Raw genomic sequence first — 55,252 nt, forward strand, 5'->3', positions numbered from 1 at the left:
ACACGGGCGCGAAGGAAATCCTTTGCATCCGCGTTCTCGGTGGTTCCGGTCGCCGCTACGCCGGTATCGGGGACGTCATCGTCGCCACCGTCAAGGACGCGATCCCCGGTGGTTCGGTGAAGAAGGGTGACGTCGTCAAGTGCGTCGTCGTCCGTACCGTGAAGTCGCGCCGTCGTCCCGACGGTTCGTACATCCGGTTCGACGAGAACGCCGCTGTCGTTCTCAAGAACACCGACGGTGACCCCCGTGGTACCCGCATCTTCGGCCCGGTGGGCCGCGAGCTGCGTGACAAGAAGTTCATGAAGATCATCTCGCTGGCGCCGGAGGTGCTCTGACCCATGGCGAACAGCATGAAGATCAAGAAGGGTGACCTGGTCCAGGTCATCACCGGCAAGGACCGCGGCAAGCAGGGCAAGGTCATCCAGGCCATGCCCGCCGAGAACAAGGTCCTGGTCGAGGGTGTGAACCGGGTCAAGAAGCACACCAAGCCGGGTCCGGGCACTCAGGGTGGCATTGTCACCGTCGAGGCCCCGGTGCACGTCTCCAACGTCCAGCTGGTCGTGGAGAAGGACGGCAAGAAGGTCGTCACCCGCGTTGGCTACCGCTTCGACGACGAGGGCAACAAGATCCGCGTTGCCAAGCGAACCGGTGAGGACATCTGATGTCTGAGACGTCTGTTGAGAAGGTGACCCCCCGCCTCAAGGAGCGTTACAACTCCGAGATCAAGGGGCAGCTGCAGGAGCAGTTCTCGTACGAGAACGTCATGCTGACGCCCGGCCTGGTCAAGGTCGTCGTCAACATGGGTGTCGGCGAGGCCGCCCGTGACAGCAAGCTGATCGAGGGCGCGATCCGCGACCTGACCGCGATCACCGGTCAGAAGCCGGCCGTGACCAAGGCTCGTAAGTCCATCGCGCAGTTCAAGCTGCGCGAGGGCCAGCCGATCGGCACCCACGTCACCCTCCGTGGTGACCGCATGTGGGAGTTCCTGGACCGTCTGGTGTCGCTGGCCCTGCCGCGTATCCGTGACTTCCGCGGTCTCTCCCCCAAGCAGTTCGACGGCCGTGGCAACTACACCTTCGGTCTGACCGAGCAGGTTATGTTCCACGAGATCGACCAGGACAAGGTCGACCGGCAGCGCGGTATGGACATCACCGTCGTGACCACCGCGCAGACCGACGACGAGGGCCGGGCGCTCCTGCGTGCTCTGGGCTTCCCGTTCAAGGAGGCGTGAGCCAATGGCGAAGAAGTCCCTCATCGCGAAGGCCGAGCGGAAGCCGAAGTTCGGCGTCCGGGCCTACACCCGGTGCCAGCGGTGCGGCCGTCCGCACTCGGTGTACCGCAAGTTCGGCCTCTGCCGTGTGTGCCTCCGTGAGATGGCGCACCGTGGCGAGCTGCCGGGCGTGACCAAGAGCTCCTGGTAACCCAGGCGCTGCGGGCACACAGCGAAGCAGAGGTGCCCGATCCCACACCGGTCCGTTTTGGGCCTGCCGTACGGGTTCCCGTAAGGTAGTGGGGTCGGGCCCCCTGCCACGGCATCCCCATGGATGCCCGTGGCCCTCTTGCGAGAGGGCTCGCACCCAGTCTTACGACGTCGCAGGTCCCCTGCGCTTGTGCCCCTGACGAACTCGAAAGAGTGCGGAAGGGGGACCTGGCGCGGAGAAACCGCGGCGAGAGAGGCCTGAGGCCATCATGACCATGACCGACCCCATCGCAGACATGCTCACGCGTCTGCGTAACGCGAACTCGGCGTACCACGACTCCGTGGCGATGCCGGCCAGCAAGATCAAGGCGCACGTCGCCGAGATCCTGCAGCAGGAGGGTTACATCTCCTCCTACAAGGTTGAGGAGCCCGTCGAGGGCGAGGTCGGCAAGAAGCTGACCATCGAGCTCAAGTTCGGCCCCAACCGTGAGCGCTCCATCGCCGGCATCAAGCGCATCAGCAAGCCGGGTCTGCGCGTTTACGCAAAGTCCACCAACCTGCCGAAGGTTCTCGGCGGCCTGGGCGTGGCGATCATCTCCACGTCCTCCGGCCTCCTGACCGACAAGCAGGCCGCCAAGAAGGGCGTAGGCGGAGAAGTTCTCGCCTACGTCTGGTAATTCGGGAAACGGAGGTACAGCAATGTCGCGCATTGGACGGCTGCCCATCCAGGTCCCCGCTGGCGTGGACGTCACCATCGATGGCCAGACGGTCTCGGTGAAGGGCCCGAAGGGCTCCCTCACCCACGTCGTCGCCGCGCCGATCGAGATCGGCAAGGGCGAGGACGGCATTCTGGCTGTCACCCGCCCCAACGACGAGCGTCAGTCGAAGGCCCTGCACGGCCTGACCCGCACGCTGGTGGCGAACATGATCACCGGCGTGACCGCGGGCTACCGCAAGTCGCTGGAGATCAGCGGTGTCGGCTACCGAGTTCTGGCGAAGGGCTCCGACATGGAGTTCCAGCTGGGCTACAGCCACCCGATCCTCGTCGAGGCGCCGGAGGGCATCTCCTTCGTCGTCGAGTCGGCCACCAAGTTCCACGTGGACGGCATCGACAAGCAGAAGGTCGGCGAGGTCGCCGCGAAGATCCGCAAGCTGCGCAAGCCCGACCCGTACAAGGCCAAGGGCGTCAAGTACGCGGGCGAGGTTATCCGCCGCAAGGTCGGAAAGAGTGGTAAGTAAGCGATGAGTGTCTCTGTCAAGATCGGCAAGGGCAACGCCTACAAGAGCGCCGCTCGCAAGCGCCGCGCGATCCGCGTTCGCAAGCGCATCGTCGGCAGCGAGGTGCGTCCGCGCCTCGTCGTGACGCGCTCGAACCGTCACATGGTCGCCCAGGTCATCGACGACGCCAAGGGTCACACCCTGGCGTCGGCGTCCACCCTCGACGTGTCCATCAAGGGCGCCGAGGGCGACAAGACCGAGCTGGCCAAGAAGGTCGGGAGCCTGGTCGCCGAGCGCGCCAAGGCCGCCGGCATCGAGTCGGTCGTCTTCGACCGCGCGGGCAACCGGTACGCCGGCCGCATCGCCGCCCTGGCGGACGCGGCCCGCGAGGCCGGGCTCGACTTCTAAGCCGCTCGTCGACTCTGTCGGCGGACGTAATCGAGAGAGGTAATTCCAATGGCTGGACCCCAGCGCCGCGGTAGCGGCGCCGGCGGCGGCACCGGTGGCGAGCGGCGCGACCGTAAGCGTGACGACCGGGGCAACGCCCCCGCCGTCGAGAAGACCGCTTACGTCGAGCGCGTCGTCGCGATCAACCGCGTCGCCAAGGTTGTCAAGGGTGGTCGTCGTTTCAGCTTCACCGCGCTGGTCGTGGTGGGCGACGGTGACGGCACCGTGGGTGTCGGTTACGGCAAGGCGAAGGAGGTTCCGGCCGCCATCGCCAAGGGTGTTGAGGAGGCCAAGAAGAACTTCTTCAAGGTCCCCCGTATCCAGGGCACCATCGCGCACCCCGTTCAGGGCGAGAAGGCCGCCGGCGTCGTGCTGCTGAAGCCCGCCGCCCCCGGTACCGGTGTTATCGCCGGTGGCCCGGTGCGTGCCGTCCTGGAGTGCGCCGGCGTTCACGACATCCTGTCGAAGTCGCTCGGCTCGGACAACGCGATCAACATCGTGCACGCCACGGTTGCCGCGCTGAAGCAGATCCAGCGTCCCGAGGAGGTCGCGGCCCGCCGTGGCCTGCCGCTCGAGGACGTGGCTCCGGCCGGTCTTCTGCGGGCTCGGGCTGCTGCCGGGGTGAGTGCCTGATGGCTCGCCTGAAGATCACGCAGACCAAGTCGTACATCGGCAGCAAGCAGAACCACCGCGACACCCTGCGCTCGCTTGGCCTCAAGCGCATGCACGACGTCGTGGTGAAGGAGGACCGTCCCGAGATCCGCGGGATGGCCCACACGGTCCGTCACCTGGTGACGGTTGAGGAGGTGGACTGATCATGGGCGACAACCCGATCAAGATCCACAACCTGCGTCCCGCCCCGGGTGCCAAGACCGACAAGATCCGCGTGGGTCGTGGTGAGGCGTCCAAGGGTAAGACCGCTGGTCGTGGTACCAAGGGCACCAAGGCCCGCTACCAGGTTCCGCAGCGCTTCGAGGGTGGCCAGATGCCGCTCCACATGCGTCTGCCGAAGCTGAAGGGCTTCAAGAACCCGTTCAAGATCACGTTCCAGGTTGTCAACCTCGACAAGCTGGCCGAGCTCTACCCGCAGGGTGGCGAGGTCACCGTCGAGGACCTGGTCGCCAAGGGCGCGGTTCGCAAGAACTCCCTCGTCAAGGTGCTCGGCACCGGCGAGATCTCGGTTGCGCTGCAGGTGACGGTGGACGCCGTCTCCGGCTCGGCCGCCGAGAAGATCACCGCCGCCGGCGGTACCGTCACCGAGCTCGTCTGAGCCCGCTGACTTCGTGAGCCCCGCGTCTCCCGCTTCGGGAGGCGCGGGGCTCACGCCGTTTCCGGCCCTTTCCGAGGGCGGCCGTCCGCATCGTGGTGACCGGGCCCTCGTTCTTTTGTGTGGCAAAACCGGGCATCCCGTACCCCGTGAGTGGGGGAGCGGCGGTACGCGCTTCTTTCGAGCGGCCGTGCACTGTTAGAGTCCGTGGGGTTCCCTTGTAGGCTGCGCATAGGCTCGCCTGTGCCGTCTGTATCGGAGCCCGAACCGCAAACTCCCCATTCAGGACCGACCCTCCCGCCGACGACGTGCGGGAGGCGCAGGAGGCACCGTGCTCAGTGCGTTCGCGCGGGCGTTCCAGACGCCCGACCTGCGCAAGAAGCTGCTGTTCACGCTGGGCATCATGGTGCTGTTCCGGCTGGGCTCGCACGTTCCCGTACCAGGGGTCGACTTCGAGGCGGTTCACGCCTGCATCAAGGAGACCAAGAACAACGGCCTGTTCGGGCTGGTGAACCTGTTCTCCGGCGGGGCACTGCTCCAGCTGACGATCTTCGCCCTCGGCATCATGCCGTACATCACGGCGAGCATCATCCTCCAGCTCCTCACGGTCGTGATCCCGCGACTCGAGGCGCTCAAGAAGGAGGGACAGTCCGGCCAGGCGAAGATCACGCAGTACACCCGGTACCTGACCATCGCGCTGGCGGTGCTCCAGGGCACCGGCATCGTGGCGACCGCGTCCAGCGGCGCCCTGTTCTCGGGCTGCGTCTACTCCAACCAGATCGTGCCGGACACCGGCGTGTTCCGGATCGCCGTGATGGTCCTGACCATGACCGCCGGCACCACGGTGATCATGTGGCTCGGTGAGCTGATCACCGACCGGGGCATCGGCAACGGCATGTCGCTGCTGATCTTCACCTCGATCGCCGCCCAGTTCCCCACCTCGATGTGGGCGATCAAGCAGTCCGGCACCATCGGCGGCGGCTGGGTCGAGTTCCTCTCGGTCATCGCGATCGGCGTCATCGTTGTGATGCTCGTCATCTTCGTCGAGCAGGCCCAGCGCCGGATCCCGGTCCAGTACGCGAAGCGGATGATCGGACGGCGGGCCTTCGGCGGCACCTCGACCTACATCCCGCTCAAGGTGAACCAGGCCGGTGTCATCCCGGTCATCTTCGCCTCGTCGCTGCTGTACATCCCGGCCCTCGTGGTCCAGCTGACCAACAGTCAGGCCGGCTGGGCGGTGTGGATCAACCAGCACTTCGTGCGCGGTGACCACCCGATCTACATGGCCACCTACTTCCTGCTGATCGTCTTCTTCGCCTTCTTCTACGTCGCCATCTCCTTCAACCCCGAAGAAGTTGCCGACAACATGAAGAAGTATGGTGGGTTCATCCCGGGTATCCGGGCCGGCCGCCCGACGGCCGAGTACCTGAACTACGTGCTCACCCGCATCACGTGGCCGGGTTCGCTCTACCTGGGCCTGATCGCGTTGATCCCGATGATCGCCCTGGTCGCCTTCGGACAGCAGACCAACTTCCCGTTCGGCGGCACCAGCGTGCTCATCGTCGTCGGCGTCGGACTCGAAACTGTGAAGCAGATCGAGAGCCAGCTCCAGCAGCGCAATTACGAAGGGTTCCTCCGCTGATGCGTATCGTCCTCGTCGGACCCCCCGGGGCCGGGAAGGGTACTCAGGCGCACCTGCTCGCCAAGACCCTGTCCATCCCCCACATCTCCACCGGCGACCTGTTCCGCGCCAACATCGGCCAGGGCACCCCGCTGGGTGTCGAGGCCAAGAGCTACATGGACGCGGGCCGCCTGGTGCCCGACGAGGTCACGATCGGGATGGCCAAGGACCGGATGCTCCAGGAGGACGCCGCCAACGGCTTCCTGCTGGACGGCTTCCCGCGCAACCTGGGCCAGGCGAAGGCGCTGGACGAGTTCCTCGCCGAGCAGGGCATCAAGCTCGACGGGGTGCTGGACCTGGAGGTCCCCGAGGACGAGGTCGTCCGCCGGATCGCCGGCCGACGGCTCTGCCGCAACGACGGCGGCCACGTCTTCCACGTGGACTACAACGCGCCGAAGGTCGAGGGTGTCTGCGACGAGTGCGGCGGCGAGCTGTACCAGCGCTCGGACGACACCGAGGAGGCCGTGCGCACCCGGCTGGAGGTCTACCACACGGAGACCGAGCCGATCATCGACTACTACCGCCAGCAGGGCCTGATCGCCACGATCCCGGCCCTCGGCAAGGTCGACGAGGTCACCCGGCGCGCGATCGAGGCGCTGAAGCAGGACAGCTGAGTTTTAGGCGACGGACGTACGGCCGCGCTGCCCGCACCCGGGCAGCGCGGCCGTACGGCGTCGTACGGTGGAACGAGTGCACGGCCGCCCGACAAGGACCGGGCGGGAACCCAAGGAAGGCGTGACCAGATGGTGGAGATCAAGACCCCCGAGCAGATCGCGAAGATGCGAGCGGCCGGGCTGGTCGTCGCCGAGGCGCTCAAGGCGTGCCGTGAGGCGGTCGCCCCGGGAATCACCACCCAGGAGCTCAACGACATCGCCGACAAGGTCATCACCGACCACGGCGCCACCTCGAACTTCCGGGCCCACCACGGCGGCCTCTGGTTCCCGGGCGTGATCTGCGCCTCGGTGAACAACGAGGTCGTGCACGGCATCCCCGGCGGGCGGGTGCTGCAGGAGGGCGACCTCATCTCGATCGACTGCGGCGCGATCCTGGACGGCTGGCACGGCGACGCGGCGATCACCGTCGCGGTCGGCGAGGTGGCCCCCGAGGTGGAGATGCTGAGCCGGGTCACCGAGGGCTCGATGTGGGCCGGCATCGCCCAGATGAAGAAGGGCAACCGCCTGGTCGACGTTTCCAAGGCGATCGAGGGCTTCATCCGCCGCCAGCCGCTGCCGCCCAAGGGCAAGTGGGGCATCACCGAGGGCTACGGCGGCCACGGCATCGGCACCGCGATGCACATGGAGCCGCACGTGCTGAACTACGTCGAGCGCGGCCGCGGCAAGGGCCCGAAGCTGATCCCGGGCACCGTGCTGGCGATCGAGCCGATGGTCTCGCTGGGCACCCCGCACACCGCCGTGCTGGAGGACGACTGGACCGTCGTCACCAACGACGGGACCTGGGCCTCGCACTGGGAGCACTCGGTGGCCGTCACCGAGCAGGGCCCGGTGGTGCTGACGGCCTTCGACGGCGGCCGGGAGATGCTGGCCAAGCTGGGCGTGACGGCCGCGCCGGACCCGCTGGCGTAGTTCCGCCGAAACCGCTCGGAGCAGCCAACTTCCGCTGCTGACAAGGGATCAGGGCCCTGGGGGTTTGGACTTCCAGGGCTTTTGTCCTATTTTTATGCGCCGGCAGTGGCTTCGAGCGAGGAGAGAGAAGTGCTCAAGGGATTCCGCGACTTCATGATGCGCGGCAACGTGGTCGACATGGCGGTCGGTGTGGTGATCGGCGCCGCGTTCACCGCGGTGGTCACCGGCTTCGTCTCCGCCTTCCTCACCCCGCTGGTGGGTGTGGTGGTCGGCGCCGCCGGCGACTTCGGCTCCTACAAGGCGACGATCGCCGGTGTGACCTTCCCGTACGGGCAGTTCCTCAACGTGCTGATCGCGTTCCTCATGACCGCGGCGGTGCTGTACTTCTGCGTCGTCCTGCCGGTGACCAAGGCCACCGCGCGCTACATGCCGAAGAAGCCGAAGACCCCGAAGCGCCCGTGCCCCGAGTGCCTGACCGAGATCCCCGAGGCCGCCCGCCGCTGCTCGGCCTGCACCGCCCACGTCGAGCCGCTGGCCGCCCCGGCGGCCCGCTGATCGGGTACCCCCGTTTTGGTCCATCCTGCGCGCTGGCGTAGGATGGACCGTCGGCTCACTCGTAGCGTGCTCCAGCACGCCCTCTTCCCCCTCGCCGGGGTCGGGGTGGACCCAGGTTCGCACGAGCGTTCCGCATACGGTAGCCGGTCCCGGAAGGTGGATCTCGCAGTTCATGGCTAAGAAGCAAGGCGCCATTGAGATCGAGGGCACCGTGATCGAGTCTCTTCCGAACGCGATGTTCAAGGTCGAGCTGCAGAACGGTCACAAGGTCCTCGCGCACATCAGTGGCAAGATGCGCATGCACTACATCCGCATCCTGCCGGACGACCGGGTCGTGGTGGAGCTCAGCCCCTACGACCTGACGCGCGGCCGGATCGTCTACCGCTACAAGTAAGAACGTCAGATCTAGACCCGGAGAACCTGAACATGAAGGTCAAGCCGAGCGTCAAGAAGATCTGCGACAAGTGCAAGGTGATCCGCCGTCACGGCCGGGTCATGGTGATCTGCGACAACCTGCGCCACAAGCAGCGCCAGGGCTGATCCTCCCCCCGCATTTCTCGTAGTACTTCGCGCGACGCGAAAACGTCATAAGCGGGCCACCCGATCCGTCCCCCGGACGGACTGCCGCCCCCGGTCAGAGGCCGGGGCTCCCTCACCGTGAGGTGTCGGAGTAGGTGGCACGCAAGACCTCTGAAGAACCACAGGAGCCATGAATGGCACGCCTCGCCGGCGTTGATCTCCCCCGTGAGAAGCGGATCGAGATCGCCCTTACCTACGTGTACGGCATCGGCCGTACCCGCGCCCAGCAGACCCTCGCCGAGACCGGCGTCAACCCGGATGTCCGCGTTCGCGACATCGCCGAGGACGACCTGGTCAAGCTGAGCCAGTACATCGACGCCAACTTCACGGTCGAGGGTGACCTCCGCCGCGAGGTGGCCGCCGACATCCGCCGCAAGGTCGAGATCGGCTGCTACGAGGGTCTGCGTCACCGCCGCGGCCTGCCGGTCCGCGGCCAGCGCACCCACACCAACGCGCGTACCCGCAAGGGCCCGCGTCGCGCGATCGCCGGTAAGAAGAAGCCGGGCAAGAAGTAGTCCGTCCCGTAACCGGACATCCCTCCGGCCCGCGGGTCAGCGGACCGACCACCTCAGTAGGAGAACAGACTTATGCCCCCCAAGGGTCGTCAGGCTGCCGGCGCGAAGAAGATCCGCCGCAAGGAAAAGAAGAACGTCGCTCACGGCCACGCGCACATCAAGAGCACGTTCAACAACACCATCGTTTCGATCACCGACCCGTCGGGCAACGTGATCTCCTGGGCCTCCGCCGGCCACGTCGGCTTCAAGGGCTCGCGCAAGTCCACCCCGTTCGCCGCGCAGATGGCCGCCGAGGCCGCTGCCCGTCGCGCGCAGGAGCACGGCATGCGCAAGGTCGACGTCTTCGTCAAGGGTCCGGGCTCCGGCCGTGAGACCGCGATCCGCTCGCTCCAGGCCACCGGCCTGGAGGTCGGCTCGATCCAGGACGTCACCCCCACCCCGCACAACGGCTGCCGTCCGCCGAAGCGCCGCCGCGTCTGACGCAGCGCCTTCGGGCACGCGGGTTCTGCTTCAAACCGTGTACGGGGTCCCGCGCAGTTGATTCGTCGCTGCGTGCGGGACCCCGTACGCTGGTTCTGTTCGGCATCAAATAGTGGGTGCCGAAGATCACTGGAGGATCTGAAAACATGCTGATCGCTCAGCGTCCCTCGCTGACCGAAGAGGTCGTCGACGAGTTCCGCTCGCGGTTCGTGATCGAGCCGCTCGAGCCGGGCTTCGGCTACACCCTCGGCAACTCTCTCCGTCGCACGCTCCTGTCGTCGATCCCGGGTGCCGCTGTCACCAGCATCCGCATCGACGGCGTCCTGCACGAGTTCACCACCGTGCCGGGCGTCAAGGAGGACGTCACCGACCTCATCCTCAACATCAAGCAGCTGGTCGTCTCCTCGGAGCACGACGAGCCGGTCGTGATGTACCTGCGCAAGCAGGGTCCGGGTGTGGTCACCGCCGCCGACATCGCGCCGCCGGCCGGTGTCGAGGTGCACAACCCCGAGCTGGTCCTCGCCACCCTGAACGGCAAGGGCAAGCTGGAGATGGAGCTGACCGTCGAGCGCGGTCGCGGCTACGTCTCCGCCGTGCAGAACAAGGCCTCCGGCCAGGAGATCGGCCGCATCCCGGTCGACTCGATCTACAGCCCCGTGCTGAAGGTCACCTACAAGGTCGAGGCCACCCGTGTCGAGCAGCGGACCGACTTCGACAAGCTGATCGTCGACGTCGAGACCAAGCCCGCCATGCGTCCGCGCGACGCCATGGCCTCGGCCGGCAAGACCCTGGTGGAGCTGTTCGGCCTCGCCCGCGAGCTGAACATCGACGCCGAGGGCATCGACATGGGCCCGTCCCCGACGGACGCCGCCCTGGCCGCCGACCTGGCGCTGCCGATCGAGGAGCTGGAGCTCACCGTCCGCTCCTACAACTGCCTCAAGCGCGAGGGCATCCACACCGTGGGTGAGCTCGTCGCCCGCTCCGAGGCCGACCTGCTCGACATCCGCAACTTCGGTGCGAAGTCGATCGACGAGGTCAAGGCGAAGCTGGCCGGCATGGGCCTGGCCCTCAAGGACAGCCCGCCCGGGTTCGACCCGACCGCCGCCGCCGACGCCTTCGGCGCCGACGACCTGGACGACGCGGGTTACGCGGAGACCGAGCAGTACTGAAAGACTTGACCGCGGGGGCGGTTCCCAGGAACCGCCCCCGTCGTCGTGAAAGCCGTACGGGCACCGTGTCCGTACGCCCACCGCGGTACCTGGTACGGCCGCGGTCGGAGATTCGAGGAGTCATTCCATGCCGCGTCCCACCAAGGGTGCCCGCCTCGGCGGCGGCCCGGCCCACGAGGCCCTGCTGCTTGCCGGTCTGGCCCGTGAGCTGTTCCAGTACGGCCGCATCACCACCACCGAGGCCAAGGCCCGCCGCCTGCGCCCGCTGGCGGAGAAGCTGATCACCAAGGCGAAGAAGGGCGACATCCACAACCGTCGCCTGGTGCGCAAGACCATCACCGACATCTCGGTGCTGCACACCCTCTTCACCGAGATCGCGCCGCGCTACGAGAACCGCCCGGGTGGCTACACCCGTATCACCAAGATCGGTCCCCGTCGTGGCGACAACGCCCCGATGGCCGTGATCGAGCTGGTCGAGGCGCTGACCGTCGCGCAGACCGCCGTCGGCGAGGCCGAGGCCGCCACCAAGCGTGCCGTCAAGGAGGCCGACGCCAAGGTCGAGGCCACCGAGGCGAAGGCCGACGAGGCCGAGGCCGCCGAGCAGGCCTGACACCGTTAGGTGTGTTGCGGGCCCGCTTCCCCATCCGTGGGGGAGCGGGCCCGTTCCTCGTGTCCAGGGAGTGGAGAGCAGTGGTCAACGATTGCGCCGAGCGGCCGCCGGTCAAGGACGGCCCGGCCGACGGGTACGTCCGGATCCGGCTCGACCTCGCCTACCACGGCGCCGACTTCTCGGGCTGGGCCCGCCAGAAGGGCGGCCGCCGGACGGTCCAGGAGGAGATCGAGACCGCGCTGCAGGTCGTCACCCGCAGTCCCGAGCTCTTCCCGCTCACCGTGGCCGGGCGCACCGACGCCGGCGTGCACGCCCGCGGCCAGGTCGCCCACGTCGACCTGCCGGCCGAGCTCTGGGCCCAGCACGGCGGGAAGCTGCTCCGCCGGCTGGCCGGACGGCTGCCCGGGGACGTCCGGATCTACCGGGCGGCCGAGGCCCCGGCCGGCTTCGACGCCCGCTTCTCGGCCGTCTGGCGCCGGTACGCCTACCGGGTCGCCGACCACCCCGGCGGCGTCGACCCGCTGCTGCGCGGCCATGTGCTCTGGCACGACCGGCCGCTCGACCTGGAGCGGATGAACGCCGCCGCGCGGCTGCTGCTCGGCGAGCACGACTTCGCCGCCTACTGCAAGAAGCGCGAGGGCGCGACCACCATCCGCACGCTGCTGGAGCTGCGCTGGGACCGCGTCCCGGTCGACGCCTACGCCGCCCAGGAGGGCTCGCTCGCGGTCGCCACCGTCCGGGCCGACGCCTTCTGCCACAACATGGTGCGGGCGCTGGTCGGCGCGATGCTGCTGGTCGGCGACGGCCACCGGCCGGTGGAGTTCCCCGGTGAGGTGCTGGCCGGCGGCGTGCGCAACTCCGCCGTCAACGTGATCCGGCCGTACGGGCTGACGCTGGAGGAGGTCGGCTACCCGGCGGACGACCGGCTCGCCGAGCGCAGCCGGGCCGCCCGCCGGATGCGCACCCTGCCGGGCGCCGCCGCCCCCGCGGGGGGCCCGGAGCCGCTCGCCGGTTAAACGGTTTGGGTCCGGGGCGGACGCTTGGGACAATCGCCCCCATGGGACACGTCGAGATTTCGCACCTGGAGTACTACCTGCCGGACGGGCGGGTGCTGTTCGACGACGCGTCCTTCCGGGTGGGGGAGGGCGCGGCGGTCGCGCTGGTCGGTGCCAACGGCGCAGGCAAGACCACCCTGCTGCGCATGATCGCGGGCGACCTCCAGCCGCACGGCGGCTCGGTGACGATCAGCGGCGGGCTCGGCGTGATGCGCCAGTTCGTCGGCACCACCGGCCGCGAGGAGCAGCGCAGGGCCGACGACGAGGGCGGCCCCGGCGCGCTGCCCGCCGACGCCTCGGTGCGCGACCTGCTGGTCTCCGTCGCCCCCGCGCGGATCGCCAAGGCCGCCCGCGCGGTCGACGCCGCCGAGCTGGCGATGATCGCGCAGGACGACGAGAAGACCCAGATGGCCTACGCCCAGGCGCTCTCCGACTGGGCCGACGTCGGCGGCTACGACTACGAGACCGACTGGGACGTCTGCACCATGGCCGCCCTCGGCGTGCCCTTCGACAAGGCCCAGTGGCGCGGTCTGAACACGCTCTCCGGCGGCGAGCAGAAGCGGCTCGTCCTGGAGGCGCTGCTGCGCGGCCCCGAGGAGGTGCTGCTCCTCGACGAGCCGGACAACTACCTGGACGTCCCGGGCAAGCGCTGGCTGGAGGAGGCCATCAAGGCCACCCCGAAGACGGTGCTGTTCATCTCGCACGACCGCGAGCTGCTCTCCCGCACCGCCGAGAAGATCATCAGCGTGGAGTCCGGCGCGGCCGGCTCCAGCGTCTGGGTGCACGGCGGCGGCTTCGACTCCTTCCACGAGGCCCGCAAGGCCCGCTTCGAGCGCTTCGAGGAGCTGCGCCGGCGCTGGGACGAGGAGCACGCCAAGCTGAAGAAGCTGGTCGTCAACCTTCGCCAGGCCGCCTCGGTCAGCCACGACATGGCGTCCCGGTACGCGGCCGCGCAGACCAGGCTCAAGAAGTTCGAGGACGCCGGCCCGCCGGAGGCGCCGCCGCGCGAGCAGAGCATCACCATGCGGCTCAAGGGCGGGCGCACCGGTGTCCGCGCCTTCACCATGGAGCGGCTGGAGCTCACCGGCCTGATGCAGCCCTTCGACCTGGAGGTCTTCTACGGCGAGCGGATCGGTGTGCTCGGCGCCAACGGCGCCGGCAAGTCGCACCTGCTGCGGCTGCTCGCGGGCGACGTGACGGTCGGGCACACGGGCGCCTGGAAGCTCGGCGCCCGGGTGGTGCCCGGCCACTTCCGGCAGACCCACGCCCACCCGGAGCTGCTCGGCCGCACCGTCCGCTCGATCGTCGAGGAGGAGCACGCGCTCAGTCGCGGCGCCGCGATGGGCGCGCTGCGCCGCTACGAGCTGGACCGGCAGGAGGAGCAGAAGTTCGAGTCGCTCTCCGGCGGGCAGCAGGCCCGGCTGATGATCCTCAAGCTGGAGCTGTCCGGCGTCACCGCACTGCTGCTCGACGAGCCGACCGACAACCTGGACCTGGAGAGCGCCGAGGCGCTGCAGGCCGGTCTGGAGGCGTTCGACGGCACGGTGATGTGCGTGACGCACGACCGCTGGTTCGCGAAGACCTTCGACCGCTTCCTGGTCTTCGGGGCCGACGGGCGGGTCTACGAGTCCGCCGAGCCGGTCTGGGACGTCACCCGGGTCGAACGCGATCGTTGAGCGATTTTGACCGTCCCCCCGCCTCCCGGTAACCTGGTCGCTTGATGTGCGTATTGGCTCGCTCTATCTCACGTGAGAGGTCGGTACGCCGGAGACATCGGGTCGACGACCAGCGGCTCCTCCTTGAATTGCGTCCAAGGTGGCCAGGCTGATCCCTCCTCCAGGTGCTCCTGTCAGGACTCACTCACTGAAAAGCGAAGGCTACGACCGTGCGTACGTACAGCCCCAAGCCCGGCGACGTCCAGCGTCAGTGGCACGTCATCGACGCGACCGACGTCGTGCTCGGCCGCCTGGCCTCCCAGGCCGCCAACCTCCTCCGGGGCAAGCACAAGGCGATCTACGCGCCGCACGTTGACACTGGTGACTTCGTCATCATCATCAACGCGGACAAGGTGCACCTGTCGGGTAACAAGAAGACCCAGAAGCTGGCGTACCGCCACAGCGGTTTCCCGGGCGGTCTCCGCTCGGTCCGCTACGACGACCTCCTGGCCAACAACCCGGAGAAGGCCGTCGAGAAGGCCATCAAGGGCATGATCCCCAAGAACAGCCTGGGCCGTCAGATGCTCTCGAAGCTGAAGGTCTACTCGGGCGACCAGCACCCGCACGCTGCCCAGCAGCCGGTGCCGTTCGAGATCACCCAGGTCGCGCAGTAACTCCGGCCACCAAGCCCCCCATCACTGAAAAGAGCTGAGGAACACCGTGGCCGAGACCACCGAAACCCTTGAGGTCGAGTTCGACGAGACTGTCGTCGAGGGCGAGTACACCTCCGAGGAGAGCTACACCTCCGAGTCCCTGGCCGGCCGCTTCGGCGAGGCCGTCCCCGGCGCCGGCCTCGGCCGTCGCAAGGAGGCGATCGCCCGCGTGCGCATCGTCCCGGGCACCGGGCAGTGGAAGATCAACGGTCGCACCCTGGAGAACTACTTCCCCAACAAGGTGCACCAGCAGACCGTCAACGAGCCCTTCAAGCTCCTGGAGCTGGACGGCCGTTACGACGTCGTCGCCCGCATCACCGGCGGCGGCGTGTCCGGCCAGGCCTACGCGCTGCGCCTCGGCGTGGCCCGTGCCCTGAACGAGGCCGACGTGGACAACAACCGCGGCGCCCTCAAGAAGGCCGGCTTCCTGACCCGTGACGCCCGCGCCGTCGAGCGCAAGAAGGCCGGTCTGAAGAAGGCCCGCAAGGCGCCGCAGTACAGCAAGCGCTAATTGCGCCCCCGGGGGTGCGTACCGCCCTGGTGGTGCACGCCCCTGGATGCGCTCTACACGCCCCGGAGTACCCCGTGTACTCCGGGGCGTTGTGTTCCCCGGCCATTGTGCGGAGCCCGGGGATTCGATCGGATTCACTGCAAGGCATTGCGGCGATGGAGGACGGGACAGTGGGACGACTCTTCGGTACGGACGGTGTACGCGGTGTGGCCAACGAGGGGCTGACGGCGGAGCTGGCGCTCGGCCTGTCGGTCGCGGCGGCGCACGTGCTCGGTGAGGCGGGGGCCTTCGACGGCCACCGGCCGGTCGCGGTGGTCGGCCGCGATCCGCGCGCCTCGGGCGAGTTCCTGGAGGCCGCGGTCATCGCCGGCCTGGCCAGCGCGGGTGTCGACGTCCTGCGGGTCGGTGTGCTGCCCACCCCGGCGGTGGCGTACCTCACCGGCGCGCTCGGCGCCGACTTCGGTGTGATGCTCTCCGCCAGCCACAACGCCATGCCGGACAACGGCATCAAGTTCCTCGCCCGCGGCGGCCACAAGCTGGACGACCGGATCGAGGACGCCATCGAGTCCCACTACCGCAAGCACGCGGCGGGCGGCGAGGACTGGAACCGCCCGACCGGCGCGGCCGTCGGCCGGGTCCGCGAGTACACCGAGGGCTTCGACAAGTACGTCGCCCACCTCATCGGCGTGCTGCCCAACCGCCTGGACGGCATCCGGGTCGTCATCGACGGCGCGCACGGCGCGGCCGCGTACGTCGCCCCCGAGGCCTTCGCCCGGGCCGGCGCCGAGGTCGTGCACACCCTGGGCGCCGAGCCCACCGGCCTCAACATCAACGACGGCGTCGGCTCCACCCACCTGGACCGGCTGCGCGTCGCCATGCGCGAGCACGCGGCCGACCTCGGCATCGCCCTGGACGGCGACGCCGACCGCTGCCTGGCCGCCGACGCGGAGGGCAACGAGGTCGACGGCGACCAGATCATCGCGATCCTGGCCGTCGCCATGCAGGAGGCCGGCACGCTGCGCCGCAACACCGTGGTCGCCACCGTGATGTCCAACCTGGGCTTCAAGCTGGCCATGGAGCGCGAGGGCGTCGACCTCGTCGAGACGGCGGTCGGCGACCGGTACGTGCTGGAGGCGATGAAGGAGCAGGGCTTCGCGCTGGGCGGCGAGCAGTCCGGCCACGTCATCCTGCTCGACCACGCGACCACCGGCGACGGCACGCTGACCGGCCTGATGCTGGGCGCCCGGCTGGCGGCGACCAAGCAGCCGCTGTCGGACCTGGCCGCCGTGATGACCCGGCTGCCGCAGGTGCTGATCAACGTCAAGGGCGTCGACAAGGCCCGGGTCCGCACCTGCGAGGAGCTGTCCGCCGCGGTGGCCGCGGCCGAGGCCGAGCTGGGCGCCACCGGCCGGGTCCTGCTGCGCCCGTCGGGCACCGAGCCGCTCGTCCGGGTGATGGTCGAGGCGGCCGACGAGGTGCAGGCGCAGGCCGTCGCGCAGACGCTGGCCACGGCGGTCCGCACCTACCTGGGCTGACCGTCCCGCAACGGTGAGGGCCCTCGCCGCGCACGCGTGCGGCGGGGGCCTGCCGTCGTTCGGTCAGAGCTTGCGCAGCAGCGCGCGGCGGACCTTGTGGTCCTGGCCCTTCTGCAGGATCAGGGTGGCCCGGCCGCGGGTCGGCAGCACGTTCTCCAGCAGGTTGGGCCGGTTGATGGTGCGCCAGACCTGGCGGCCGTACTCCATCGCCTCCTCCTCCGGCACCTCGGTGAAGCGGAGGAAGTAGGAGTTCGGGTCCTGGAAGGCGGTCTGCCGCAGCTTGCGGAACCGGTCCAGGTACCAGCTCTCGATGTCGTCGGTGCGGGCGTCGACGTAGATGGAGAAGTCGAAGTAGTCGGCCACCGCCAGACGGGTGCGGCCGTCGGTGCCGGGCAGGGCCGGCTGGAGCACGTTCAGGCCCTCGACGATGAGGATGTCCGGGCGCTCCACGGTGAGCCGCCGGTCCGGCACGATGTCGTAGACCAGGTGCGAGTAGACCGGCGCGGTGACCCGCTCCTTGCCGGCCTTCACGTCCGCGACGAAGCGCGTCAGCGCCCGGCGGTCGTAGGACTCGGGGAAGCCCTTGCGGGCCATCAGGCCGCGCCGGCGCAGTTCGGCGTTGGGCAGCAGGAAGCCGTCGGTGGTGACCAGCTCGACCCGGGGGTGTTCCGGCCAGCGGGCCAGCAGCGCCTGCAGCAGGCGGGCGGTGGTGGACTTGCCGACCGCGACCGAGCCGGCCACGCCGATGATGAACGGCGTGCGGGTGCGCTCGGTGTCCGGGGTGTCCAGGAAGGTGCCCAGGGTGCCGCGCAGCTCGTGGGTGGCGTGGATGTAGAGGTTCAGCAGCCGGGACAGCGGCAGGTAGACGTCCCGGACCTCGTCGAGGTCGAGGGCGGTGCCGAGACCGCGCAGCCGTTCCACCTCCTCGGCGGTCAGCGGCATCGGCGTACGCTCGCGCAGCGCGCTCCACTCGGCCCGGCTGAGGTCCACGTAGGGGGACGGTGACGGGCCGGGCGTGGTGTCGCCCCGCGTACAGAGTTCGGTCAGCACATGCTCCATTGTGGGCCGTAGCGCCGTTCGGGGTGGTTGTGGTGTCGGTCACGGCCCGCGGGCGAACCGTGCGAATGGGGTGTTCGGAGCGCCCTTATGCTGGCACGCATGTGCGGAATTGTTGGATACGTGGGCTCCCAGCCCGCCCTTGACGTAGTAATCGCAGGCCTGCAGCGACTGGAGTACCGGGGTTACGACTCGGCCGGTGTCGCGGTGCAGGTGCAGGGCTCCGACGGGCAGTGGAGCCTGGCCACCGACAAGCGGGCCGGCAAGCTCGCGAACCTGGAGAAGTCGCTCGCCGAGACCCCTCTTCCCGGCGGCACCACCGGCATCGGCCACACCCGCTGGGCCACCCACGGCGGCCCGACGGACGCCAACGCCCACCCCCATCTGGACGACGCCGCCCGGGTGGCGGTCGTCCACAACGGCATCATCGAGAACTTCGCCCGGCTCCGCGCCGAGCTGGCCGAGCGCGGCCACACGCTGCGCTCGGAGACCGACACCGAGGTCGTCGCGCACCTGCTCGGCGAGGAGTACCGGGGCGACCTGGCCGAGGCCATGCGGGCGGTCTGCCGCCGGCTGGAGGGCGCGTTCACCCTGGTCGCGGTGCACGCCGACGCCCCGGACGTGGTGGTCGGCGCCCGCCGCAACTCGCCGCTGGTGGTCGGGCGCGGCGAGGGCGAGAACTTCCTCGCCTCCGACGTCGCCGCGTTCATCGCGCACACCCGCGAGGCGATCGAGCTGGGCCAGGACCAGGTCGTCGAGCTGCGCCGGGACGGCGTGACGGTGACGAACTTCGACGGCACCCCCGCCGACGTGCGCGAGTACCACGTCGACTGGGACGCCTCGGCCGCCGAGAAGGGCGGCTACGACTACTTCATGCTCAAGGAGATCGCCGAGCAGCCGAAGGCCGTCGCCGACACCCTGCTCGGCCGGATCGGCACCGACGGCCGGCTCACCCTCGACGAGCTGCGGATGTCCGACGCGGACCTGCGCGCGGTCGACAAGGTCGTCATCGTGGCCTGCGGCACCGCGTTCCACGCGGGCATGATCGCCAAGTACGCGATCGAGCACTGGACCCGGATCCCGTGCGAGGTGGAGGTCGCCTCCGAGTTCCGCTACCGCGACCCGATCATGGGGCCGGGCACGCTGGTCATCGCCATCTCGCAGTCCGGCGAGACCATGGACACCCTGATGGCGCTGCGGCACGCGCGCGAGCAGGGCGCCAAGGTGCTGGCGATCTGCAACACCAACGGCTCGACCATCCCGCGCGAGTCGGACGCGGTGCTGTACACCCACGCCGGGCCGGAGGTGGCCGTCGCCTCCACCAAGGCGTTCCTGACCCAGCTGGTCGCCTGCTATCTGGTCGCGCTGTACCTGGGCCAGGTGCGCGGCACCAAGTGGGGTGACGAGATCCTCGCCGTCATCAAGGAGCTCGGCGACGCGCCGAAGCAGGTCGAGCAGGTGCTGGAGACCATGGAGCCGGTGCGCGAGCTGGCCCGCTCCCTGGCGGGCGCGCGCTCGGTGCTGTTCCTGGGCCGGCACGTCGGCTTCCCGGTGGCCCTGGAGGGCGCGCTCAAGCTCAAGGAGCTCGCCTACATGCACGCCGAGGGCTTCGCGGCCGGCGAGCTGAAGCACGGGCCGATCGCGCTGATCGAGGAGGGTCTGCCGGTCGTGGTCGTCGTGCCGTCGCCGCGCGGGCGCTCGATCCTGCACGACAAGATCGTCTCCAACATCCAGGAGATCCGGGCCCGCGGTGCGCGGACCATCGTGATCGCGGAGGAGGGCGACGAGACGGTCGTCCCCTACGCCGACCACCTGATCCGCATCCCGGTCACGCCGACCCTGCTCCAGCCGCTGGTCGCCACCGTGCCGCTGCAGGTGTTCGCCTGCGAGCTCGCCACGGCCAAGGGCCACGAGGTCGACCAGCCGCGCAACCTGGCGAAGTCGGTCACCGTCGAGTAGTCCCGGCCCGCGTCGTCCCGGCGCCCCCGCGGTGGCTGCGTCCTACCGCGGGGGCGCCGTGTCGAGTGTGGACGAGTACGGCGCGGCATGGCACGGCACGGCGCGGGAAGGGCGGGCGGCCTGCGCCGGGCCGAGGACGAGCTCCTGTTCCGCCCGGAGGAACTCGGTCCGGAAACCCTGAGGCCGGTGCAGTCTCAGGAACGCCTGAGGGCCTCCACCGGCGACACGCCAGGGGCGCGGACCGGGGCCGGTGGGGGATCGGGGTGGGTGGGGGATCGGGGTGGGTGTCACTCGAATGCGTGCCGCAAAGGCCGGGGGCGCCGTCGGGAGGTCGTTCGCGTAGCGTCGGCGGTAGTTGCCGTCTTGCCGCCGAGTGTGGGGGAGAGCCCGCCATGCGCAGTGCCCACCGTGTCGACCAGGTCCGTGCCGCCGAGGCCGCGCTGATGGCCCGGCTCCCCGGGGGGACGCTGATGCAGCGGGCCGCCGTCGGGCTCGCGGCGACCTGCGCGCGGCTGCTGACCCGCCGTCGCGGGCGGGTGTACGGCAGCCGGGTGGTGGTGCTGGCGGGCAGCGGGGACAACGGGGGTGACGCGCTGTACGCCGGGGCGGCGCTGGCCCGGCGCGGGGCGCGGGTGTCGGCGGTGCTGCTCGCCCCGGCGCGGGCGCATGCGGCGGGGCTCGCGGCGTTGCGGGCGGCCGGCGGGCGGGTGGTGCTGGAGCAGGAAGTCGGCCTGGCCGACTTCTCGCGCGCGGACCTGGTGCTGGACGGCATCGTCGGTATCGGCGGGAAGGGCGGACTGCGGCCGGAGGCGCAGCCGTACGCGCGCGCCGGGCGGGCGGGGGTGGTGGTGGCCGTCGACGTGCCCAGCGGGGTGGACGCGGACACCGGCGAGGTCGCGGGTGCGGCGCTGCGGGCGGATGTGACGGTCTGCTTCGGCACGTACAAGCCCGGACTGCTGATCGACCCGGGTGCCTCGTACGCCGGAGCGGTGCAGTTGGTGGGGATCGGACTGGAGCTGCCGGCGGCCGAGGTCGTGGCGCTGCAGCACGCGGACGTGGCCGGGCTGCTGCCGGTGCCGGGGGCGGAGAGCGACAAGTACCGGCGCGGGGTGGTCGGGGTGGCGGCCGGGTCGGCGCGCTACCCGGGGGCGGCGCTGCTCGCCGTCGCCGGGGCGCTGCGCGGGGGCGCGGGCGCGGTGCGGTACGTCGGGACGGCGGCGGAGGAGGTGGTGCGGCGGTTCCCGGAGGCGCTGGTCACCGAGGGCGGGCCGGCCGGGGCGGGGCGGGTGCAGGCCTGGGTGGTCGGGCCGGGCGGCGGCGAGGGGGCCGAGCGGGCGCTCGCGGAGGCGCTGGCCGCCGATGTGCCGGTGCTGGTCGACGCGGACGGGCTGACCGAGCTGGCCCGGCTCGGGCCGGGCGCGTTGGCGGGGCGGACGGCGCCGACGCTGCTCACCCCGCACACGGGGGAGGCGGCCCGGCTGCTCGCCGGGGCGGAGAACGGCGGGAGCGCCGGGGGCGGCGGGGGCGGCGCCCGGCCGCCGGCCGCCGACGAGCTGGCGGCCGCCCGGCTGGGCACGGCGCGCCGGCTCGCGGCGGCGTACCGGGCGACGGTGCTGCTGAAGGGCTCGACCACGGTGGTCGCCGATCCGGGCGGCGCCGTGCGGGTGAACCCGACCGGCACCTCGTGGCTGGCGACGGCCGGCAGCGGGGACGTCCTGGCCGGCCTGGCCGGCTCGCTGCTCGCCGCGGGCCGCTCCCCGCTGGACGCGGCCTCGGTGGCCGCCTACCTGCACGGCCTCGCCGCCCGTCACGCCGCCGCCACCCCCGGCGCCCCCGTCACCGCCCTGGAGGTGGCGGCCGCCCTCTCCACCGCCTGGAACGACGTCCGCTCCGCCGCGGCGGAGCCGGGCGCCTAGGAATATGCAGACCGGTCTACAGACTCCTGGGAGCAGGAAGTCGGCCCGGCCGACTTCCTGCTCCACCCGGCGACGCGCCCGGGCCGGATCAGTAGACCGGTCTGCATATTCCACCGGGCGCCGCGCTTGAGGGCGGCACCCGGTGGCGGCCCCGCGGAGTGGAAAGTCGGCCCTGCCGACTTCCTGCTCCCGGGGGCGGCGTGCTCGGGGCGGGTGGGTGGATGGGGTGGCACGGTGCCGCGCGCCGCCCGGCGGCGGCGCGCGGTGGCGGGCGCTGTGGAGTGGGAAGTCGGCGTGGCCGACTTTCTGTTCTCGCCCGGGTGGTGCCGGGGTCGGGTGGTGTGGTGGGCGGGGGTGCATGGTGCCGGGCGCAAGTGGCGTGGGAAGTCGGGCCCGCCGACTTCCTGCTCCCGCGCGGGCGGCGTGCCCGGGTGGGTGGGGGCGGGGCCGCGTGGGGCCGTGCGCCGCCTCGGGGTGGCGCGCGGTGGGAGGGGCTCCTGGCGTGGGAAGTCGGCCTGGCCGACTTCCCACTCCAGGAGCGGTGTATGTAGACCGGTCTGCATATTTTGGGGCTTCGGGGGTGGGAGGGAACCGGGGTGTGATTCGTGGGCGTCCGGAAGGGGGTGAGGGGTGGCGGGGGGCGGTGTGCCGACGGGCCGTTCGGCGAGGACCCTGGGACGTCTGGGAGACTGACCCTGATGACAACTGCGAAGACGACCGTTATGGCCACTCTCACCGAAGGCGCGAGAGCCGAGGCGACCATCGATCTCGCCGCGCTGCGCGGCAACCTCGACGCGCTGCGCGAGCGTGTCGGCGGCGCCACGGTGATGGCCGCGGTCAAGGCGGACGCCTACGGGCACGGCGCCGCCCGGTGCGCCCGGGAGGCGGTCGCCGCAGGAGTCCGCTGGCTGGGCACCGCCACGCCGGACGAGGCGCTCGCGCTGCGCGCCGCCGGCATCCGGCCGGACCAGGCCCGCATCCTCTGCTGGCTGTGGACCCCCGGCGGCCCCTGGCGCGAGGCCCTCTTCGCCGACCTCGACATCTCGGTCAGCGGCCGGTGGGCGCTCACCGAACTGCTCGCCGCCGTCCGCGCCACCGGCGTCCCCGCCCGGGTCCACCTCAAGGCCGACACCGGCCTCGGCCGCAACGGCTGCCAGCCGCACGACTGGCCGGAGCTGGTCGCCGCCGCCCGCCGCGCCGAGCTGGACGGCCTGCTGACCGTGGTCGGCGTCTGGTCGCACTTCGCCGCCGCCGACGAGCCCGGCCACCCCTCCATCCAGGCCCAGCTGGACGCCTACCGCGCCGCCCTGGCCACCGCCGAGGCGGCCGGCCTGCGCCCCGAGGTCCGGCACCTGGCCAACTCGCCGGCCACCCTGCTGCTCCCGCAGTCGCACTTCGACATGGTCCGCACGGGCCTGGCGATGTACGGGCTCTCGCCGGTCCCGGACGTCGGCTCGCCGGCCGACTTCGGCCTGCGCCCGGTGATGTCGCTGACCGCCCGGCTGGCCCTGGTCAAGCACGTCCCCGGCGGCCACGGCGTCAGCTACGGCCACCACTACACCACCCCCGGCCCGACCACACTGGGCCTCGTCCCGCTCGGCTACGGCGACGGCATCCCCCGACACGCCAGCGGCATCGGCCCGGTGCAGATCGACGGCAAGTGGCGCACGGTGGCCGGCCGGGTGGCGATGGACCAGTTCGTCGTCGACCTCGGCGGTGACACCCCGCCGATCGGCGACGAGGTGCTGCTCTTCGGCAACGGCGACCGCGGCGAGCCGACCGCCGAGGACTGGGGCCGCGCCTGCGGCACCATCTCCTACGAGATCGTGACCCGGATCGGCTCCCGGGTGCCGCGCCGCTACGTCGGCGGCCTGGACGAGGACCTGTTCGGATGAGCGAGCAGGCCGGCACCGACCCGGCCGGGGCGGTGGGCGGCGTGGCCCGCGCCGTCAGGGCGGCCGGGACGGCCACCGGGGTGAGCCGGGCCGGCCTGATCGGCATCTCGGTCGGCGTGCTCGCGGCCGGCGCCGCCGCGGGCGTGGCGATCGAGCGGCTGACGGTCGGCCGGACGATGCGCCGCCGGGCCCGCGCCGAACTGGACGCCAAGGCCCCGTACGGCTCGCTGCGCGGCCGCCCCCGCACCGTCGCCGCCGCGGACGGCACAGAGCTGTACGTCGAGCTGGACGGCACCGCCGAACCGCACGGCACCGCCGAACAGGACGGCGCCCCCGAGCCGCTGACCGTGGTCTTCTGCCACGGCTACTGCCTCAACCAGGACAGCTGGCACTTCCAGCGCGCCGCCTTCCGCGACGGCCTGCGCCTGGTGTTCTGGGACCAGCGCAGCCACGGCCGCTCCGAGCGCTCCCGCTCCTTCCTGGCCGGCGAGCCCGCCAGCATCGACCAGCTGGGTGGCGACCTCAAGGCCGTGCTCGACGCCGTCGCGCCGACCGGCCCGCTCGTCCTGGTCGGCCACTCGATGGGCGGCATGACGGTGATGGCGCTGGCCGACCAGGACCCCGAGCTGTTCCGCGAGCGGGTGGCCGGCGTGGCGCTGATCGGCACCCTGGCCGGGAACTGGGACGCCGTCACCTTCGGCCTGCCGCAGGCGGGCGCCAAGCTGTTCCGCCGGGTCGCGCCCGGCATGATGAAGCTGCTCGGCCGTCAGGTGGACCTGGTGGAGGCGACCCGCCGGCTGGGCACGGACGTCAGCGCCGTCCTCTACCGGCGGTTCTCCTTCGGCGGGAAGGACGTCGACCCGGGGGTGGCCCGGTTCGCCGAGCAGATGCTGGACGCCACCCCGATCGACGTGGTGGCCGAGTTCTACCCGGTGTTCTCCGCGCACGAGAAGACCGAGGCCCTCGCCGCGCTGCGCGGCATCCCGGCCCTGGTGCTGACGGGCACCAAGGACCTGCTGACCCCGCCCGGCCACGGCGAGGTGATGGCCGAACAACTGCGGGGCGCCGAACTGGTCCTGGTCGAGGACGCCGGGCACCTGGTGATGCTGGAGCGCCCGGACGTGGTGGACGAGCGGCTGGCCGCGCTGTTCGAGCGGGCCGCCCGCTTCCGCGGCGCCGCCGTCCCGTCGGCGCTCCCGTCCGTCGAGGAGCCGTAGCGCGGCCGCCCGCGCCGGGCCCCGCGGACGCCCGGCGCGGGCGGTGCCGGGGATGTGGCACGGTAGCGGGGGCGCCCGAGAGCCGGTGCGCCGCCGCAAGGACCGAAGGGCTTGATTCGCGCATGGGCTCGCACGCCACTCTCACCGCCGCCACCCCCGACCGGATGGGCCGGCTCGGCCGGGAGCTGGCCGCGCTGCTGCGGCCGGGGGACCTGGTGCTGCTCTCCGGCGAGCTGGGGGCGGGGAAGACCACGCTGACCCGCGGCCTCGGCGAGGGCCTCGAGGTGCGCGGCGCCGTCACCTCGCCGACCTTCGTGATCGCCCGGGTGCACCCGTCGCTGGTCGGCGGCCCGGCGCTGGTGCACGTCGACGCGTACCGGCTGGGCGGGAACCTCGACGAGATGGAGGACCTCGACCTGGACGTCTCGCTGCCCGAGTCGGTGGTGGTCGTCGAGTGGGGCGAGGGCAAGGTCGAGCGGCTCTCGGAGGACCGCCTGGAGGTCCGGATCGAGCGGGCCATCGGCGCGGAGGCGGCGGGCGACGACCTGGACCCGCGCCGGGTGCTGCTGACCGGGATCGGGCCCCGCTGGGACGGCGTCGACCTGTCCGTGCTGGCCTGAGGGTCCGGCGGCGCCGGCCGGCCCGGTCACGGTTTGCCGACAGGCTGTCGGGAAGATGTTGCGGTCGGGGTCCCGGGCGTGGTGGGATGGGTTTTGAGGTTAGGTCTGCCTAACTAGGAGGCGCCATGCCGAGCACCACGCCCGCCCCGGAGCGCGAACCGCGCGGGACCGGGGCCGAGGGGCCCGACCGCCGTGCCGCGGGGGAGCCGATGCGGGCCCTGCTGGCCGCCTGTGCGGCGGCGGAGGCGGTCTCCACTCCACCGGAACGCCGCCCGACGGCGGGCGAGCGGGCCGAGCGGTCGCCGGCGGAAGGCCGCGCGCACGACACCCGCCGCGCCGCCTAGCGCACACACCGCCCACGCGTCGTCGACCCCCCGGGCCGCCCGGGTCAGGCGATCACGACCACCTTGGTGTCCTTCGGCGCGAAGTCCCAGAGCAGCTGGCCGTCGGCCCGGCCGCTGCGGATGCCGCCGGTCTTGGCCGCCTTCGGGTCGCCGCTCGCGCCGCCCCCGATCGCGGACGGCGTCCCCGACGCGGACGCCGTCGGCGCGGCGGCCGGGGTGCCGGTGGCGCCGTCGACGGCCGCGCTGAAGCCGAACACCACGCCGTTCTGCTGGGCGAACCGCACCACGTGCTCGATCTGCTTGCCGTCGGTGCCCGTGCCGGACTGGGTGCGGCTGTACACGGGGTAGCTGCCGGGGAGCGGTTCGACGGTGCCCGGGGTGACCGGGAAGGCGGCCACCACCTGCGGGGTCTTCTTCGGGTCGATCAGCCACACGTAGTGCGCGCCGACCGAGTAGACGACCCGCAGCCCGGTGCCGGTGCCCGCGGTGGGCAGCGTCGGGACGGTCGGCGTGGGCGTGGCGCTCGGGGTGGCCGAGGCGGCCGGCCCGCCGGACGGGGCGGTGGTGCTCGCACCGGGATTGGCGGCGACCGCGCGGTCCTGCGCACCGTTGGCCTGGAAGGCCAGCAGGCTCACCACCGCCAGGGCCCCCAGGGTCAGCCCCGTGACCACCACTCCAGGACCCATCTTCGCCACGTGTGCTCCCACCGCCGTCCCAAAACCGTCGGCCCCATCGTGCCAGGTTCGCCCGTCCGGTCCGCATCGCGTCGGACGTGTGTTCCGCCGGGGAGCGGGTTTTCGATCGGGCGGCGCACACCTGCCGGGCGCGCACCCGCGGTGCGGCGCGCACGCCCCGGGCGGCGGGACGGGACCGCGCCCCGACAGGTCACCGCCCGACCGGTCTAACCTTGACCCGTGCTGCTGCTCGCGTTCGACACCGCTACCCCCGCCGTCACCGCCGCCGTCCACGACGGCACGGCCGTCCTCGCCGAGACCGACCAGGTCGACGCCAGGCGCCACGGCGAACTCCTGCTGCCCGCGATCGACCAGGTGCTGCGGGCGGCCGGTGTCGACAAGCACCGGCTGACCGACATCGCCGTGGGCGTCGGCCCGGGCCCGTACACCGGCCTGCGGGTCGGCCTGGTGACCGCCGCCGCGCTGGGCCACGCCCTGGGCCTGCCGGTGCACGGCGTCTGCACCCTGGACGCGATCGCCCACCGGGCCCGCGCCGGGGGACTGGCCGGCGAGCCGTTCACGGTCGCCACCGACGCGCGCCGCAAGGAGGTCTACTGGGCCGCCTACGACGCCGAGGGCCGCCGGACCGAGGGCCCGTCGGTGGACCGCCCGGGCGAGCTGACGCCGCCGGCGCGCTCGGTCGGCGCCGGTGCGCTGCTCTACCCGGAGGCCTTCCCCGGCGCGCAGGGCCCCGAGCACGTCTCGGCCGGCGCGCTCGCCGACTTCGCCGCCGCCGAGCTGCTCGCCGGCCGGCCCCTGCTGCCCAACGCCCCGCTCTACCTGCGCCGCCCGGACGCCCAGGTGCCGGCCGGCTACAAGGCGGTGCTCCCGGCGTGACCGGCCCGAGCACCGACGGGGCCGTGCGCACCGCCGCTCCCGCGGCCGTGCTGCGCCCGATGCGCTGGTGGGACATCGCCCCGGTGCTGGCGCTGGAGCTGGAGCTGTTCCCCGAGGACGCCTGGTCCGCCGGCATGTTCTGGTCCGAGCTGGCCGAGGCCCGCCCCGGCGGCACCCGCCACTACACCGTCGCCGAGGCCCCGGACGGCACGGTCGTCGGCTACGCCGGGCTGATGGCGGTGGCCGGCGAGGGCGACGTGCAGACCATCGCCGTGGACGGCCGCCACCAGGGCGCCGGCCTCGGCGCGGCGCTGCTCGCCGACCTGGTCCGGGAGGCCGCCCGGCGCGGCTGCGCGGACCTGCTGCTGGAGGTGCGGGTGGACAACACCCGCGCGCAGCGGCTCTACGAGCGCTTCGGGTTCGAGCCGGTCGGCATCCGGCGCGGCTACTACCAGCCCGCCAACGTCGACGCGCTGGTGATGCGTCTCGACCTCGCGGCCGCCGCCGTCGACGGCGCCGCCGCTCCCGACGACCTCGACGAACCCGCGGACCACCCGCGACCGGACGTGAAGAAGGACACCCCCCATGGCTGACGAACCGCTCGTCCTCGGCATCGAGACCTCCTGCGACGAGACCGGCGTCGGCATCGTGCGCGGCACCACCCTGCTCGCCGACGCGGTGGCCTCCAGCGTCAACGACCACGCCCGGTTCGGCGGCGTCGTCCCCGAGATCGCCAGCCGCGCGCACCTGGAGGCGATGGTCCCCACCATCCAGCGCGCCCTGGACACCGCGGGCGTCAAGGCGAGCGACCTGGACGGCATCGCCGTCACCGCCGGCCCCGGCCTGGCCGGCGCCCTGCTGGTCGGCGTGAGCGCCGCCAAGGCGTACGCGTGGGCCCTGGACAAGCCGCTATACGGCGTCAACCACCTCGCCTCGCACATCTGCGTGGACCAGCTGGAGCACGGCCGGCTGCCGTCCCCGACGATGGCCCTGCTGGTCTCCGGCGGGCACTCCTCGCTGCTGCTCAGCGAGGACATCACCAGCGACGTGCGCCCGCTCGGCGCGACCATCGACGACGCGGCCGGCGAGGCCTTCGACAAGGTGGCCCGGGTGCTCGGGCTCGGCTTCCCCGGCGGCCCGGTGGTGGACCGCACCGCCCGCGAGGGCGACCGGAAGGCGATCGCCTTCCCGCGCGGCCTCACCGGCCCCAAGGACCCGGAGTACGACTTCTCCTTCTCCGGCCTGAAGACCGCCGTCGCCCGCTGGGTGGAGGCCAGGCGCCGGGCCGGCGAGGAGGTGCCGGTCGCCGACGTCGCGGCGTCCTTCCAGGAGGCGGTCACCGATGTGCTGACCCGCAAGGCGGTCAAGGCCTGCAAGGACAACGGCGTCGACCACCTGATGATCGGCGGCGGCGTCGCGGCCAACTCGCGACTGCGCGAGATGGCCCAGCAGCGCTGCGACAAGGCCGGCATCCGGCTGCGGGTGCCGCGTCCGGGCCTGTGCACCGACAACGGCGCGATGGTCGCCGCGCTCGGCTCCGAGATGGTCTGGCGGGACCGCGCGCCGTCCTCCTTCGACCTGTCGGCGGACTCCTCGCTGCCGGTCACCGAGGTCCACGTGCCGCACACGGACCTCCACGGCCAGGCGTACCGGGCGCTGGGCGGACAGGCGTGAGCACCACCGCCGCGATGTGGGAGGCCCGGGCCGCCGACGGGCGGGGTGCCGAGCTCTCCGCCTGGGTCCGGGAGACCGCGCTGCCCGCGCTGCGCGGCCGCGCCGGGCTGCTGCGCGCCGAGCTGTTCGCCGCTCCCGGCGAGCGCGTGCTGCTGATCACCTGGTGGTCCGGCGAGCCGGTGCCGGTGGCGGAGCCGCCCGCCGCCCTGCTGGGCCGCCCGGTGCACCGCTGGTCGTTCACCAGCGAGCACGTGGAGTAGCCCCGCCGCTCCGTTCGCACGCCCGTCCGGGAACCGAACGTCCGACCGCTACCGTGCTAGCGAGCGAGCGAGCGAGAACGCTGAACGGGAGCGGGGAGTACGGCGCGGTGAACAGGCACGGGTGGAGCAGGAAAACGGCGTACGCGGTGGGGGCCACGGTCCTGCTGGCCGCCGCCACCGGGTGTGCGGGCGGGGGCGACAGCGGCGCCGCGTCCGCCGCCCTGGTGGCGCCGAGCGGGACCACCGCACCGGCCGGGACCCCCGCGCCGCAGCAGGGCGCGGGCACGCAGCCGTCGAGCGCGCCCCCCGCCCCGGCCGCCGGGGACGCCGCCGCCTGGGCGAAGTGGAACCTGACGCCGCTGCCGCCCGCGCCCCCGGCGCCCGCCGACAAGCCGGTGAAGCTCCAGAAGAGCGGCCCGGTCCCGGTGTTCAGCGAGGTGAGGACCAGCGACAAGGTCGTCTTCGTCACCATCGACGACGGCGCCGAGAAGGACCCGAAGTTCGTCGAGATGCTGACCGACCTCAAGGTGCCGGTCTCGATGTTCCTGACCCGCGACATCGTCAAGGACGACTACGGCTACTTCAAGCGGCTCCAGGCGCTCGGCAACCACGTCCACAACCACACCGTGGACCACGCCCAGCTGAGCAAGGTGGCGCCGGAGAAGCAGAAGTCCGAGGTCTGCGACGCCCAGGCCGCGCTCACCCAGCAGTACGGCACCCCGCCGCTGCTGTTCCGCCCGCCGTACGGCGACGGGGCCAACACGCCGGCGCTCAACTCCTCGGTGCAGCAGTGCGGCCCGCGGGCGATCGTGCTGTGGCGCGAGTCGATGCAGATCCACGACATGCAGTACCAGGCGGCGGACAAGAAGCTGAAGCCCGGCGACATCGTGCTCGCCCACTTCCGGGGCCCGAAGGACCTCAAGGGCGAGACGATGACGCAGATGTTCGGGGAGATGCTGGCCCGGATCCAGGAGCAGGGCTTCGCGGTGGCCCGGCTGGAGGACTACATCGCGGCGCCGGCCGGCTGAACGGCCGCGGCCGGGCCGGTCACCGGCCGGCCGAGCATCATCAGCGGACCGTGGTCGGTGCGGCTGAGGATCACCGTGACCTCGTTCGGGCCGGAGGGCTTCAGCTGGCGGCGCAGTTCCTCCGGGGTGATCGCCATCCCGCGCTTCTTGATCACCACCGTGCCGACGCCGCGTTCACGCAGCAGCGCCTTGAGCTTCTTGATGTGGAACGGCAGCACGTCGGTCAGCTCGAAGCCGTGCGCGTAGGGGGTGTCGACCAGCTCGTCCGAGGTCACATAGGCGATCTTCGGGTCGATCAGCCGTCCGCCGACCTGCTGCGCCACCTCGGCGACCAGGTGCGCGCGGATCACCGCGCCGTCCGGCTCGTACAGGTAGCGGCCGACCGGGCCGGCCGGCGGATCGGGCAGGTCGCCGCCGGTGAGGCAGGCCCGCTGGGGCAGCAGGGTGGCGCGGTGCGGGTGCTCGGCCCGGGTGCCGAACCAGAGCACGGCCTCCTTGACGTCGCCGTGGTCGGAGACCCACTCGGCCTCCGCGTCGGCCGGCACCGCCTCGTGCGGGATGCCCGGGGCCACCTTGAGCGCGCCGACCGGGGTGCGCCGGCCGGCCTCGATCGCCCAGGACAGCGGCGGCGCGTAGGCCTCGGGGTCGAAGACCCGGCCGCGCGAGGTGCGCCGGGCCGGGTCGGTGAAGACCGCGTCGAAGCCGGTGACGTCGACGTCGGCGACGTCCGCGCAGCGCACCTCGACCCGGTCGGCCAGGCCCAGGGCGGCCGCGTTGGCGGCGGTGGCGGCGCAGGCGGCCGGGTCCTTGTCGACCGCGAGCACCTCGACGCCGGCCCGGGCCAGCGCCAGCACGTCGCCGCCGATCCCGCAGCAGAGGTCGGCCAGCCGCTTCACCCCGAGGTCCGCGAAGCGGCGCGCCCGCCACTCGGCGACCTCGCGCCGGGTGGACTGCTCGACGCCGTTGGGCGTGAAGTACATGAGGTCGGCGTCGGCGCCGAACTTGGCCCGCGCCCGCTGCCGCAGCCGGGCCTGCCCGAAGGCGGCCGACACCAGCTCGGCCGGGTGCTCCTTGCGCAGCCGGGTGGCCAGCGCCAGCTCCTCCCCGGGCGCGAAGTCGCGCAGTTCGGCGAGCAGGGCCTGGCCCCGGTCGGTCAGCAGGGGCCGCAGGTCGTCGTTCTCCACGGGGCCATTCTCGCCGGTCGCGGCGCGGCCGGTCCGCCCTCGCACATGAGTACGGCTACTCGTCCGCCCCATGGGGTCGGCGGGCGCGTCGTTGGCACTCTGGTTGACTGAGTGCTAACCGCGGCCTATGGTCGTCACTAGCACTCCCCACCGGGGGAGTGCTAACGCGACAGTGCGTGTCTGACCCCCGCGACGGCAGATCCGCGAGTTCGCCCCTACCCGTTAGAAAACCCCGTAATCTCCGAAGGGGAGCTCGGACGTGACCACCAGCAGCAAGGTTGCCATCAAGCCGCTCGAGGACCGCATTGTGGTCCAGCCGCTCGACGCCGAGACCACCACGGCCTCCGGCCTGGTTATCCCGGACACCGCCAAGGAGAAGCCCCAGGAGGGTGTCGTCCTGGCCGTCGGCCCGGGCCGCTTCGAGGACGGCCAGCGTCTGCCGCTCGACGTCGCCGTGGGTGACATCGTCCTGTACTCGAAGTACGGCGGCACCGAGGTGAAGTACCAGGGCGAGGAGTACCTGGTGCTCTCCGCCCGCGACGTTCTCGCCATCATCGAGAAGTAAAGCGTCCAGCCACGCCCCGGATCCGTGTCCCTAGTGACAGGGGACCGGGGCGTGGCTGTTGGTTCACGTAGTCGAGCGGCCACCGCGGCCGCACCCCCGAGGGAATAGGGAACATGGCGAAGATCCTGCAGTTCGACGAGGACGCCCGCCGCTCGCTGGAGCGCGGTGTCAACAAGCTGGCCGACACCGTCAAGGTGACGATCGGCCCCAAGGGCCGCAACGTCGTCATCGACAAGAAGTTCGGCGCCCCGACCATCACCAACGACGGTGTCACCATCGCCCGTGAGGTCGAGCTCGACGACCCGTACGAGAACCTTGGCGCGCAGCTCGTCAAGGAGGTCGCCACCAAGACCAACGACGTCGCGGGCGACGGCACCACCACCGCCACCGTGCTGGCCCAGGCCCTGGTCAACGAGGGTCTGCGCAACGTCGCCGCCGGCGCCGGCCCGGCCGCCCTGAAGAAGGGCATCGACAAGGCCGTCGCCGCCGTCTCCGAGCACCTGCTGTCGGTCGCCCGTGAGATCGAGGGCAAGGACGACGTCGCCGCCGTCGCCACCCTGTCCGCCCAGGACCCGCAGGTCGGCGAGCTGATCGCCGAGGCGATCGACAAGGTCGGCAAGGACGGTGTCATCACCGTCGAGGAGTCGAACACCTTCGGCGTGGAGCTGGACTTCACCGAGGGCATGCAGTTCGACAAGGGCTACCTGTCGCCGTACTTCGTCACCGACGCGGAGCGGCAGGAGGCGGTCCTGGAGGACCCGTACATCCTGATCAACCAGGGCAAGATCTCCTCCATCCAGGAGCTGCTGCCGCTGCTGGAGAAGATCCTGCAGGGCGGCTCGACCCGCCCGCTGCTGATCATCGCCGAGGACGTCGACGGCGAGGCGCTGTCCACCCTCGTGGTGAACAAGATCCGCGGCACCTTCAACGCGGTGGCCGTCAAGGCCCCCGGCTTCGGTGACCGCCGCAAGGCGATCCTCGGCGACCTGGCCGTCCTGACCGGCGGCACCGTGATCTCCGAGGAGGTCGGCCTCAAGCTCGACCAGGCCGGTCTGGACGTGCTGGGCTCGGCCCGCCGCGTGACCGTCACCAAGGACGAGACGATCGTCGTCGACGGTGCCGGCGAGTCGGAGGCCGTGGCCGGCCGCGTCGCCCAGATCAAGGGCGAGATCGCCAACACCGACTCGGACTGGGACCGCGAGAAGCTGCAGGAGCGCCTGGCCAAGCTGGCCGGCGGCGTCTGCGTCATCCGCGTCGGTGCCGCCACCGAGGTGGAGCTCAAGGAGCGCAAGCACCGCCTGGAGGACGCCATCTCGGCGACCCGCGCCGCGGTCGAGGAGGGCATCGTCGCCGGTGGTGGCGCCTCCCTGGTCCACGCCGCCAAGGTGCTGAACGACGGCCTGGGCCTGTCCGGCGACGAGGCCACCGGTGTCGCGGTCGTCCGCAAGGCGCTGCACGAGCCGCTGCGCTGGATCGCCCAGAACGCCGGCCTGGAGGGCTACGTCATCACCTCCAAGGTCTCCGAGCTGGAGCTGGGCCAGGGCTACAACGCGGCCACCGGCGAGTACGGCGACCTGGTCAAGGCCGGTGTCATCGACCCGGTCAAGGTCACCCGCTCCGCCCTGGAGAACGCGGCCTCGATCGCCTCCCTGCTGCTCACCACCGAGACCCTCGTGGTGGAGAAGAAGGAAGAGGAGGCCGACAACGGCCACTCGCACGGCGGTCACGGCCACTCGCACTGAGGCCGTAGTCGCTGACCGCGGTCACTGAGCGCGGTCACTGACCGCAGGCCCGGTCCGCACCCCGCGAGGGGTGGCGGGCCGGGCCTGCGGCCGTTCCGGGCTGTTCCAGCTTTCAACTATCAGTTGAATTTTGCTTAATGCAAAGAATCTCTTATATCTTGGTGGCATGATCGAGGCCCGCCACCTGCGCGTCCTGCGTGCCGTCGCCCGCACCGGCTCCTTCTCCGCCGCGGCCCGCGAGCTGGGGTGCACCCAGCCCGCCATCAGCCAGCAGATGAAGGCCCTGGAGAAGTCCGTGGACACCCCGCTGGTGGTCCGCTCGGGCCGCGGGATGCAACTGAGCGAGGCGGGGCGGGTCCTGCTCAAGCATGCCACCGGGATCCTCGCCGGGCTCTCCGCCGCCGAGGAGGAGGTGGCGGCGATCGCCGGGCTGCGGGCCGGCCGGGTCCGGCTGGTGTCCTTCCCGACCGCCAGCTCGACGCTGGTGCCGCCGGCCGTCGCCCGGCTGCGGGACAGCCATCCGGGCGTGCGCGTGTCGCTGGTCGAGGCGGAGCCGCCGGAGTCGCTGGCGATGCTGCGCGGCGGCGAGTGCGAGGTCGCGTTGGCCTTCCGCTACCCGCAGGCCCCCGGATCCGTCCTCGCGCCGGCGCCCGCGCCCGCGCACGGCACGCCCCGGGAGGCGCGCGCCGAGGCCAATCTGGAGGCCCAGCAGCTGAGCGCCGGGGCCGACTGGTCCGATCTGGTGGTCACCCCGCTGCTGGACGACCCGCTGGTCGGACTGCTGCCCGCCGGACACCGGCTGGCCGGGCGCGGCGGGCCGGTGGAGCTGTCCGAACTGGCGGCGGAGCAGTGGATCGCCGGCTGCCCGCAGTGCCGGGGCCACCTGGTGGAGCTGTGCGCGGGCGCCGGCTTCGAGCCGCGGATCGACTTCGCGACCGACGACTACCCGGCGGTGGTCGGGCTGGTGGCCGCCGGGCTCGGGGTGGCGGTGCTGCCCGGGCTGGCGCTGGAGTCGGTGCGTCCCGACGGGGTGGCGCCGGTGGCGGTGCACGCCGCCTCGGGGGCGCCGGCGGTGCGCCAGGTGGTCGCGCTGACCCTGCCGGACCTCGCCGAGGTGCCGGCGGTGGCGCTGATGCTGGAGCGGCTGGCGGGGGCGGCGGCCGGGCGCTGAGCCGGCGGCGCGCCGGGCCCGCGGCGGTCGGGCCGGGCGGGCTTCGGGCCGCCTTCCTGTGAAGAAACGTTTTCCCCCGCAGTGGGGCGAAGTCGGTGTGCTACGGCTGGGCCGCACTCGGAGCGGCCAGCGGTACTTCCACCAGACGGTTGCGCGAACGGCCCATCATCTCCTCGCGCTCGTCCTCGGTCAGGCCTCCCCAGACGCCGTACGGCTCGCGGACCGCCAGCGCGTGGGCGGCGCACTCGGTGCGCACCGGGCAGCGCATGCAGACCTCCTTGGCGCTCGCCTCGCGCGAGCTGCGGGCCGCGCCGCGTTCGCCCTCGGGGTGGAAGAAGAGCGAGCTGTCCACGCCGCGGCAGGCCGCGGAGAGCTGCCAGTCCCAGAGATCCGCGTTGGGGCCGGGGAGTCGGGAGAAATCTGCCATGGCTCATTCCCTTCAGAGGTCGTCGACCGCGGGCCGGTCGCCGGCGGGGTGCGTCGGCGGCGGCACGGCGGGGCGTCCGGCGCGGTGTGGACACCTGGAAATATGACTTACGGCAACTCCATGGACAAGTCACCCACAGAGTGGCACAACAGTCAATGACCATACAAAAGCTCTAAAAATGGGCAAAGTGGGCATGGCGGCCGGGCCGGTGCTCGCCGGGCGCGGATGTGGCAATCGGGTGGCCGACCGGCGCGCGCGGAGCCGCGCGGGTGTGCCGGTTGTACGCCGACCGCGCGCGAGCTGCGCAAAAGTGCGGCGTGTGCACCGCGATGCGGCTGATCGGTAACGGGTCGGCCACGTACAGTGGTGGAGATGGCCCCGAAGGCCGTAACTCATTCGAGTGATGGTCGTTGGAAGTGCGGAGGCGGTTAGCGGACGCCGGACGTCGGGAACGATCGCGGGGAATCTCAGGCGATCAGCACGGAGTCTGACGCCGATCGGCCGTGTCGGAGAGGTTCGTACCAGCCAGGAGGCTCAACGTGACGCGGATCAGCTGCGGAGGACAACGGTCATGACTTCCGTTCTCGTTTGCGACGATTCCCCGCTTGCCCGCGAGGCGCTTCGCCGCGCGGTCGCGACCGTACCCGGGGTGGACCGGGTCACCACCGCGACGAACGGGGAGGAGGTCCTCCGCCGCTGGGTGGCCGACCGCTCCGATCTCGTCCTGATGGACGTCCGGATGCCCGGCCTCGGCGGGGTGGAGACGGTCCGGCGGCTGCTGTCCGCCGACCCGGGCGCCCGGATCATCATGCTCACCGTCGCCGAGGACCTCGACGGTGTCGCCCTCGCGGTCGCCGCGGGTGCGCGCGGGTACCTGCACAAGGACGCCTCGCGCGCCGAACTGCGGGCCACCGTCACCCAGGCGCTCGCCGACCCGACCTGGCGGCTCGCCCCCCGCCGGCTGCGCAGCCCCGACATGGGCGCGGCGCCGACCTTGACGGCGCGTGAGATCCAGGTGCTCGAAGGCATGAGCCACGGCCGCAGCAACGCCGAGATCGGCCGCGAGCTGTTCCTCTCCGAGGACACCGTCAAGACCCACGCCCGACGGCTGTTCAAGAAGCTGGGCGCCTCGGACCGGGCGCACGCGGTGGCGCTGGGCTTCCGCTGGGGCCTGGTCCGCTGACCGCCGCCGGCGCCGCCGGTTCCGGCACGCTCCGCGCGATTGTCCGTGCGGGGGCGTGTGACGTTACGGTCCCGAGGTTGCACCATGGAGGAGTGGAGCACCTCGGGGACCAGCGGACAGGAACTGCGGCGAACCACGCAGCCGCAGGAGACTCGGCGGACGGCGCCGCGACCGGGACCACCCGGGGCGGCGGGGCGGGAGGCGGGACGGTGCAGGAGGGGCCGGTGGTGCGAACCGGTGCGGCACCGCATAACGTTCCGGTGCACAACTCCGGACGCGGTGCCGCGTTTTCCCGCGCGACCAGGCACCATGGACCGATGCGTGACGACGTGGCCGGGGCTCCCGGTGAGGCGGACCCGGTGGAGGCCAGGCCCTCCGCGCCCGGGTCCGGCCCGGCGTACGCGGAACCGGCCGACGGGCCCGGTGCGCTCGCCGAACTCGTCGCGGCCGCCGTCCGCGGCGAGGGCCCGGCGATCGACGCGCTGCTCGCCCACGTCCACCCGCTGGCCCTGCGGTACTGCCGCGGCCGGCTGGTCCGGCTGCCCGGCGGCGCCCGGCACCACGTGGACGACATCGCCCAGGAGGTCTGCGTGGCGGTGCTCTGCGCGCTGCCCCGGTACCGGGACCAGGGGCGCCCGTTCGAGGCCTTCGTCTACGGGATCGCCGCGCACAAGATCGCCGATCTGCAGCGGGCCGCGATGCGCGGGCCCGGTTCGTCGGTGATCCCGCAGGACGACCTGCCGGAGGTGCCGGACGACGCGCTCGGCCCGGAGGAGCGGGCGCTGCTGAGCAGCGACGCGGCCTGGGCGAAGGAACTGCTCTCCAACCTGCCGGCCCGGCAGCGCGAGCTGGTGCTGCTGCGGGTGGCCGCCGGGCTCTCGGCGGAGGAGACCGGCGAGGTGCTCGGGATGTCGCCGGGGGCCGTCCGGGTCGCCCAGCACCGCGCGCTGAGTCGGCTGCGGGCGCTCGCCGAGGAGTCCTCCTAGCTCCGGAGCAGCTCCGGAGTGACTCGGGAGTGGCTCCGGGGCGCTTTTCGAGCGGCCGGAATGGTCCATGGCCGGGCTGTGTTGTCAAGGGCACACGAGAGCGCATTCGCGGTGCCAGTACCATGGGGTATCGGCGCCTGGGCGGGTCGCCAAAGATTCGACGGTGTGCGCGGGGTTCCCCTGGAGGATCCTCCAACGGCCACCGCGCTTTCGGCGGTCCGAGCGAGTGAGCTGATGACAGCGCCCCCACCCTCAGGGCGCGAGCTGATCGAGCCGGCCACGGAAGGTACCCCCGAAATGTCTTACAACGCCGCAGGCGTACCCGAGAAGTTCGCGATGCTCGGACTCACGTACGACGACGTCCTGCTGCTGCCGGGGGCGTCCGAGGTGCTGCCGAACGAGGTCGACACCTCCTCGCGGGTCTCCCGCAACGTGCGCGTCAACATTCCGCTGCTCTCCGCGGCGATGGACAAGGTCACCGAGTCGCGGATGGCGATCGCGATGGCCCGCCAGGGCGGCGTCGGCGTCCTGCACCGCAACCTGTCGGTCGAGGACCAGGCCAACCAGGTCGACCTGGTGAAGCGCTCCGAGTCCGGCATGGTCACCGACCCGATCACGGTCGGCCCGGAGACCACGCTCGCCGAGGCCGACGCGCTCTGTGCCAAGTTCCGGATCTCCGGCGTGCCGATCGCCGACGAGGCCGGCAAGCTGCTCGGCATCGTCACCAACCGTGACATGGCCTTCGAGACGGACCGCACCCGCCAGGTCCGCGAGATCATGACCCCGATGCCGCTGATCACCGGCAAGGTCGGCATCTCCGGCGTCGACGCGATGGCGCTGCTCCGCCGCCACAAGATCGAGAAGCTGCCGCTGGTCGACGACGACGGCCGGATCAAGGGCCTCATCACCGTCAAGGACTTCGTCAAGGCCGAGCAGTACCCGAACGCGGCCAAGGACGCCGAGGGCCGGCTGCTGGTCGGCGCCGCCGTCGGCGCCAGCGCCGAGGCCTTCGACCGCGCCCAGGCCCTGGTCGAGGCCGGCGTGGACTTCCTGGTCGTGGACACCTCGCACGGTCACAGCCACAACGCGCTGGCCTGGATCGAGAAGATCAGGTCGGCGGTCAAGGTCGACGTGGTCGGCGGCAACGTCGCCACCCGCGACGGCGCCCAGGCGCTGATCGACGCCGGCGTGGACGGCGTCAAGGTCGGCGTCGGCCCGGGCTCCATCTGCACCACCCGCGTGGTCGCCGGCATCGGCGTCCCGCAGGTCACCGCGATCTACGAGGCCGCGCTGGCCTGCCAGGCGGCCGGCGTGCCGGTCATCGGCGACGGCGGCCTGCAGTACTCCGGCGACATCGGCAAGGCGCTCGCCGCCGGCGCCGACACCGTGATGCTGGGCTCGCTGCTGGCCGGCTGCGAGGAGTCCCCGGGCGAGCTGCTGTTCATCAACGGCAAGCAGTACAAGTCCTACCGCGGCATGGGCTCGCTGGGCGCCATGCAGTCCCGCGGCCAGGGCCGCTCCTACTCCAAGGACCGCTACTTCCAGGCCGAGGTGGCCTCGGACGACAAGCTGGTCCCCGAGGGCATCGAGGGCCAGGTGCCCTACCGCGGCCCGCTCTCCGCGGTGCTGCACCAGCTGGTCGGCGGCCTGCGCCAGACCATGGGCTACGTCGGCGCCGCCAGCGTCGCCGAGATGGAGAGCAAGGGCCGGTTCGTCCGGATCACCTCGGCGGGCCTCAAGGAGAGCCACCCGCACGACATCCAGATGACCGTCGAGGCGCCGAACTACAGCGCCCGCCGCTGATCCCGGAACCCGGCCGCAGGGCCCGCCACCCTCGGTGGCGGGCCCTGCGGGCTGTCCGGGGAGCGCCCGCCGGGGGACGGGGCGGCGGGCGGCGCCGTGCGACGGCAGGCGGGTGCGGGATACTGGGGGCGGCCGGGGTGACCCGGCGGGCATGAGCAACACCATCAGAAGGGCTCGAAGTGACTGAGATCGAGATCGGGCGAGGCAAGCGCGGCCGTCGGGCGTACTCCTTCGACGACATCGCCGTCGTCCCCAGCCGCCGTACGCGTGACCCGAAGGAGGTCTCGATCGCCTGGCAGATCGACGCCTACCGCTTCGAGCTGCCGTTCCTGGCCGCCCCCATGGACAGCGTGGTCTCCCCGCAGCAGGCCATCACCATCGGCCGCCTCGGCGGCCTGGGCGTGCTGAACCTGGAAGGCCTCTGGACCCGGTACGAGGACCCGCAGCCGCTGCTCGACGAGATCGCCTCGATCACCGACGAGTCCGCCGCGACCCGCCGCCTGCAGGAGATCTACGCCGAGCCGATCAAGGCCGAGCTGATCAAGCAGCGGATCCAGGAGGTCCGCGACTCCGGCGTGGTCACCGCCGCCGCGCTCTCGCCGCAGCGCACCGCCGAGTTCTCCAAGGCCGTCGTGGACGCCGGGGTCGACGTCTTCGTCATCCGCGGCACCACCGTCTCGGCCGAGCACGTCTCCGGCGCCGCCGAGCCGCTCAACCTGAAGCAGTTCATCTACGAGCTGGACGTCCCGGTCATCGTCGGCGGCTGCGCCACCTACACCGCCGCGCTGCACCTGATGCGCACCGGCGCGGCCGGCGTGCTGGTCGGCTTCGGCGGCGGCGCCGCGCACACCACCCGCAACGTGCTCGGCATCCAGGTGCCGATGGCCACCGCCGTAGCCGACGTGGCCGCCGCCCGCCGCGACTACATGGACGAGTCCGGCGGCCGCTACGTGCACGTCATCGCGGACGGCGGCGTCGGCTACAGCGGCGACATCCCGAAGGCGGTCGCCTGCGGCGCCGACGCGGTGATGATCGGCGCCGCGCTGGCCCGGGCCACCGACGCGCCCGGCAAGGGCTACCACTGGGGCATGGAGGCCGTCCACGAGGAGCTGCCGCGCGGCAAGCGGGTCGACCTCGGCACCGTCGGCAGCACCGAGGAGATCCTCACCGGCCCTTCGCACACCCCGGACGGCACCATGAACCTGTTCGGCGCGCTGCGCCGGGCGATGGCGACCACCGGGTACACCGAGCTCAAGGAGTTCCAGCGGGTCGAGGTGACCGTCAACCCGGCGCTCAACCACCGCTGATCCGGCTCTTCACGGGGCCCCCGTCGCACCGCGCGACGGGGGCCGTGCCATGTCCGGCGGGAGCGGGCGGCTACTGGCGGGTGGCGGCGCGGCGGGTCAGCAGGAAGCCGCCGATCGCGGCGATGCCGTAGAAGACCAGGTCCAGCGGGCGGCGGTCGTCGCGCCAGAGCGGGAGGACGTCGTGCAGCAGCTCGCCGTACCCGGTGCCGGACAGCTCGTGCAGCCGGCGGCTCCCGGCGAGCAGCTGGCCGAGGAACAGCGCGCCGGACGCCAGCAGCGCGCCCAGCGGCGGCAGTAGCCGGCCCGGGCCGCCGAGCCGTCCCAGCGGCCAGGCGACCGCCGCCGCCGGGGCGATGGCCAGCCAGCCGACGGTGGCCTCCGCGCGGGCCGGCGCGCACCCCAACGCCGCGGCGCCGCCCAGCATCGCGAGGACGGCCAGCGCCACGGCCGGGCCCCTCCGGTGCCGGGGGCGTCCCGGGGCGCCGGCGGCGCCGTCGCCCACGGTGGTGTCGGCGGGAGCGGCGGGCTCGCCGGGGCGGTAACCGGCCACCGGGGCGCCGGGCATGCCGGGGGCCACATACCCCTCGGGGGTCTCCGGTTCCGGTGCGACCGAGAAGTGCGGGGCCGTGGGCGGTCGGCCCGACTGGCCGTCAGCGCCCGGTGCGGATGCGGTCATGGACGTCGTGTTCCCCCCGGAAAGACGGTGAGCTGCCGAACGGTAGCAGGGGCCGGAGCGGGGTCGACAGAGTTTTCGATCACAGATCGGGCACGGACCGCAGCCCCGGGCCGGGGGCGTGCCAGGGTGGCCGGGGGCCGGGTGGTCGGGGACGCGCGTGACAGGGGATGATGGAGGCTTGGGCGTTCGGGCCCGACGCCGGTCCGACACGCCGTCACCACGACCGCCAGCAGCACATGGGGGAACGTTCCGAAATGACCCAGGCGCAGGGTTCCACCGGCCGCCTCCTGGCCGGCCGCTACCGGCTGAACGCGGTGCTCGGGCGCGGCGGCATGGGCACCGTCTGGCGCGCCGAGGACGAGATGCTGGGCCGGACGGTCGCGGTCAAGGAACTGCGGATGAACGCCAGCGTGGAGGAGGACGAGAAGCACCGGCTGATCGTCCGGACCCTGCGCGAGGCCAAGGCGACGGCGCGGATCCGGCACAACTCGGCGGTCACCGTCTTCGACGTGGTCGAGGAGGACGACCGGCCGTGGATCGTCATGGAGCTGGTCGAGTCGCGCTCGCTGGCGGACGTGGTCCGGGAGGACGGGCCGCTGGAGCCGGCCCGGGCGGCGGAGATCGCGCTGGACGTGCTCGGCGTGCTGAGCGCCGCGCACGCGCTCGGCATCCTGCACCGGGACGTCAAGCCGTCCAACGTGCTGATCGGTGAGGACGGCCGGGTGGTGCTCACCGACTTCGGCATCGCCAGCGTGGAGGGCGACACCTCGGTGACCTCCACCGGCATGCTGGTCGGCGCGCCCTCCTACATCTCCCCGGAGCGGGCCCAGGGGCAGAAGCCCGGACCGCCGGCCGACCTGTGGTCGCTGGGCGGCACGCTGTACGCGATGATCGAGGGCCGTCCGCCGTACGACCGGGGCTCGGCGCTGGCCACCCTGACGGCGGTGATGACGGAGGACCTGGCCGCTCCGGCGAACGCCGGGCCGCTGCGTCCGGTGATCGAGGGGCTGCTGGCCAAGAACCCGGCGGAGCGGCTGACCGCCGCGCAGACCCGGGCGATGCTCAAGCGGGTGGTCGCGGAGGCGACCGCGCGGGCCGAGTCGACCACCGAGCACGCGGTGCCGGTCGGGGAGGGCGGGAAGAAGCCGCGGATCGGCGGACTGCTCGGGACGGTCCGGGTGGGCAGCCGGGCCGGGGACGCCGGGAGCGGGGAGTCGCCGGTGGCGCCTTCGGGGCCTGCGGGGCCTGCGGGGCCGAAGGAGCCGGCGGGGTCGGGCGAGCCGTCGGGACCCTCGGAGTCGTCGGAGCCCGTGGGGCCCGCGGGGTCCGAGAGTTCGGCGGCCGAGGCGGCCCGGCCGGTGACCAGTGAGTGGCGGCTGGGCGCGACCCAGGCGGCCGGGGCGGACCCGCGCACCGGCCGGCGGCGGCTGGCCGTGGCGACGGTCGTGGTGGTGCTGCTGCTGATCGCGGGCGTGGTCGCGCTGGTCCAGGTGCTCGGCGGCTCGGACGACGGCTCGGCGGAGGGTGCGGGCGGCACCACCACCGCGGCGGCGGACGTCACGCCGGGTGACACGGCGCCGGTGACGGCCTCGGAGGGGGCCGCCCCGCCGCCGAGCGCGGCGGTCGAGCCCACGCCCACCCCGACGCCCACCCCGACGCCCACGCCCACGCCGACGCCCACGCCGACGGCGGCCGGGGTCGTCGTGCCGGCCGGGTACCACGAGTTCAAGGACCCGGCCGGCTTCTCGGTCGTGCTGCCCGACTGGCTGCAGCTGTCGAGCTCGGAGTCGATCCGCCGCACCTTCAAGGGCAACGGCAGCACCCTGCGGATCGAGTGGACGACCACGCCGGGGCCGAGCGCGCTCGCCGACTGGCAGGATTCCGAGCCGGGGCTGCGGGGCCAGGTGACCAACTACCAGCGGGTGCAGTTGCAGTCCGTCGCCTACCGGGAGTGGGCCAACGCGGCCGACTGGGAGTGGACCAGCGGCACCGCGCGGATGCACTCGCTGAACCGGGGTTTCGTCACCGGCTCCCCGGCCAAGTACGGCTACGCGATCTACTGGACCACGCCGGACGCGGACTGGGCCGCGCCGCAGAACGCCCAGGCCCGGCAGACCGCGTTCGACACCTTCCAGCCCGCGCCGTAAGTCGCCCGCTCGCCTCCGGGGCGCTCTGACCCGGCGCCGACGGTCGGCGCTCCCTCGCTTCTCCCTTTCGGCACCGGCGCGCCCCTTCGGCTCGGGGCGGGGGCTCGCCCGCTCGCCGTGGGCAGGGGCTCGGGGCGGGGCGGGTGGGCGTTCGGCCGGCCCGGCCGTCAGCCGATGAGGCGCTGCTTCGCGCGGGTGAACTCCTCGTCGGTGAGGGCGCCGGCGGTGTGCAGGGCGGCCAGCCGTTCCAGCTGGTCCAGCAGCTCGCCGCCGGAGCCGGCGGGGGCCGGGGCGTCCAGCGCCTTCCGGGAGGCCTGGCGGGCCAGTCGGGCGGCGGCGCGGAGCTGTTCGGCGAAGACCTCCGCCTTGACCACGTCCTCGAAGCGGTGCGAGCCGGTCAGCGCGACCACCAGCAGCACCTCGCCGTTGATCCGGGTCCGGGTGACGGTCGCGTCGGTGACCGCCTCCAGCGGAACCGGGACCGGGGGCTTGCCGTCCTTGAGGTAGAGCAGCCGGTGGGTGGTCAGGACCAGGACACCCTTGCGGAAGTGGTCGGGATGGCGACCGGCCGTGGAGGCGACCGGCCTCTCGTCGGGGGCGACGTTCGCCTCGACGGTGCGCAGGGCCGCGTCCCGGTTGTCCTTGTTGCTGTTGCCGGCCACGTCGAAGGCCGCGTCGATCAGATCGGTCCAGTCCATGGACCGAGGGTAGTCCGGCGTCCGCGCGGTGCCTTCCGCGGCCGGCCACGCCTTAGGCTTGGCGGTGAGCGGAGAGGAACACGCATGCGAGCGGGCCCGGGGCAGGTGCTGGCGGGGCGTTACCGGCTGATCGAGCGTCCGGGGGCGCCGAGTGCGCTCGCCGTGGACGAGCGGAGCGGGGAGGTCGTGCGGCTGCGCGCGTGGGAGCTGCCCGCGCGGCTGACCGGGGATCAGGAGCCGGACGGTGACGGGCCGGTGCGGGGGGAGCGGCTGGTGCGCCGGGTGGCGGAGGTCGGTGCCGCCGCGCCGCGGCATCCGCGACTGCTCCAGGGGGCCGGGGCGTTCGTCGAGGGCGACCTGCTCTGGACCGTCGAGGAGGGCCCGGCCGGGCGGCCGCTGGCGGAGGTGCTCGCGGACGGCCCGCTGCCGCCGTACCGGGCGGCGGAGATCGCGGCGGACCTCGCCGCGGCGCTGCGGGCGCTGCACGACGCGGGCCTGGCGCACGGGAACCTGACCGCCGGGTCGGTGCTGGTCTGCGAGGACGGCGCGGCGCTGCTGGGCGGGCTGCTCCCGGGGGTGGCCGAGGAGGTGCTGGCCGAGGAGTTGGGCGGGCCGGGCGGCAGGCGCCGCTACGAGGTCCGGGCCGAGCTGGTCGGGCCGGTGGCCGAGCGCTGGCCGCTGGACGGCGGTCCGGCGGGCGACTGCTGGGCGCTCGGGGTGCTGCTGCACCGGATGGCGACCGGCCGCGCGCCGTACCCGGAGAGCGGGGTGCCGGAGCTGGTGACGGCGGTGCGGGAGGGGCGGCGGGTGCCGTCGGAGGCGTGCGGGCCGCTGGGGCCGCTGGTGGAGCGGCTGGTGCAGTCCGATCCGTCGCGGCGGCCGACGGCGGCGGAGGTCCGGCTGGAGCTGGCGGAGCTGCTGGCGGGCGCGCCGGAGCCGACGGCCGGCGAGCGGGCGGTGCCGCCCGTGCCGGAGCCGCGCCGTCCGGCCGCGCGGCGCGGTGCGGCCCGTCGCGGCGGTGCGGCGAAGGCGGGGCGGCCGAGGGCGGAGGAGCCCGGCCCGGCCCGGCCGCCGAGGATTGCGCCGGCGCTGCTGGGGCCGGTTCTGGTCGGCGGGGTGTTCCTGCTGCTGGTCCTCGGCGTGGCGGCCGTGGTGCTGTTCGCAGGCTGACGGGGCCGGTGGGAACATGGTCGCCACCGTGGCGGGTGGGGGAGATTACCCGGGGGCGGCCGGGGCGCCTAATGTGTCCGTGGGATTTGTTCGATTCAGTGGTCTGCACCGAGTGGTCTGCGCCGGGCCCTCCGTCGCGGTGACGGCAGGTGGACGAGGGGGAGCGGTCACGGATGGGCGCGCAGGACCGGCCGGAGTCGGCCGAGGCGGAGCGGCTGCTGGCCGGGCGCTACGAGCTGGGTGAGCGGCTGGGCCGCGGTGGGATGGGCACGGTGTGGCGGGCCCGGGACCGGATGCTGGACCGCGAGGTCGCGGTCAAGGAGCTGACCGTCAACCACCTCCCCGAGGAGGACCTGCAGATCCTGCACGCCCGGATGAAGCGGGAGGCCGCCGCGGCCGCCCGGATCAAGCATCCCGGCGTGATCACGGTGCACGACGTGCTGGAGCAGGACGGCCGGCCGTGGATCGTCATGGAGCTGGTCGACGGCCGCTCGCTGGCCGATGTGATCAGCCAGGACGGCACGCTGCCGCCGCGCGCCGCCGCCGAGGTCGGCGGCCAGGTGCTGGCCGCCCTGCACCGGGGCCACCAACTGGGCGTGCTGCACCGGGACGTGAAGCCGGCCAACGTGCTGCTGGAGCACGGGACCGGGCGGGCGGTGCTGCTGGACTTCGGGATCGCGACGTACGAGGGCTCGGCCGAGCTGACCCGGCCGGGCGATCTGGTCGGCTCGCCGGACTACCTGGCGCCGGAGCGGGCGCAGGGCGAGCGCCCGGGCCCGGCCTCCGACCTCTGGGGGCTCGGGGCGACGCTGTACGCGGCGGTGGAGGGCGACTCGCCGTTCCGTCGCACCTCGCCGCTGACCACGCTGGCCGCGGTGGTCGGAGATCCGCTGCCGGAGCCGCGCCGGGCGGGGCCGCTGGGGCCGGTGCTGGCCGCGCTGATGGCCAAGGATCCGGCGGACCGGCCGACCGCGGACGAGGCGGCCCGGATGCTGGCCGAGGTGCAGGCCGGGCACACCATGGGGTTCAAGCCGGTCACGCCGGTGCGGATGCCGACCCAGTCGGTGCCGGTGGTGGACCGGTCGGGCGAGCCGGGCGAGGCGGAGGAGCCGGACGGTCCGGACGAGGCGGCCGGGCGGCCGGCGGTGGCTCCGGAGGCGGTCACCGCGGCGCGTCCGGTGGCGGCGGTGGCCGGGGCCGAGGAGTCGGCGGCGGTGCCGGCCGTCGGGGCCGAGCCGACCTGGGAGGTCCCCGAAGGGGCGCCCACCGGACCGGTCGCGCCGGGGGTGCACGCCGATGCGCCGGTGCGCGGTTCGGCCAAGCGCCGGCGAGTGCTGCTGGTCCTGGCGGTCGTGCTGGCGGTCCTGGTCGCCGGGGTCGCCGGGGCGCGCTACCTGGCGGACCGCGAGGGCGGGGACGGGCCGGGCCCGGCCTCGGCGGAGTCCCTGCCGGCCGGGGCCGACGGCACGCCCGCGCCGCCCGTCGGCTACCGCTGGGTGGACGACCCGGCGGGCTTCCGCTTCCCGCTGCCCGACGGCACCCCGGCCTGGCAGCGCACCAGCACGCCCGACAACCAGATCTACTACAGCCCCGACAACAAGGTGCACTACCTGCAGTTCGCGGTCACCGTCGGCCAGTCGGTCCGGCCGCTGGAGCACATGCGGCAGATGGAGAGCACCGTCTCCAAGTCGCTGAAGGAGTACAAGCAGCACAAGCTGACCAGCGTCGCGGTGAACGGCCACGAGGCGGCGGTCTGGGAGTTCAGCTACCTGGCCAAGGAGGGCGGTCGCCGCCGGGCGATCGAGGCCGAGTTCATCGACAAGGACGGCACCAGCTACGCGATCTACTCGTCCAGCCCGGAGCGGGGCAGCGAGTGGAACGAGGCCGAGCAGCGGTTCAACGCGGTGCTGCACTACTTCACCCCCACCCGCTGACCGACGGGGCGCCGCCGCCCGGCTGCCCGGTTTGTTGTTACCGACGGGTACCGAAGTGGGCGCGGAACGCCTAGGCTCGCCCTATGACGGACCTCACAGCAGCTGCCACGGCCCATGACCCCGCCGGCACCGGCTCGCCGGGCCGCAACCCCGCCGCGCCCGGCGGCGGCCGCACCGTCGCCGCGGCCGTGCCGTCGTCGCTGGTCGCCCGGCTCGCCGCCGGGGTCACCGCCACCGGCGAGCCCAGCGTGGTGGAGACCGTCGCCCCGCTGACCGGCGAACGGCTGGCCGGTCTGCCGCGGTCCACCCCGGCGGACGTCGAGGTCGCCTTCGAGCTGGCCCGGCGCGCCCAGCCGGCCTGGGCCGCGCTGCCGGTCCGCCGCCGGGCCGCCGTCCTGCTGCGCTTCCACGACCTGTTGATCAAGCGGCAGGACGAGGTGCTCGACCTCATCCAGGCGGAGACCGGCAAGGCCCGGCTGCACGCCTTCGAGGAGGTCCTCGCCGTCGCCATCGCCGCCCGCCACTACGGCCGCTCCGCCCCGTCCTACCTGCGCGACAAGCGGCACCTCGGCGCGGTGCCGCTGTTCACCCAGGCCGTCGAGGCCCGCCGCCCCAAGGGCGTGATCGGGCACATCTCGCCGTGGAACTACCCGCTGGAGCTGTCCGTCGGCGACGCCCTGCCGGCCTTCGTGGCGGGCAACGCGGTGGTCAACAAGCCGGACACGCAGACCGCGCTGACCGCGCTCTGGGCCCGTGAGCTGCTGGTCGAGGCCGGGCTGCCGGCCGACCTGTGGCAGATCGTGATCGGTGACGGCCCGGTGATCGGCCCGGCCGTGGTCGAGCACGGCGACTACGTCTCGTTCACCGGCTCCACCCGCACCGGCCGCGACGTCGCCCGGCGCGCCGCCGAACGGCTGGTCGGCGCCTCGCTCGAACTCGGCGGCAAGAACGCCATGCTGGTGCTCGCCGACGCCGACCTCGACCGGGCCGCCGAGGGCGCCGTCCGGGCCTGCTTCTCCTCGGCCGGCCAGCTCTGCATCTCGATCGAGCGGCTGCTGGTGCACCGTTCGGTGGCCGACGAGTTCCTGGCCAAGTTCGCCGCCCGCACCCGGGCGCTGCGGCTCGGCGGCGGCCTGGCCTACGGGGCCGACATGGGGTCGCTGGTCTCCGGCCGGCAGCTGGAGACCACCACCCGGCACGTCGAGGAGGCGGTCGAGGCCGGGGCCACCGTGGTGGCCGGCGGGAAGGCCCGGCCGGACCTCGGCCCGTTCTTCTTCGAGCCGACCATCCTGGACGGCGTCACCCCGGACATGGCGGTGTGCGGCGAGGAGACCTTCGGCCCGGTGGTCTCCGTCTACCGCTTCGACACCGAGGAGGAGGCGGTGGCCGCCGCCAACTCCACCCCGTACGGCCTCAACTCCAGCGTCTGGACCAGGGACGTCCGGCGCGGCCGGGCGGTCGCGGCCCGGCTGCGCACCGGCACGGTCAACGTCAACGAGGCCTACGGCGCGGCCTACGGCTCGGCCGGCTCGCCGATGGGCGGCATGGGCGACTCCGGGCTCGGCCGGCGGCACGGCGCCGAGGGCATCCTGCGGTTCACCGAGGCGCAGACGATCGCCAGCCAGCGGCTGCTGCCGCTCGCCCCGGCGCCCGGCCAGGACGACCGGCAGTACGCGGCGATGATGACCGCCGGGCTGCGGATCCTGAAGGCCCTGCGCGTCAGGTAGCCCCGGCGGTGGCCGGCCCCGTTTCGTGGACGACTTCGAAGGAGCAGTGGCAGATGGTGGGTTCGGCTGAGGACCGGGAGTTCGACTACGACGTGGTCGTGGTCGGCTCCGGTTTCGGCGGTGCGGTCTCGGCGCTGCGGCTGACCGAGAAGGGGTACCGGGTCGCCGTCCTGGAGGCCGGGCGCCGCTTCGACCGCGACGAACTGCCCCGCAGCTCCTGGGACGTCGCCGACTACCTGTGGGCGCCGAAGCTCGGCCTCTACGGCATCCAGCGCATCCACCTGCTGGCCAATGTGATGATCCTGGCCGGCGCCGGGGTGGGCGGCGGCTCGCTGAACTACGCCAACACCCTCTACGTCCCGCCGAAGGCGTTCTTCGAGGACCGCCAGTGGCGCCACATCACGGACTGGCAGGAGGAGCTGGCGCCGTTCTACGACCAGGCGCGGCGGATGCTCGGGGTGCGGCTCAACCCGACCGTCACCCCGTCCGACGTCCACCTGCGGGCCGCCGCCGAGCGGATGGGCGTCGGCGACACCTTCCACATGGCGCCGGTCGGGGTCTTCTTCGGCGACGGCGAGGACGGCGACGGCACGGCGAAGGCGGCGCCCGGCGGCGAGGTGGCCGACCCGTACTTCGGCGGCGCCGGTCCGGCCCGCCGGGCCTGCGTCGAGTGCGGCGAGTGCATGACCGGCTGCCGGCACGGCGCCAAGAACATGCTGACCGAGAACTACCTGTACCTGGCCGAGCGGGGCGGCGCCGAGATCCACCCGCTCACCACGGTGGCCCGGATCCGCGAGTGGGGCGGGGGCTTCGCGGTGGACGTCCGGCGCACCGACAGCCGCTCCGCCACCGACCCGGTCAAGGCCGGGGCGCGGACGGTCACCGCCGCGAAGGTGGTGGTCGCGGCGGGCACCTACGGGACCCAGTCCCTGCTGCACCGGATGCGCGCGGCCGGCCACCTGCCCCGGATCTCCGCCCGGCTCGGCGAGCTGACCCGCACCAACTCCGAGGCGCTGGTGGGCGCGCAGACCACCGACCGGCGGTACGGCGCCCGCGCGGACTTCACCAAGGGCGTGGCGATCACCTCCTCGATCCACCCGGACGAGAACACCCACATCGAGCCGGTCCGCTACGGCAAGGGCTCCAACGCGATGGGCGCGCTGTCGATCGCCCAGGTCCGCGGCGGCGGGCGGGTCCCGCGCTGGCTGCGCTACCTCGGCAACTCGGTCAAGCACCCGGTGACCTTCGCCCGATCGATGAACCAGCACCGGTGGTCCGAGAAGACGATCATCGGTCTGGTGATGCAGTCGCTGGACAACTCGATCACCGTCTCGCTGAAGGAGAAGGGCCTCGGCAAGGGCACGCTGACCTCCCGCCAGGGCCACGGCGCGCCCAACCCGACCTGGATCCCGGCCGCCGAGGGCGCCGCCCGGGCGCTCGCCGACGAGATCAACGGCTTCCCCGGCGGCAGCGTCGGCGAGATCTTCGACATCCCGATGACCGCGCACTTCCTGGGCGGCTGCCCGATCGGCGACTCCCCGCTGACCGGCGTCGTCGACCCGTACCACCGGCTCTACGGGTACCCCGGGATCAGCGTGGTGGACGGTGCGGCGGTCTCCGCCAACCTCGGCGTCAATCCGTCGCTGACCATCACGGCGCAGGCCGAGCGGGCCATGTCGATGTGGCCGAACAAGGGCGAGCGGGACGCCCGTCCGGCGCCCGGCGAGGACTACCGCCGGGTCGCCGCCGTCCCGCCGGCCGCCCCGGCGGTGCCGGACGGGGCGTTCGGAGCGCTGCGGCTGCCGCTGCTGGCGGTGCCGGAGGTGCCGAAGAAGCAGGCCTGACCCGTCGGCCGCCGGGCGGGCGGGCACCGCCGGGAACGTCCCTGAGGTGTCCCGCGCCCTTCCGGCGGCGCGTGACCGGTTGACAGCCGTCCGGACCCGGTGGGAGAAAAGGGGCGCCCTGGGAGACCAGGAGATCGTTCGTTCGGACGGGGGGACGCGGTCCATGTCCATCTGCGCATCCTGCGGCGCGGCTTCGGCGGAGGGGGCGTTCGGCTGCGCGTCCTGCGGGCGGCCACTGGTGTCGCCGCCGGCCGTGCCGCCGGTCCTGTCGCCGCCGCCTCCGCCGCCGCTTCCTCCGCCGCCGTCCGCGCCGCCGTCCGCCGGGGTGCCGTCGCCGGGGAAGCCGCCCGCGCCCGCCGACCTGCCGCCGCCGGTGCTGCCCCCGGCGCCACCTGCCCCACCTGCCCCGCCTGCTCCGCCCGCCCCCGCCGCCGCCCCGCCGGACGTCGGCGGCCCCTGGGGCGCCGGCCGGCCGTACGACCCGGCCGCCGGCCGGCCCGCCGCACTCGCCTGGCTGACCGGCGCCGACTGGCGCCCGGCGCTGCGCGCGGTGGTCGCGCCCACCGCCGTCCTGCTGCTGGCCGCGCTCGTCGTCGCGATCCCGGGGGAGTTCTTCCCCTACGTCGCCGCCCTCGACCCGCCCTCCTACGGCAAGCGCTTCGGCACCGCGCTGGCGGTCGTCCTCGGCGCCCTCGGCGCGCCGTTCCAACTGCACGTCGGCACCGGCGGCCGGCCCGACCTCGCGAGCGGCAGCGAGACGCTGGTCCGCGCGGTGCCGCTGACCGTCACCGCGCTGTGGCTGCTCGCGCTCTGGCTCGGCCTGCGGATCGGGGCGCGCCGCGCGCAGGAGCGCACCGGCGAGCAGCAGACCCGCCGGCAGGCGACCGGCGAGGCCGTGCGCACCGCCGTGGTCGCGGCCGCGGTGACCGTGCTGCTCGGCCTGGTCGGCGGCGCCACCTGGCACCCGGCCGGCCGCTTCGACGTCGACGTCGCCTCCGGGGCGCTCGGCCGGGCCGCCCACGCGTCCTCGGCCGGCTGGATCGAGGCGGCCGGCTGGACGGCGCTGCTCGCCGGGCTGCTCGCGTTCGCCGTGTACGGCACGGACGCGCTGCGCTGGGCGGCCTGGCGCAACCGGGCGGTGCGCGGCTGGGCGGTCGCCGGGCTGGCGGCCGGTCGCGCGCTGGCGGTCTCGGTCGGCGTGGCGGCGGCGGTCGGTTTCGTGGTGGCCGCGGTCCTGAGCGGCGACGAGGGCGCCGGAGGCGAACTGACCGGCACCGTGACGGCCTTCCTGCCCAACGTCGGCCTGATGCTGCTCGGGCTGGGCTCCGGGGCGACCTTCCGGATCAGCAGCGAGATGCCGGCCGCCGTCGACTCGGACTGGTACCGCGACCCGCGCGACGTCGACGAGTACTCCTTCTTCGACCTGCACGGCGCGAGCGGCGACTGGCGCTGGACCGGGCTGCTCGCGCTGGCCGCCGCCGCGGTGCTCGGCTGGACGGCGTACCGGCGGCGGCTGGACGCCGCGGACCGGCTCCGGCTGGCGGTGGTGTACGCCGTGGCTCTCAGCCTGCTGATGCTGGTGTCGGGGGCGCTGAGCTCCTCGAAGGCCACCGTCCGCTTCCTCGGCCGCGGCGAGGACACCGGGTTCGAGAGCGCGCTCTGCCTGGTGCCGTGGACGCTGCTGGCAGCCAACGCCGTCTGGGCGGCGGTCGGCGCGCTGGCGGTGCCGCCGCTGCTGGCGGCCCGCGACCGCCGGGTGCAGGCGCCGTCGGCGGCGGTGCCGGCGCAGCCGGAGGGGGAGTACCCCGCCGGTGCGCCGACGCTCTCGGAGGTGATCGGCTCGGGCGACGGGCAGCGGCCCGCCGAGCGGCGGCCGGAGGGCGAGGACCCGGTGGACCCCAGCGTCTGGAGCCGCCGGCCGTAGCACGCCCTGCGATCCGGGGCGCCGGTCCGCGCGACCGGCCCCGGACAGGGCAAAGGGCCCCGCGGGGGAACGGGGCCCTTTGTCGTTCAGCACTCGGCGTCAGGGCCGCGCCGGTGCTGGGTGACGGCGCCGGGGGAGGAGCGCCGTCCGGACGGTTGGCTCGGTGGCGGCGCGCCGCCGCTCCGGCGGGGGTGGGCCGGCGCGCGCGGGCGCGAAGTGCCGTGGCGGCGGTCCGGCGGGCATGCCCGCATCGGACCCTCGCTCACGGAGCGTGAGGTGGCAATCGTTGCCACCGCGGGTCTCGGCGGCACCGGGACGGTACTCCGCAGGCGGCCCTTCGGCCGTCGGGAGAACCTCTTCCACGCAGCATCGTCCTGGACGAAGGGCTTGCTCTGCAACCGATTCGGCATGATTCGGTCCAGGCCGTTTCCGGCCGGGCCGGTGGCCGGTCCGAGGCCGGGGCCCGCCGCGCCGGGTGCCGGGACGGTCGGGGGAGGGGCGACAGGGATGATCACGGTGCGTAATGGTGCTGGCCGGAGCGCACGGGGACGTGCGCAGCGGCGCGGGGGTGGCGGACGGGGTGCGCCGGGATCGCGGCGGGTGCGGCGGCCGGCCCCGGGCGTCCCCGGCGGCCGGCCGCCCCACCTCCTTGGTCCAGTCGCGACCGGGTTCGCTGTCCCCTGCTGGCCGGCCGCAGCACCCGCGCGCGGTCCCACGGCGCGCCGCTCCCCGGCCGGGGCCGGTTCTCCGCGACGGCGCCACGCGCGCCGGTGGACTGGGGGTGAGCTCCACGCGTGGTCCTGCAGTGCCGTACGGAGGCGCCCTGGCCGGGGCGGGGGCGACGCGTCTGGCGGGCGCGGCGCGGATCGTACGGTCCGCCCGGAGCAACGAACCGGCGGCCGCGGGGGTCACGGTCGGCGGGGCGGGCAGACGAGTGAAACCGGCCAGCCCGGTAGACTCGGTGGCAGACCCCCGCCCGTCGCCCGCCGTGCACCCCTCCGTAGGGCGCGCCGCGCGACACCTTTCGTACCGCTGCCGGAAGGCCGTCTGTGTCCTCTGCTACTCCCGTCCAGTCCGTACCTGAGACCGACACCGTCCTGGTGGTCGACTTCGGTGCCCAGTACGCCCAGCTCATCGCCCGTCGGGTGCGTGAGGCCCGGGTCTACAGCGAGATCGTGCCGAGCAGCATGCCGGTCGCCGAGATGCTCGCCAAGAACCCGAAGGCGATCATCCTCTCCGGCGGTCCCTCGTCGGTCTACGAGGAGGGCGCGCCGCAGCTCGACGGCGCGATCTTCGAGGCCGGCGTGCCGGTCTTCGGCATGTGCTACGGCTTCCAGCTGATGGCCAAGACGCTCGGCGGCACGGTCGACAACACCGGTGCCCGGGAGTACGGCCGCACCCCGCTGACCGTCTCGCGCACCGGCTCGACCCTGTTCGAGGGCGTCCCGGCCCAGCACTCGGTGTGGATGTCGCACGGCGACGCCTGCTCCGCGGCCCCCGAGGGCTTCACCGTCACCGCCTCCACCGACGTGGTGCCGGTCGCGGCCTTCGAGAACGACGAGGCCCGCCTCTACGGCGTCCAGTACCACCCCGAGGTGCTGCACTCCGACCACGGCCAGCAGATCCTGGAGCACTTCCTCTACCGCGGCGCCGGCCTCGCCCCCACCTGGACCACCGGCAACGTGGTCGAGGAGCAGGTCGCGGCGATCCGCGCCCAGGTCGGCACCAAGCGCGCGATCTGCGGCCTGTCCGGCGGCGTGGACTCGGCGGTCGCCGCCGCCCTGGTCAACAAGGCCATCGGCGACCGGCTGACCTGCGTCTACGTCGACCACGGCCTGATGCGCAAGGGCGAGACCGAGCAGGTCGAGAAGGACTTCGTCGCCGCCACCGGCGTGCAGCTGAAGGTCGTCGACGCGCAGGAGCGCTTCCTGGACGCGCTGAAGGGCGTCAGCGACCCGGAGGAGAAGCGCAAGATCATCGGCCGGGAGTTCATCCGGGTCTTCGAGCAGGCGCAGGCCGAGATCATCGCCGAGGCCGGCGAGCACGGCGAGTCGGTCGACTTCCTCGTCCAGGGCACCCTGTACCCGGACGTGGTGGAGTCCGGCGGCGGCACCGGCACCGCCAACATCAAGTCCCACCACAACGTCGGCGGCCTGCCTGAGGACCTCCAGTTCGCGCTGGTCGAGCCGCTGCGCAAGCTGTTCAAGGACGAGGTCCGGATGGTCGGCCAG

The 55,252-nt window shown here is 72.8% G+C and carries 56 protein-coding genes (2 of these 56 only partly in view); 50 read left to right on the top strand and 6 right to left on the bottom strand.

All coding sequences use genetic code 11. The annotated features are described in order from the left end of the window. The 25 genes from rplN to glmM all read left to right on the top strand — a co-directional run. On the top strand, nt 1–335 hold the 3' portion of the coding sequence (rplN, locus tag ACFCLZ_RS22850) for a 50S ribosomal protein L14 (RefSeq protein ID WP_030393301.1). 37 nt of this gene lie to the left of the window's left edge; the window shows 335 of its 372 coding nt (coding positions 38–372); its start codon lies off the left edge, out of view; the stop codon is at nt 333–335. A gap of 15 nt (nt 336–350) precedes the next feature. Next, nucleotides 351–662 carry a 50S ribosomal protein L24 gene (gene rplX / locus ACFCLZ_RS22855; RefSeq protein ID WP_030055828.1) on the top strand — a complete coding sequence of 104 codons (312 nt, stop codon included), beginning with the start codon at nt 351–353 and terminating at the stop codon, nt 660–662. Then, complete coding sequence (rplE, locus tag ACFCLZ_RS22860; protein ID WP_030300393.1) at nt 662–1,231, top strand: 50S ribosomal protein L5; 570 nt, start codon at nt 662–664, stop codon at nt 1,229–1,231. The genes rplX and rplE overlap by 1 nt, the downstream gene beginning before the upstream one ends. Nucleotides 1,232–1,235: 4 nt before the next feature. Continuing rightward, on the top strand, nt 1,236–1,421 hold the full coding sequence (locus ACFCLZ_RS22865; RefSeq protein ID WP_030393303.1) for a type Z 30S ribosomal protein S14: 186 nt from the start codon (nt 1,236–1,238) through the stop codon (nt 1,419–1,421). A gap of 268 nt (nt 1,422–1,689) precedes the next feature. Further along, a complete protein-coding gene (gene rpsH / locus ACFCLZ_RS22870; RefSeq protein WP_030055831.1) occupies nt 1,690–2,097 on the top strand; it encodes a 30S ribosomal protein S8 in 408 nt (135 codons plus the stop codon). Between the two features lie 22 nt (nt 2,098–2,119). Beyond that, nucleotides 2,120–2,659, top strand: coding sequence for a 50S ribosomal protein L6 (gene rplF / locus ACFCLZ_RS22875; protein ID WP_030393304.1), 540 nt, complete (start codon nt 2,120–2,122; stop codon nt 2,657–2,659). 3 nt (nt 2,660–2,662) lie between these two features. Next, nucleotides 2,663–3,046 (top strand): 50S ribosomal protein L18, encoded by a 384-nt coding sequence (gene rplR, locus ACFCLZ_RS22880; protein WP_344338019.1) that lies wholly within the window; start codon nt 2,663–2,665, stop codon nt 3,044–3,046. A 48-nt stretch (nt 3,047–3,094) separates the two neighbouring features. Beyond that, the gene (rpsE, locus tag ACFCLZ_RS22885) at nt 3,095–3,718 is read left to right on the top strand and encodes a 30S ribosomal protein S5 (RefSeq protein ID WP_344338017.1); all 624 of its coding nucleotides are present in this window, start codon (nt 3,095–3,097) and stop codon (nt 3,716–3,718) included. Then, nucleotides 3,718–3,900 carry a 50S ribosomal protein L30 gene (gene rpmD / locus ACFCLZ_RS22890; protein ID WP_030055835.1) on the top strand — a complete coding sequence of 61 codons (183 nt, stop codon included), beginning with the start codon at nt 3,718–3,720 and terminating at the stop codon, nt 3,898–3,900. The genes rpsE and rpmD overlap by 1 nt, the downstream gene beginning before the upstream one ends. 2 nt (nt 3,901–3,902) lie before the next feature. After that, the gene (rplO, locus tag ACFCLZ_RS22895) at nt 3,903–4,355 is read left to right on the top strand and encodes a 50S ribosomal protein L15 (protein ID WP_376086152.1); all 453 of its coding nucleotides are present in this window, start codon (nt 3,903–3,905) and stop codon (nt 4,353–4,355) included. Between the two features lie 328 nt (nt 4,356–4,683). Then, nucleotides 4,684–5,994 carry a preprotein translocase subunit SecY gene (gene secY, locus ACFCLZ_RS22900; RefSeq protein WP_380278773.1) on the top strand — a complete coding sequence of 437 codons (1,311 nt, stop codon included), beginning with the start codon at nt 4,684–4,686 and terminating at the stop codon, nt 5,992–5,994. Further along, nucleotides 5,994–6,647 (top strand): adenylate kinase, encoded by a 654-nt coding sequence (locus tag ACFCLZ_RS22905; RefSeq protein ID WP_380278775.1) that lies wholly within the window; start codon nt 5,994–5,996, stop codon nt 6,645–6,647. The genes secY and ACFCLZ_RS22905 overlap by 1 nt, the downstream gene beginning before the upstream one ends. Before the next feature lie 129 nt (nt 6,648–6,776). Next, nucleotides 6,777–7,616, top strand: coding sequence for a type I methionyl aminopeptidase (gene map, locus ACFCLZ_RS22910; protein ID WP_380278777.1), 840 nt, complete (start codon nt 6,777–6,779; stop codon nt 7,614–7,616). 129 nt (nt 7,617–7,745) lie between these two features. Then, on the top strand, nt 7,746–8,171 hold the full coding sequence (gene mscL / locus ACFCLZ_RS22915) for a large conductance mechanosensitive channel protein MscL (RefSeq protein WP_355358394.1): 426 nt from the start codon (nt 7,746–7,748) through the stop codon (nt 8,169–8,171). Between the two features lie 172 nt (nt 8,172–8,343). After that, a complete protein-coding gene (gene infA, locus ACFCLZ_RS22920; protein WP_003956442.1) occupies nt 8,344–8,565 on the top strand; it encodes a translation initiation factor IF-1 in 222 nt (73 codons plus the stop codon). A gap of 32 nt (nt 8,566–8,597) precedes the next feature. Further along, nucleotides 8,598–8,711: a 50S ribosomal protein L36 gene (gene rpmJ / locus ACFCLZ_RS22925; RefSeq protein ID WP_003956441.1), complete on the top strand. Its 114-nt coding sequence runs from the start codon at nt 8,598–8,600 to the stop codon at nt 8,709–8,711. 173 nt (nt 8,712–8,884) lie between these two features. Then, nucleotides 8,885–9,265, top strand: coding sequence for a 30S ribosomal protein S13 (rpsM, locus tag ACFCLZ_RS22930; protein ID WP_030300422.1), 381 nt, complete (start codon nt 8,885–8,887; stop codon nt 9,263–9,265). Nucleotides 9,266–9,337: 72 nt separating this feature from the next. After that, complete coding sequence (gene rpsK, locus ACFCLZ_RS22935; protein ID WP_014136257.1) at nt 9,338–9,745, top strand: 30S ribosomal protein S11; 408 nt, start codon at nt 9,338–9,340, stop codon at nt 9,743–9,745. Nucleotides 9,746–9,891: 146 nt separating this feature from the next. Beyond that, nucleotides 9,892–10,914: a DNA-directed RNA polymerase subunit alpha gene (locus ACFCLZ_RS22940; RefSeq protein ID WP_030055844.1), complete on the top strand. Its 1,023-nt coding sequence runs from the start codon at nt 9,892–9,894 to the stop codon at nt 10,912–10,914. A 127-nt stretch (nt 10,915–11,041) separates the two neighbouring features. Then, complete coding sequence (gene rplQ, locus ACFCLZ_RS22945) at nt 11,042–11,524, top strand: 50S ribosomal protein L17 (RefSeq protein ID WP_380278780.1); 483 nt, start codon at nt 11,042–11,044, stop codon at nt 11,522–11,524. An 80-nt stretch (nt 11,525–11,604) separates the two neighbouring features. Beyond that, nucleotides 11,605–12,540 (top strand): tRNA pseudouridine(38-40) synthase TruA, encoded by a 936-nt coding sequence (gene truA / locus ACFCLZ_RS22950; protein ID WP_380278782.1) that lies wholly within the window; start codon nt 11,605–11,607, stop codon nt 12,538–12,540. Between the two features lie 41 nt (nt 12,541–12,581). Next, the gene (locus ACFCLZ_RS22955) at nt 12,582–14,255 is read left to right on the top strand and encodes an ABC-F family ATP-binding cassette domain-containing protein (RefSeq protein WP_380278784.1); all 1,674 of its coding nucleotides are present in this window, start codon (nt 12,582–12,584) and stop codon (nt 14,253–14,255) included. A 209-nt stretch (nt 14,256–14,464) separates the two neighbouring features. Continuing rightward, nucleotides 14,465–14,908 (top strand): 50S ribosomal protein L13, encoded by a 444-nt coding sequence (gene rplM / locus ACFCLZ_RS22960; RefSeq protein ID WP_030055846.1) that lies wholly within the window; start codon nt 14,465–14,467, stop codon nt 14,906–14,908. Nucleotides 14,909–14,954: 46 nt separating this feature from the next. Further along, a complete protein-coding gene (rpsI, locus tag ACFCLZ_RS22965) occupies nt 14,955–15,458 on the top strand; it encodes a 30S ribosomal protein S9 (RefSeq protein ID WP_380278786.1) in 504 nt (167 codons plus the stop codon). Between the two features lie 170 nt (nt 15,459–15,628). After that, nucleotides 15,629–16,993, top strand: a complete 1,365-nt coding sequence (gene glmM, locus ACFCLZ_RS22970) for a phosphoglucosamine mutase (protein ID WP_380278788.1) — start codon at nt 15,629–15,631, stop codon at nt 16,991–16,993. A gap of 63 nt (nt 16,994–17,056) precedes the next feature. On the opposite strand, the gene coaA is transcribed toward glmM, so the two are convergent. Further along, nucleotides 17,057–18,052: a type I pantothenate kinase gene (coaA, locus tag ACFCLZ_RS22975; RefSeq protein WP_380278790.1), complete on the bottom strand. Its 996-nt coding sequence runs from the start codon at nt 18,050–18,052 to the stop codon at nt 17,057–17,059. Between the two features lie 99 nt (nt 18,053–18,151). On the opposite strand from coaA, the gene glmS reads away from it, so the two are divergent. The 6 genes from glmS (at nt 18,152) to ACFCLZ_RS23005 (ending at nt 26,000) form a co-directional block, all read left to right on the top strand. Then, nucleotides 18,152–20,008, top strand: coding sequence for a glutamine--fructose-6-phosphate transaminase (isomerizing) (gene glmS / locus ACFCLZ_RS22980; protein ID WP_380278792.1), 1,857 nt, complete (start codon nt 18,152–18,154; stop codon nt 20,006–20,008). A gap of 392 nt (nt 20,009–20,400) precedes the next feature. After that, a complete protein-coding gene (locus ACFCLZ_RS22985) occupies nt 20,401–21,924 on the top strand; it encodes an NAD(P)H-hydrate dehydratase (RefSeq protein WP_380278793.1) in 1,524 nt (507 codons plus the stop codon). Nucleotides 21,925–22,646: 722 nt separating this feature from the next. Next, nucleotides 22,647–23,819, top strand: coding sequence for an alanine racemase (alr, locus tag ACFCLZ_RS22990; protein WP_380278795.1), 1,173 nt, complete (start codon nt 22,647–22,649; stop codon nt 23,817–23,819). Further along, nucleotides 23,816–25,036, top strand: coding sequence for an alpha/beta fold hydrolase (locus ACFCLZ_RS22995; RefSeq protein ID WP_380278796.1), 1,221 nt, complete (start codon nt 23,816–23,818; stop codon nt 25,034–25,036). Before alr ends, ACFCLZ_RS22995 begins: the two co-directional genes overlap by 4 nt. Before the next feature lie 122 nt (nt 25,037–25,158). Then, nucleotides 25,159–25,656 (top strand): tRNA (adenosine(37)-N6)-threonylcarbamoyltransferase complex ATPase subunit type 1 TsaE, encoded by a 498-nt coding sequence (gene tsaE, locus ACFCLZ_RS23000; protein ID WP_380278798.1) that lies wholly within the window; start codon nt 25,159–25,161, stop codon nt 25,654–25,656. A gap of 125 nt (nt 25,657–25,781) precedes the next feature. Then, nucleotides 25,782–26,000: a hypothetical protein gene (locus ACFCLZ_RS23005; protein ID WP_380278800.1), complete on the top strand. Its 219-nt coding sequence runs from the start codon at nt 25,782–25,784 to the stop codon at nt 25,998–26,000. A gap of 44 nt (nt 26,001–26,044) precedes the next feature. Here ACFCLZ_RS23005 and ACFCLZ_RS23010 read toward each other — a convergent pair whose 3' ends face one another. After that, nucleotides 26,045–26,686: a hypothetical protein gene (locus tag ACFCLZ_RS23010; RefSeq protein ID WP_380286245.1), complete on the bottom strand. Its 642-nt coding sequence runs from the start codon at nt 26,684–26,686 to the stop codon at nt 26,045–26,047. 228 nt (nt 26,687–26,914) lie between these two features. On the opposite strand from ACFCLZ_RS23010, the gene tsaB reads away from it, so the two are divergent. The 5 genes from tsaB to ACFCLZ_RS23035 all read left to right on the top strand — a co-directional run bounded on the left by tsaB (nt 26,915) and on the right by ACFCLZ_RS23035 (nt 30,533). Continuing rightward, the gene (gene tsaB, locus ACFCLZ_RS23015; protein WP_380278802.1) at nt 26,915–27,571 is read left to right on the top strand and encodes a tRNA (adenosine(37)-N6)-threonylcarbamoyltransferase complex dimerization subunit type 1 TsaB; all 657 of its coding nucleotides are present in this window, start codon (nt 26,915–26,917) and stop codon (nt 27,569–27,571) included. Between the two features lie 59 nt (nt 27,572–27,630). Then, nucleotides 27,631–28,164: a ribosomal protein S18-alanine N-acetyltransferase gene (rimI, locus tag ACFCLZ_RS23020; RefSeq protein ID WP_380286246.1), complete on the top strand. Its 534-nt coding sequence runs from the start codon at nt 27,631–27,633 to the stop codon at nt 28,162–28,164. Next, a complete protein-coding gene (gene tsaD, locus ACFCLZ_RS23025; RefSeq protein WP_380278804.1) occupies nt 28,157–29,245 on the top strand; it encodes a tRNA (adenosine(37)-N6)-threonylcarbamoyltransferase complex transferase subunit TsaD in 1,089 nt (362 codons plus the stop codon). Before rimI ends, tsaD begins: the two co-directional genes overlap by 8 nt. Beyond that, nucleotides 29,242–29,505 (top strand): hypothetical protein, encoded by a 264-nt coding sequence (locus tag ACFCLZ_RS23030; RefSeq protein ID WP_380278806.1) that lies wholly within the window; start codon nt 29,242–29,244, stop codon nt 29,503–29,505. The genes tsaD and ACFCLZ_RS23030 overlap by 4 nt, the downstream gene beginning before the upstream one ends. Before the next feature lie 107 nt (nt 29,506–29,612). Beyond that, a complete protein-coding gene (locus ACFCLZ_RS23035) occupies nt 29,613–30,533 on the top strand; it encodes a polysaccharide deacetylase family protein (RefSeq protein ID WP_380278808.1) in 921 nt (306 codons plus the stop codon). Here ACFCLZ_RS23035 and ACFCLZ_RS23040 read toward each other — a convergent pair. Further along, complete coding sequence (locus ACFCLZ_RS23040) at nt 30,509–31,789, bottom strand: methyltransferase domain-containing protein (RefSeq protein WP_380278809.1); 1,281 nt, start codon at nt 31,787–31,789, stop codon at nt 30,509–30,511. The genes ACFCLZ_RS23035 and ACFCLZ_RS23040 overlap by 25 nt on opposite strands. Before the next feature lie 187 nt (nt 31,790–31,976). Here ACFCLZ_RS23040 and groES point away from each other — a divergent pair, with 187 nt between their 5' ends. From groES to ACFCLZ_RS23055, 3 genes are all read left to right on the top strand, one after another. Then, nucleotides 31,977–32,282 carry a co-chaperone GroES gene (gene groES / locus ACFCLZ_RS23045; protein WP_014136232.1) on the top strand — a complete coding sequence of 102 codons (306 nt, stop codon included), beginning with the start codon at nt 31,977–31,979 and terminating at the stop codon, nt 32,280–32,282. A gap of 113 nt (nt 32,283–32,395) precedes the next feature. Continuing rightward, nucleotides 32,396–34,024, top strand: coding sequence for a chaperonin GroEL (gene groL, locus ACFCLZ_RS23050; protein ID WP_380278811.1), 1,629 nt, complete (start codon nt 32,396–32,398; stop codon nt 34,022–34,024). Between the two features lie 166 nt (nt 34,025–34,190). After that, the gene (locus ACFCLZ_RS23055; protein ID WP_380278812.1) at nt 34,191–35,195 is read left to right on the top strand and encodes a LysR family transcriptional regulator; all 1,005 of its coding nucleotides are present in this window, start codon (nt 34,191–34,193) and stop codon (nt 35,193–35,195) included. 100 nt (nt 35,196–35,295) lie between these two features. Here ACFCLZ_RS23055 and ACFCLZ_RS23060 read toward each other — a convergent pair whose 3' ends face one another. Continuing rightward, nucleotides 35,296–35,622 (bottom strand): WhiB family transcriptional regulator, encoded by a 327-nt coding sequence (locus tag ACFCLZ_RS23060; protein ID WP_344333088.1) that lies wholly within the window; start codon nt 35,620–35,622, stop codon nt 35,296–35,298. Between the two features lie 571 nt (nt 35,623–36,193). On the opposite strand from ACFCLZ_RS23060, the gene ACFCLZ_RS23065 reads away from it, so the two are divergent. The 4 genes from ACFCLZ_RS23065 to ACFCLZ_RS23080 all read left to right on the top strand — a co-directional run bounded on the left by ACFCLZ_RS23065 (nt 36,194) and on the right by ACFCLZ_RS23080 (nt 40,901). After that, nucleotides 36,194–36,805: a response regulator transcription factor gene (locus ACFCLZ_RS23065; protein WP_014136228.1), complete on the top strand. Its 612-nt coding sequence runs from the start codon at nt 36,194–36,196 to the stop codon at nt 36,803–36,805. Nucleotides 36,806–37,122: 317 nt separating this feature from the next. Continuing rightward, the gene (shbA, locus tag ACFCLZ_RS23070) at nt 37,123–37,791 is read left to right on the top strand and encodes an RNA polymerase sigma factor ShbA (RefSeq protein WP_380278814.1); all 669 of its coding nucleotides are present in this window, start codon (nt 37,123–37,125) and stop codon (nt 37,789–37,791) included. A 297-nt stretch (nt 37,792–38,088) separates the two neighbouring features. Then, entirely contained in the window at nt 38,089–39,594 is a 1,506-nt protein-coding gene (gene guaB / locus ACFCLZ_RS23075) for an IMP dehydrogenase (protein ID WP_380278816.1), read from the top strand. 179 nt (nt 39,595–39,773) lie between these two features. Continuing rightward, nucleotides 39,774–40,901 (top strand): GuaB3 family IMP dehydrogenase-related protein, encoded by a 1,128-nt coding sequence (locus ACFCLZ_RS23080; RefSeq protein ID WP_380278818.1) that lies wholly within the window; start codon nt 39,774–39,776, stop codon nt 40,899–40,901. Nucleotides 40,902–40,971: 70 nt separating this feature from the next. Here the strand turns inward: ACFCLZ_RS23080 and ACFCLZ_RS23085 are convergent, their stop codons facing one another. After that, nucleotides 40,972–41,577, bottom strand: coding sequence for a hypothetical protein (locus tag ACFCLZ_RS23085; protein ID WP_380278820.1), 606 nt, complete (start codon nt 41,575–41,577; stop codon nt 40,972–40,974). A gap of 254 nt (nt 41,578–41,831) precedes the next feature. Here ACFCLZ_RS23085 and ACFCLZ_RS23090 point away from each other — a divergent pair, with 254 nt between their 5' ends. Then, nucleotides 41,832–43,724 (top strand): protein kinase, encoded by a 1,893-nt coding sequence (locus tag ACFCLZ_RS23090; RefSeq protein WP_380278822.1) that lies wholly within the window; start codon nt 41,832–41,834, stop codon nt 43,722–43,724. Nucleotides 43,725–43,891: 167 nt separating this feature from the next. Here the strand turns inward: ACFCLZ_RS23090 and ACFCLZ_RS23095 are convergent, their stop codons facing one another. Next, nucleotides 43,892–44,422, bottom strand: coding sequence for an SHOCT domain-containing protein (locus tag ACFCLZ_RS23095; protein ID WP_380278824.1), 531 nt, complete (start codon nt 44,420–44,422; stop codon nt 43,892–43,894). Between the two features lie 84 nt (nt 44,423–44,506). Between ACFCLZ_RS23095 and ACFCLZ_RS23100 the strand changes: the two genes are divergently transcribed. The 6 genes from ACFCLZ_RS23100 to guaA all read left to right on the top strand — a co-directional run. After that, complete coding sequence (locus tag ACFCLZ_RS23100; protein ID WP_380278826.1) at nt 44,507–45,592, top strand: hypothetical protein; 1,086 nt, start codon at nt 44,507–44,509, stop codon at nt 45,590–45,592. Between the two features lie 173 nt (nt 45,593–45,765). After that, the gene (locus ACFCLZ_RS23105) at nt 45,766–47,526 is read left to right on the top strand and encodes a protein kinase (RefSeq protein WP_380278828.1); all 1,761 of its coding nucleotides are present in this window, start codon (nt 45,766–45,768) and stop codon (nt 47,524–47,526) included. An 83-nt stretch (nt 47,527–47,609) separates the two neighbouring features. Continuing rightward, nucleotides 47,610–49,253, top strand: coding sequence for a succinic semialdehyde dehydrogenase (locus ACFCLZ_RS23110; protein WP_380278830.1), 1,644 nt, complete (start codon nt 47,610–47,612; stop codon nt 49,251–49,253). A gap of 53 nt (nt 49,254–49,306) precedes the next feature. Next, a complete protein-coding gene (locus tag ACFCLZ_RS23115; protein ID WP_380278832.1) occupies nt 49,307–51,097 on the top strand; it encodes a GMC oxidoreductase in 1,791 nt (596 codons plus the stop codon). Nucleotides 51,098–51,260: 163 nt separating this feature from the next. Continuing rightward, complete coding sequence (locus tag ACFCLZ_RS23120; RefSeq protein ID WP_380278834.1) at nt 51,261–53,021, top strand: hypothetical protein; 1,761 nt, start codon at nt 51,261–51,263, stop codon at nt 53,019–53,021. A gap of 1,049 nt (nt 53,022–54,070) precedes the next feature. Then, nucleotides 54,071–55,252: the 5' portion of a glutamine-hydrolyzing GMP synthase gene (gene guaA / locus ACFCLZ_RS23125; protein ID WP_380278836.1), read on the top strand. Its footprint extends 414 nt past the window's final position; only the first 1,182 of its 1,596 coding nucleotides appear in the window; it begins with the start codon at nt 54,071–54,073; the stop codon falls past the right edge of the window.

This window comes from Kitasatospora purpeofusca, assembly GCF_042691725.1.
GTDB lineage: Bacteria > Actinomycetota > Actinomycetes > Streptomycetales > Streptomycetaceae > Kitasatospora > Kitasatospora purpeofusca_B.

Bases quoted from the DNA above. Each gene is read 5' to 3' on its own strand.
- rplX (WP_030055828.1), top strand. From the start codon at position 351: ATGAAGATCAAGAAGGGTGACCTGGTCCAGGTCATCACCGGCAAGGAC.
- rplE (WP_030300393.1), top strand. From the start codon at position 662: ATGTCTGAGACGTCTGTTGAGAAGGTGACCCCCCGCCTCAAGGAGCGT.
- ACFCLZ_RS22865 (WP_030393303.1), top strand. From the start codon at position 1,236: ATGGCGAAGAAGTCCCTCATCGCGAAGGCCGAGCGGAAGCCGAAGTTC.
- rpsH (WP_030055831.1), top strand. From the start codon at position 1,690: ATGACCATGACCGACCCCATCGCAGACATGCTCACGCGTCTGCGTAAC.
- rplF (WP_030393304.1), top strand. From the start codon at position 2,120: ATGTCGCGCATTGGACGGCTGCCCATCCAGGTCCCCGCTGGCGTGGAC.
- rplR (WP_344338019.1), top strand. From the start codon at position 2,663: ATGAGTGTCTCTGTCAAGATCGGCAAGGGCAACGCCTACAAGAGCGCC.
- rpsE (WP_344338017.1), top strand. From the start codon at position 3,095: ATGGCTGGACCCCAGCGCCGCGGTAGCGGCGCCGGCGGCGGCACCGGT.
- rpmD (WP_030055835.1), top strand. From the start codon at position 3,718: ATGGCTCGCCTGAAGATCACGCAGACCAAGTCGTACATCGGCAGCAAG.
- rplO (WP_376086152.1), top strand. From the start codon at position 3,903: ATGGGCGACAACCCGATCAAGATCCACAACCTGCGTCCCGCCCCGGGT.
- ACFCLZ_RS22905 (WP_380278775.1), top strand. From the start codon at position 5,994: ATGCGTATCGTCCTCGTCGGACCCCCCGGGGCCGGGAAGGGTACTCAG.
- map (WP_380278777.1), top strand. From the start codon at position 6,777: ATGGTGGAGATCAAGACCCCCGAGCAGATCGCGAAGATGCGAGCGGCC.
- infA (WP_003956442.1), top strand. From the start codon at position 8,344: ATGGCTAAGAAGCAAGGCGCCATTGAGATCGAGGGCACCGTGATCGAG.
- rpmJ (WP_003956441.1), top strand. From the start codon at position 8,598: ATGAAGGTCAAGCCGAGCGTCAAGAAGATCTGCGACAAGTGCAAGGTG.
- rpsM (WP_030300422.1), top strand. From the start codon at position 8,885: ATGGCACGCCTCGCCGGCGTTGATCTCCCCCGTGAGAAGCGGATCGAG.
- rpsK (WP_014136257.1), top strand. From the start codon at position 9,338: ATGCCCCCCAAGGGTCGTCAGGCTGCCGGCGCGAAGAAGATCCGCCGC.
- ACFCLZ_RS22940 (WP_030055844.1), top strand. From the start codon at position 9,892: ATGCTGATCGCTCAGCGTCCCTCGCTGACCGAAGAGGTCGTCGACGAG.
- rplQ (WP_380278780.1), top strand. From the start codon at position 11,042: ATGCCGCGTCCCACCAAGGGTGCCCGCCTCGGCGGCGGCCCGGCCCAC.
- ACFCLZ_RS22955 (WP_380278784.1), top strand. From the start codon at position 12,582: ATGGGACACGTCGAGATTTCGCACCTGGAGTACTACCTGCCGGACGGG.
- coaA (WP_380278790.1), bottom strand. From the start codon at position 18,052: ATGGAGCATGTGCTGACCGAACTCTGTACGCGGGGCGACACCACGCCC.
- glmS (WP_380278792.1), top strand. From the start codon at position 18,152: ATGTGCGGAATTGTTGGATACGTGGGCTCCCAGCCCGCCCTTGACGTA.
- ACFCLZ_RS22985 (WP_380278793.1), top strand. From the start codon at position 20,401: ATGCGCAGTGCCCACCGTGTCGACCAGGTCCGTGCCGCCGAGGCCGCG.
- alr (WP_380278795.1), top strand. From the start codon at position 22,647: ATGGCCACTCTCACCGAAGGCGCGAGAGCCGAGGCGACCATCGATCTC.
- ACFCLZ_RS22995 (WP_380278796.1), top strand. From the start codon at position 23,816: ATGAGCGAGCAGGCCGGCACCGACCCGGCCGGGGCGGTGGGCGGCGTG.
- tsaE (WP_380278798.1), top strand. From the start codon at position 25,159: ATGGGCTCGCACGCCACTCTCACCGCCGCCACCCCCGACCGGATGGGC.
- ACFCLZ_RS23005 (WP_380278800.1), top strand. From the start codon at position 25,782: ATGCCGAGCACCACGCCCGCCCCGGAGCGCGAACCGCGCGGGACCGGG.
- ACFCLZ_RS23010 (WP_380286245.1), bottom strand. From the start codon at position 26,686: ATGGGTCCTGGAGTGGTGGTCACGGGGCTGACCCTGGGGGCCCTGGCG.
- rimI (WP_380286246.1), top strand. From the start codon at position 27,631: ATGCGCTGGTGGGACATCGCCCCGGTGCTGGCGCTGGAGCTGGAGCTG.
- tsaD (WP_380278804.1), top strand. From the start codon at position 28,157: ATGGCTGACGAACCGCTCGTCCTCGGCATCGAGACCTCCTGCGACGAG.
- ACFCLZ_RS23040 (WP_380278809.1), bottom strand. From the start codon at position 31,789: ATGGGGCGGACGAGTAGCCGTACTCATGTGCGAGGGCGGACCGGCCGC.
- groL (WP_380278811.1), top strand. From the start codon at position 32,396: ATGGCGAAGATCCTGCAGTTCGACGAGGACGCCCGCCGCTCGCTGGAG.
- ACFCLZ_RS23055 (WP_380278812.1), top strand. From the start codon at position 34,191: ATGATCGAGGCCCGCCACCTGCGCGTCCTGCGTGCCGTCGCCCGCACC.
- ACFCLZ_RS23060 (WP_344333088.1), bottom strand. From the start codon at position 35,622: ATGGCAGATTTCTCCCGACTCCCCGGCCCCAACGCGGATCTCTGGGAC.
- ACFCLZ_RS23065 (WP_014136228.1), top strand. From the start codon at position 36,194: ATGACTTCCGTTCTCGTTTGCGACGATTCCCCGCTTGCCCGCGAGGCG.
- shbA (WP_380278814.1), top strand. From the start codon at position 37,123: ATGCGTGACGACGTGGCCGGGGCTCCCGGTGAGGCGGACCCGGTGGAG.
- guaB (WP_380278816.1), top strand. From the start codon at position 38,089: ATGTCTTACAACGCCGCAGGCGTACCCGAGAAGTTCGCGATGCTCGGA.
- ACFCLZ_RS23085 (WP_380278820.1), bottom strand. From the start codon at position 41,577: ATGACCGCATCCGCACCGGGCGCTGACGGCCAGTCGGGCCGACCGCCC.
- ACFCLZ_RS23090 (WP_380278822.1), top strand. From the start codon at position 41,832: ATGACCCAGGCGCAGGGTTCCACCGGCCGCCTCCTGGCCGGCCGCTAC.
- ACFCLZ_RS23095 (WP_380278824.1), bottom strand. From the start codon at position 44,422: ATGGACTGGACCGATCTGATCGACGCGGCCTTCGACGTGGCCGGCAAC.
- ACFCLZ_RS23100 (WP_380278826.1), top strand. From the start codon at position 44,507: ATGCGAGCGGGCCCGGGGCAGGTGCTGGCGGGGCGTTACCGGCTGATC.
- ACFCLZ_RS23105 (WP_380278828.1), top strand. From the start codon at position 45,766: ATGGGCGCGCAGGACCGGCCGGAGTCGGCCGAGGCGGAGCGGCTGCTG.
- ACFCLZ_RS23110 (WP_380278830.1), top strand. From the start codon at position 47,610: ATGACGGACCTCACAGCAGCTGCCACGGCCCATGACCCCGCCGGCACC.
- ACFCLZ_RS23115 (WP_380278832.1), top strand. From the start codon at position 49,307: ATGGTGGGTTCGGCTGAGGACCGGGAGTTCGACTACGACGTGGTCGTG.
- ACFCLZ_RS23120 (WP_380278834.1), top strand. From the start codon at position 51,261: ATGTCCATCTGCGCATCCTGCGGCGCGGCTTCGGCGGAGGGGGCGTTC.